Here is a 41,465-nt window from a genome sequence, read left to right as displayed (position 1 = left end):
TAGGGCGCTATCCTTTTTATGGCAATACGAAGTACCCCCGTTTTTTATAAAAACAGCCTCCGCCACTTGCAGAATCCGCCAAGTCATTACTCACCAATACTTTAGAAGCTTTTTAGCCCAGGTTTCGGGGGAACTTCAAATGAGTTATGAGTTATGAATTATAACTTGTGAATGATGAGTTGGGAGGTAGGTGGTAGAAAGTAGGAAGTAGGCAGTAGGAATTGTGAAGGATGAGTTGGGAGGTCAGGTCGGTGGACTGGGGATGAAAAGTGGTAACCGCAGAGAGCGCAAAGGGCGCAGAGGTGATTTGATGGCTTGGAATTGTGAGTTGTGAATTTTGAATGGAGGTAGAAAGTAGAAGGTAGGAAGTAGGAGTTGGGGTTGAAGGTCCAAAGTTCTGCCTGACAAGTCTTCGCGAGTCCGATAGGACGCGGCGATCTCCATACCATATTTGACCAAGAACTCCGAGATTGCTTCGGTCATACTTCCCTCGCAATGACAATGGGGAGGGGCGGGAGGCTTAATCGACGAAGTCATCCTTGATTTTGAAGAAGTATTCCCGGGCAGCTTCGTACTCGTTGGGAATCTCACCATCCAGAATAGCTTCCTCTATGGCTTTTTTGACGCGGCCAACTACAGGTCCGGGTGGAACACCCAGCAGTTCAATAATTTCATCACCACGCAAAGGTGACTGAAAGGCGCGCATGGCATCTTTATCCACCACTTCCTGAATGCGGTCCATGACACGATCAAAGTTACCATAGTAGCGCTTTACACGTCTGGAATCTTTTGACGTAACATCGGCGCGGACCAAAATCATCAGGTCTTCCAGATTTTCACCAGCCTCAACAATAAGTCTTCTGATACCAGAGTCACTGACTTCTTCCTGGGCCAGAGCAATGGGACGGAGATGGAGACGTGTCATTCGCTTTAAATAGGCGGTGAGTTTCCTCGAGAGTCGCATGCGCTTGCCAATTTCGTTGAGCATTTTACGTCCCAGTTCTTCATGACCGTGGTAGCTCCAACCTGTACCTTCAATAAATTTTTTAGTGGCGGGCTTACCGATATCATGGACCAGAGCAGCAAAACGCAGTTGCATTTTATCGCTGCGTTCCGCAGTATTATCCACCACCTTCAGGGTGTGGTGAAACACATCCTTGTGACGTTGACCATCCCGGTCCTCAACCCCGCCAAGTATGGCAATTTCAGGGAAGACGAGGGGTAAAAGTCCAGCTTCCTGCATGACATAAAAACCAATGGAGGGTACCCGGGCTTTCAGGGTCTTGATGATTTCATCTGTCACGCGTTCCTGAGAGACAATCCCGATCCGGTCAACCCTGGTTTGCATGGCTTGCATGGCTTCGGGAACCAGTTTGAATTCCAATTGAGCAGAAAATCTGGCGGCCCGCATCATGCGCAGGGGATCATCATCAAACGTCTTTACCGGTTCCAGGGGGGTCCTTAATATTTTATCCTGGATATCCTGAATGCCACCGTACTCATCCACCAATTCTCCGAAGTGATCAGGTAGCAGATTAATAGCCATGGCATTGACCGTGAAATCCCGGCGGCTTAGATCGCCTTTAAGGTCGGTATAGACCACTTTAGGCTTGCGGGAATCAGCTTCATAAGTTTCAGATCGAGCAGAGGCGACCTCGATGAGAAATTCACCATAAGGGATGAGGGCTGTACCGAAATCACCATATTCCACGATATCAGGTGCACCCAGCTCTTTACCCAGCTCCCTGGCAAACGCCAGCCCATCGCCGATAACCATGATATCCACATCTTTGCTAGGGACATCAAGGATGAGGTCACGAACAAAGCCACCCACCGTATAGCATTCCAGATTCAAGGTTTGGGCCAGGCGGCCGGCTTGCTCCAGAACGGAACGGATATTCTTTGGAATTCGACTAATCATACGGGATGAAGATAAACTGAAATCGGCGGTGGTGAAGGGAATTGAGTTGAGAGTTAAGAATGGTGAATTATAAATGATGAATGATGAGTTGGTGGGCTTAGGGGTAAGTCCAGATCTCGTCATGCTGAGCCTGTCGAAGTATGACTTTTCACATGGGTCAGCACCCTTCGACGAGCTCAGGGTGACGGATTGATGACCAAAATCAGAGATTAGGAGATATAAAATATTTTGCAGGGTTGGAGCTGGGAGTACTTTGTGTCCATGAGAAATACCTGTCTGACCAAGCTATCCTGGCTTTCTATTTTGCTCCTGCTCCTGGTAATGAGCCTGGGTAATTGCTCCGTAATTTTTCCTGTGATAGCTCCCTTCGCTGATCTTCCTGCACCTACAGGTCCTTATTCAGTAGCCACCCACAGTTCGACCTGGACCGATAGCTCCCGGGATGAAACTTTCACCACAGCGGATGATTACCGTCGGTTGGTGGTCCAAACCTGGTTTCCCATTGAAAAACAGGAAGGTTTGTCTGCTCTCCCCTATATTGATGATCCTGGTTTGAGACTGCCAGCCATTGCCAAACAATTGCACCTGCCGCTCTCGCTTATCCATCATTTTGGCGAGGTCAAGACCCATTCCAGCCCCAGCTCTGCGAACCTTGAACTGGACCTGAAATTTCCCGTAATCATTTTTTCTCATGGATTGAGTGGCATGCGATTTCAAAACACCTCCATCATTGAGGAGTTGGTGAGCTATGGATATGTGGTCTTTGCCGCTGACCACAGTTATGGAGCAAACATTACTATTTTTGATGATGGGGAAACGGCAGAATATCGGGCTGGGAAAAGACGATCCTTAAATGAGGATTTTTTGAATACCATTGATCTTTCCCAAATCAATATCCTGGTTAAAGATCTGCGCTTCATTATAGATGTAATTAAATCCCATAGCTCAGATTCATTTTTAGGAACACTCCCGTTGGATATAGATCGAATCGGGCTGATGGGTCACTCACTGGGTGCAGCTGCGGGTGTCACAACTATGGCTAGGGATTCCCGTGTCGAGGCCGCCATGGTCCTGGATGGGTGGTATACTCCAATTCCTGATTCCGTGATAGTCGCTGGACTCAACAGACCCATCTTCCATCTTGGACAGAAGCAGTGGTCTGACCCTGGAAACTATGCGCGTATGGATGAGATGTTGTCACACAGCAGTGGACCAACCTATAAAATGCTGGTTCCAGGGATATTGCACACTGATTTTACTGACATGCCCCTCTTCACGCCATTCTCTCTTTTTATTGGATACACCAAAATTCAGGATCCAGTCTGGCTTAACGATTTATTGCGGGTGAATGCAACCAAATTTTTTGATGTATATCTCAAGGATCATCCCCCGGCAGAATTGCACCGGCAAATCCTCATTGAAAAAGGTGTAACCAGCTACATTTTTACACCTTAGTTGTGGCTGGAGCGCTATAAAGACGCCCTCCCCAAATGTATTAATACCCAATGCTAAAAAAGGGACTACTACATTTAAGCATTTCTTAATTGTGACAAATATGGGTCTTATTTCTGTTGCGGGGCTTTCATTTTTATTATATTTGTGCTATGTCAAAGGGGGAAATTTGCCAACTACTGCTTGTGTGCCATGTCACAGATTTTCCCCATCAAAGCACTATTTTCGCTTGTCACTAACAAACATGGAGGACGTATGATGCGTACCATCAACCCAAGAGGAATTTCCTGGCTAGTTATTGTGTCTATCATGATAATGGCCATGCCAATGTTTATGCTGGCAGATGAAACAGCAACCAACATTGAAACAATCAAACAATTAAGACAGCTGCAGAACCAGGGCACTGTTCTTAAAAATCTAAAAGCCAACAGTGTGGCCACGCAGGCCACGCCTGAGCAGGAGCGCATGCTGCGTCTGAGTAATGCTCTGACCAAGGCAAAGAATCAAAAGCTGCCTGATCTGGATACGGACTCACGCTTAAATCTGAAGCGAACTGATAGAACCGTCCCACAATTGCAGAGAAGCTCTTCAAGTGCATTACGCGAAGTTATGTATGGCAGCGGACGAATGAGCAGTCAGCCTGACTCCATGTTTTTCAATTTTCTCACAGGTATGAACGGTGGTGATTCCACTGGCATGGATGTGCGCATAACTGGCAATGAAATGCTGAATTTTGGTAATGAGTATGTCAATTATGCTGATCCCAGTATGCTCTACTGGCTGGCTGAAATGGGAACCCTTGCTGAGGTTGGTGCTGTTGATGCCATTGATGATCCTGCAAGAGCTTGGACTGACATCTCCTGGTCCTGGGAGGGTGGTGGTGGAAATAGTGGTTTACCTCTGGCAGTAGGCAATCTCTGGGTCGTCTATGCCCGCACTTCTCATATGTATGTAGTTCTCGAGGTTACAGAGGCCATCGCAGACTGGTCAAACCCTGCTTTCTCCTTCGACTATATGATTCAGACTGATGGCTCCCCCCTCTTTGAGAATAACAACAATACGATAATGTCTGGATATGGTGCGATGAGCCGTGTAGCAGATTCGCTCTATTTCAACTATTTCACGGGAATGTTGGGAAGTGATACTCTGGATATGGATGTGATGATCTCCAGTAATGAAGGAACCAATTTCGGAAGTGAAGCAGCCTGGATAGATGGTATTTCCTATCCCGGTTTCTCAAACCCAAGTTTACTGCACTACTATTCAGTAAACGGATCACTTGATACCGTATCGGTCGTTCCTGCCGTGGATGATCCACTTACCGCATGGACAACCATTTCCTGGGATTGGCAAGGTGGCAACAACGGCCAACCCCTGGCAGTTGGAAATCTCTGGGTGATCTATACCCGTACTACCAATATGTACATCATTATGGAAGTAACTGAAGTTAGTGCATGGGGCAGTTGGTTTGCGTTTGATTATATGATCCAAACCGATGGCAGTAATGTATTTGACGGTGGTATGATTGAACCTTCTGAATATGATATGACCGTGAATGATCTATATGCAGATACGCTGATGATCGGATCAAACCCATATTTTGAGATAGTACTTGGTGATCACATGTATGGTGAATTCGCTGTTTTCTGGGATGCAAATCATGATGGCGATCTGGATGAGGATGATGTCCCCATGGAATTTTATCCCTTTATGGACAATGACATGCATGATGAAGATCCAACGCCTGGTATTTTTGGGTTTACCTACTCCGATGAAATGGCTGATGGGCTAAACTATCTGGCTGATGATCTTGTTTTTGCAGCATTCTCTGATATGGATGTGGCTGTTGCTTCGGTTCATTTTTACACTGAACCTTCCCCGTTTTCCATTTCAGGTTCTATCTACGAGACCAATGGTGGTGGAGCTCCTTTAGAGGGTATTGTGGTCTGGGCAGTTTATGAAAGTGAAGAAAACGATGAGCAACCAGCCATTGTTGTGCTTACTAATGGTGCAGGTCAATATCATCTTGACTTACCTGACACTGGCTTTGTCGTAATCGGCTCCGAAGACCATTTTGGTATGACGGATGGCCTGATGCCAGATCCATCAAACCATTTTGTAAATGTTCAAGGTGCAGAGTTCGGCTACAATTTCTATTATATCGCTCCAACCAGCGGTATCGAAGGCTTCGTCTATGATGAATTGGGCAACCCTATTGAGGATGTTGAGGTCAAGGTCGATGGTGATGATGGCCCAGGTGCCTTCGGTTACACCAACTCTACCGGCTACTACTACATAGGCGTAATGCCCGGCAATTATGATGTGAGCATCGAGCTGGAATCTCTCCCGGCTCCCTATGTAATTCCTCACAGCGAATATATCTATGTAGAAGACTTTGATGTAGCAACCGTGAATTTCACACTACATTCCGCCAACAACTTCATCGTTGGAACCGTGACTCTTGATGGCGCCTACTTCGAAGGAGCTTCTGTTGCAGCCATGAATGAGTTGGGTTTCACCTATACCATGTCCACCTCAAATGGTTATTTCGAACTTCCCGTACACGGTGGTCCAGAGACCTTCTACGATCTCATGGTGTGGCTGCCAGACATGTCAGATATTATTCAGGTCTCAGACAATCATAATGTACCTGCTGGCGCTGAGGGTGTGGGAATTGTTCTCGAAACAGTGACAGGTGGAATGTTCGGATATTTTATTGATACCGACACCAACCAACCCATCATGGATAGCCATGAAATTGGCATGATGATGCGTGATGTTGATACCGGTAGGGAATTTTATGGTGGTCCAGATTACAATGGCTATTATGAAATACATGTTCCCCCAGGTCTCTACGAGGTCATGGCCGGAGGTCATGAGTGGATGGGTCCAGAACCTGATTCGGTTTTCATTGGAGTGGACCTGATTCCTTACGATTTCTTCCTGACTCATATGAGTTTTGATGCTTCACTGGAAGGCTATGTATTTGACGAAGACGGTATGCCAATACCTTATGCTCAAGTCCAGATTGGAAATGAGGGTTGGGGTGCTGGCACCATGGCTGATGAATTCGGATTCTACCATTTTGATCTTCCCGTGGGCTACTACTATGTCAGTGCCTGGGCTGAAGGTTACTATATGTATTTTGATGAATTCCCCGTTGGTCCCGGCTACAACAGCTACAACTTCTTCCTGGAGCAATTCGAGGTTGAGGGAGCCATAGCTGGTCTGGTATATGACGGTGATACGGGTGCTCCCATACCCGATGCCGACGTCTATGCCTATAGTTGGGAAGATGAAGAAAGCTACTGGGCTTATACCGACGAAGCTGGTGAGTTCTGGTTTGATTTACCCAATGGGACCTATGATGTTGTCGCCGACCGGTGGGATTATCCACCAAGGTGGTTTGATGGCATCACAGTTCAGAATGACACAAGCTATCTTGCTTTTGGTCTCATGTTACCCGACGGTGGTGTTGACGGATATGTTTACGATGATATGAGTAATCCTATTCAAGGTGCTGAGGTTGTCATTGTGAGCACCATGGACTCAACTGCAGGATTCTGGGGTTATACTGACCACAATGGATTTTTCAGTATTCCTGCCATGAATGGTGATTACCATGTGTTTGCAGGCGCTCCAGGTTTTGAGGTCAATAACTATGGTATGGTAACCATCATGGATGACTGGGCTCATTTACAGATCGTTCTTGAACCACGACAATTCGCCGTGGCACCGCAGATCAATTTTATTGTTGATCAGCCCTATGATCAGGGTCGCTGGGTAAGAATGCAGTTCTGGCCCGGTGGTACAGAATGGGGTCCTTTCTCAGGCTATAGTGTCTGGAGATTGAGCAATACACCCATGGGGCCAATTCTGGATTTTGTGGATTATCTCCCCAACCACGATATGGAAGCATACAATCTGGTATTACCCACCCTGGTTGATTCCAGCGCCATGGTAACTGATCCCCTTGATTTCATGAGTGCCTTTCTGGTTACAGGTCACTGGGATATGTATGGCTATATAGATGGTGAACCACAGGCCGGCTACTCGGTGGATAATATCCATCCTGGAGTACCCACACCACTGGTACTACTCTACTCAGATGATACACATGTTGATCTGCAATGGGAACCAAGCATGGATGATGACTTCCAGTATTTTGAAGTCCATCGTGCAACCAATGCTGATTTCACAGATGCATCTGTAATAGATATGACCACATCTCCCGGTACATCCGATACGGATATCACCGTTGGTCAAACCTATTACTATCAGGTCGTAGCTGTTGATGCCAATGGAAATGTTAGTGACGGCAGCAATGTGGTTACGACCTACATCGTATCGGTTGATGATACTGAGATATTGCCAACCGCTTATGGGCTGTCTCAGAACTTTCCAAACCCCTTCAATCCAACCACGAGTATCGAATTTGCTCTGCCTGAGGCTTCAGAGGTCTCCCTTGAGATATACAATCTCCTGGGCCAGAAAGTTCGTACCCTGGTAAATGGATATGTTCCAGCCGGGTATATCAATACCAGTTGGGATGGTTTGAATCAAAATGGTAAAGAAGTGAGTAGTGGTACCTATATCTATCGCTTGCAGACGGCCGAACAGACCTTCAGCAAGAAAATGGTACTTATGAAGTAAGTCTTTGCCTGCATGTTGATCTAATCAACACGAATATCGAAGAGGCCATCCCTTTATCCGGATGGCCTCTTTATTTCCTGTCGCTTGCCTTTCAGGGTGAACAAATATGATCAATTCAATTCAGATCAGGTGTCTTCATTTATTCAAGCGTTGATAAAATCAAAATCTGATGCATAGAATCATGATATGTTGTGTGTCATTTATACTTGTTTATACTGTATTTATGACAGTTGGGAATCTTCAACAAGCTTAGGTCCAATCTGGTCCCAAATGGGGTCTTAATCATTGACTGAGGAAATGATGGCGTCTAATTTTGGCGGCTTCATTTTCGTCCCGAAAACTTGGGAACGAAATTTATTAGTCATGGAGCTTGAAGAGGGGAACAAATCCCCTACATATTGGTAGGTTGATAACATGAAATTGCTGCTGGCCACACAGAACAAACACAAGGTTGAGGAATTAACACGTCTCATGCAAGCCTATGCTGTTGAAGTTGTGTCGCTCCTGGAGTACCCGGAAATCGGTGAAATTGTCGAAGATGGTGATACGCTTGAAGCCAATGCCCTCATCAAAGCCCGGGCTGGATTTGCCCATTGTGGTATACCCACCATCGCTGACGATACGGGTCTGGCTGTTGAGGCTTTAAATGGAGCTCCTGGGGTGTATGCAGCCCGATATGCTGGTGAAAACGTAACCTACGACGACAATGTTCAGAAAATGCTTGATGAAATGGCCCATGTTCCAGAAGATCAAAGACAGGCTAAATTCCAGACTGTCGCCGTCTTTTATGATGGCACTGAAACTGTGACTGCCATGGGCGAAGTTCTTGGATTGATTACCACAGAGCGTCAGGGTACTTCTGGTTTTGGATACGACCCCATTTTCTACATACCTGAGAAGCAAAAAACCTATGCACAAATGGATCTTGAAGAAAAAAATAATTTGAGCCACCGAAAACGAGCATTCGCCAAACTTATTGATCAACTAAGCCAATCACACCGCGCATTTAAAGTGGAGCTAAATAATTAGAACCATAAGCTAGTCTTTCCACTCATCCCAAGAGGATATATACCGGGCTACAATCCAAACAACGTGAGAACGATTGCAAAAATTATATTATCCCTGATTACCATCTGGCCATCTGTTTATGGTCAGACAGATGAGGTGCAATCTGTTGGTGTCACCTTCACCATGCGGGCAAAATTTTACCAACCCGCCACTACCCCCATCTTTGATAGTCCAAATCAGGGGCTGTTCTTTAGCGATACCTCACTGTTCCTGGCTTCACCTATGGGTAAACTAAAATTGAACTCTCTCAAATACACCCTGGAGATGGATAGTACAGCAACCTATTTCACCATGTCACAGATGATGGATGGCAAGCCCATCGGCATCCCTACTGTGGTTTCTATTGATGAATACGTTGCCCTCAGTCTTGACCACAACATAAAGACTCTGCTTAAAAAAACAGCCTCGGGTCGTCTTCAAGGAGAGGATTCTGGTCAAGAGGGTCAATCCTTTGAATTGATTGGTGCCGATATTGCCGGACAACGCGTTTCCCTGCGAGTGCGTGGAAATGTAAATATCACAGGGAAGCTCCGCCGAGAGGATAGATCCAAAACCACCAACACAAATAATCAACAGCAGTCCAATACCTTTCAGATTGAACAGAAGCAGGCCTTTAAAATTGAAGGTAAAATCGGGGATCGCATCAGCATCCAGGTCGATCAGGACAGTGAGCGGGATTTTGATTTCGAAAACAATATGGAAATCTTCTACAACGGGAATGAGGATGAAATCATTCAGAGAGTAGAAGCTGGAAATATTTCCTTGAGTCTTCCTGGCACCAAGCTGGCCATGTTCTCTGGCCAAAATAATGGTCTTTTCGGGCTAAAAGCCCTGGCTAAAGTAGGACCTATTGATATCACCGCCATTGCCTCGCTAGAGCGTGGTCGTAAAGAAAAATTATCCTTGAATGGCAACTCTGAATCTTCTGAAGTTACGGTGGATGACTACAACCGTCGCCGCAACACCTACTTCTATGTCAATCACTTCTACCGTCGCAAATCATATCCTTTAAATAACCAGGGACAGTATCGCCTGACGGGCCGATCCGTGCAATCCATTCGAGTCTATAAGTACACCTCTTTCAATCAGGGTGATCAAATTACAAATTTTGCACAGATTTATAATAATCCTGAAACTGATACTACCTGGGCTACAAGCCGGCATGTTATTCAGCTTAAACAGGGAGTAGACGAGGATTTCGTCCTGTATGAAGATTTGGGTGTCATTCGAATGAACAGCCCTGTGCAGGACAATGAAGTATTGGCTATTGCATACAGGGATACATTTTTAAACGCTGACAATATGGATCAGACCAACTTGACTGTCCCTGAATATGACCCCCTGCTAAATGAAAAGCGGTGGTTTCAAGAAGGAAGCAACATTGCTCTCGGTACACCTGGTATTTCAGATACCCTTAAATTGAAACTGCTAAAACCTGATGGTGCGCTTCCCGGTGACCCTACCTGGGATCTGGAATGGAAAAATGTTTTCTATCTGAATACCTCAGGAATTAACGCAGAAGGCTTTGATCTTAAAATCAGGGAGAGTCTTGGGGGAGAAGAAGCTGAGCTGACTGACGGAGGACAATCATTCCTGCAATTGTTTGGGTTGGATAGAAAGGGTGTGGATACAGAACCCCTGCCTGATGGCATCATTGATTTGGATTATGAGAACATCCTCAACCTGAGACGCGGTGAGCTCATTTTTCCCTATCTTATCCCGTTTCAGGCAGATACGGTGGTGACAGGTCAACCAATCTGGATGACCAACGCCGCAGGAGCGCCCCTGAATAATGGTGGTAATCCAAATCTCTCAACACCAGAAAACAAGAAGTACTCCAGCAAGTCCTTTTACGACTTTCCGATCTCTTCGACTTCTGAGTATAAAAAAGACAACAAATTCAAAATGCACATCAGCTATGCCAACCAGAGTTCAAGCTTCAATCTAGGATTCAACGTGATCGAGGGCTCGGAGGAAGTCACCCTCAATAACCAACTTCTGGAAAGGGGTGCCTCCAAAGATTATACCATTGACTATTTTTCAGGACAGTTGATCATCTTGAATGAGGCTGCCCTGGCTCCTGGTGCTGATCTGGATATTAAGTATGAATTGAACGAATTTTTCCAGCTTGATAAAAAGGTGATTCTGGGAACCAGAGCAGAACTCAAATTCGGAGAAAATGATAATTCCTTTATCGGATTGAGTGCTATTTACTTCTCCAAAAGCAGTATTGATGAAAAGGTCCGGGTTGGCAAAGAACCCATGGAAAACTTTATCTGGGATTTAAACACTAAAATCTCTCAAGACCTCCCCTGGCTGACACGCGGGTTGGATTGGTTGCCCCTGATAAAGACCGACGCAACTTCCAATATCACTGTGAGCGGTGAAATTGCTCAAGTTATCCCTAATCCAAACACCTCTGTCAATAAGGACCTGGGAGATGTAGGTCTGGCTTATATCGATGACTTTGAAGGTAGTCGACGCGAAGCCCAACTAAGCATTATTCGTGGTGCCTGGGGTCTATCATCTATTCCTGCTGATGGTACCGATCGAGGGAATTATGAGCGAGCATACACCTATTGGTATAATCCATATAATCGCGTCTTGACCAAGCAAATCTGGCCCAATAAGGAAACCAGTGCTCAGGCTCAGAATGATGTTACTGACATTATGGTGCTCAATGTTATTCCAGATTCTTCCTTTTCGGTAAAGGCGGGTGGGGCCCCGGGAGATGCCTGGGGTGGCATTCAGCGTTCCCTTTCCTCAGGTTACTATGACCAGTCCACATCTAAATTCCTGGAGTTATGGGTCAAGGGAGACCAGGGAAGATTACACGTTGATCTGGGATATATAAGTGAGGATCTACAGGAGCCGGGACAGAACTGGAATGTGGAGATTCTTGATCAGACAGTGAAAAAAGGGTTTGGTCAACTAGATACAGAAGATATTTCCACAGATGTCTTCCCACAAGGGGACGGTTTTGTAGATGAAGCCGAGGACCTGGGAATTGATGGACTGCGGGCTGAGATCGATGCAGTCGATATTAGTCTGTATGGTTATCATCATCCATCATGGGATCATTATGAGTTCGATCCTAACCCTGAGAACGGATCCATTAATTATCGTCATATCAATGGTACCGAGGGCAACCTTGGCATCGAAGGTGGCACCTACCCCAACACAGAAGATTTGAACAATGATGGTGCCCTGGATACTCGGAATGCGTATTTCACCATGGATGTTGATCTAACCACAGAAGATTACATAGCAGGGCGAACCAAATATAGCGATGGTACTGAAACAGGGTGGAAACTCATACGAATTCCTCTGGTTGATTTTGAAAAAGCAGGTGAAAATCCACAATTGGCACTCTGGTCTCAGGTCAAATTTTCCCGTCTATGGATGGATGAAGTGCCAGCAGGTGGTGCGTTATTGCAGATTGCAACCGTTGATATCGTTGGAAATGATTGGCAGGAGCGTGGCGTTTTCTCACAGTACGATAGAGTTGAAACCAGCATCACCGATTCCCTCCACGGGACCTTGAATGTCACAGTCATTAATACTGAAGACAATCCAGGCCGCTACAACTCCGACGGGGTTCCAGGTAGTTATTCATCCCCCCCTGCAGGTGTTTCAGGAATCCTGGATCCCATTACCCAATTGCGCTCCAAAGAACAGTCGCTGGTCATACGGGCTGATAATCTTGAACCAGGCCATACCGTAGTAACCGATAAATTATTTCAGGGCTCAACGGCCAAGGATTTTATCCACTATAAGAGCTTGAAAATGTTTATCCATGGTTGGGACAAGACGCGGGGTGGCAGCTACGAGTCCACTTTTACTAATTATGCGATGCAAGACAGTTCTGATCTGGAATTCTTTTTCCGCTTCGGTGAAACCGACGATGCTTTTTATGAAATACGTCGTCCCATTTATCCAGGGTGGGATGAACGCAATCATTTAGAAGTCAACATGGCAGATCTGGCGAACTTTAAATTGTCCCTGGATGACTCATTATTCATCATCCAGCGGAGCACTGAAATTGGCGAGGGATTGGATAGCACCTACAACGATACACTCTACTGGTCAGCCCTGCCTCCAGAGTTTAAATACGCCAGCAAAGAATTCCCTGACGGTAGCAGCATCGCCGTCAAAGGAAAGCCCTCATTGAGCAGAGTTCGACTACTAAAGGCTGGATTCAAGAACCTTTCCACCCAGCCTATGTCTGGTGAAATATGGATGGATGAGCTGCGTCTCAGTGATGTGGAAAAAAATACTGCCACTGCTTATCGAGCCAACGTGAGCCTGCAATTTGCAGATGTTGCTAAACTGAATATGGATATTCAGCGTGATGATGCTGATTTCCACAATGTCCAACAGCAATTTGGTACCGGTGACAATTCTCTTGCTGCCAATATCAGTGGAAGTGTTTCCCTTCATAAATTTTTACCCAGTTCCTGGGGGTTAAATATCCCAATCTCTGCCTCCTACAGGCAAAGCGAGAAACAGCCAAAATATATTACGGGTAGTGATATCCGGATAGCAGACCTGGATCCATCCCTCCAGGATACGCTGAAAACCATGACCAGCCGGAACGAGTCTTACAGTTGGAACGTCTCCCTCTCAAAAAAAGTAAAATCTGAGCACTGGCTCCCCAAATACACCATAGATAATATGAATTTCAAGGTAGGTGCCACCAATAGCACGGCATCCAATGCCCAGAAAAGTGAACAAAATTCAGAAAAAATAGATGGAAGCTTCTCCTATAAGATCAATCTGGGCAAAGATTTCACAGTAACACCCCTGACCTTTCTGGAATCCCTGCCCCTTGTCGGTGAGGGTCTATCCACTACCACCATCGGGTATCTGCCCACCAATATCGGGGTTGATGGTTCTATGGTGGAAAACAAGTCCTCAAGCGTATTCCGAAATCTCAATGCACCACCTCAAAAGCCAACACATCAATTGAGTATGAATCGTCGTTTTAACGTAGACTGGAATCTTTTAAATACCGTCAGTGCAAAATTCAATGCCTCCCTCTCTAACAATCTGGATAGCTTGAAGAATCGCAAAGAGGATATTATCAGGGAATTGGATTTTGGTCATCTGGGAAGCTACAAAGAGTCCTATAGTCTGAATTGGAACCCCCAGGGGTTGAAGCTCCTTTCGCCCACATTTTCCTATTCATCAAACTTTTCGACCACTGATAAAATTAATGTGGATCAACCAGGTCTTGACTTGAATGTGAGCTCAAATACCTCTGCCAATATGGCCTTAACTGTATCAGAAGTTTTTGGTCTTGTACACAAGCCAGAGAACACGAAAAAGAAATCTGCTGGCAGTTCAAGCACCCAGTCTGCAAGAGGCCGGGGACGCGGAAGGGTGGCTCCGACTCCTGAGCAAGACCAGGCGAAAGAAACGACTGAAGAGGTCAAAGAGCCCCTGACCTTTACAAAAATCCTGGATTTGACTTATACAACACTGGATCGGATTGATCCAATTTCATTAAGCGTCACCCAGGGACAAAGCACCAGCAATATGCGCCAAATAGCCTCCCTTGACACGGTAGCCGTTATTCGTGAAGGGGATACCACAGGGGTTGCAGATTCGTTGACCCTCGTCGTTAAAGAAATTGATATAAACAGCGTAGGGTATGGCTATCGCATGGGATACAATACTGCCCTGAACAATCTTAATCATCCAGATGCCACCAACCCCGTTGCCACCAGTGGAAATTTTAATTTGACAACTCGCACAGGTCTCAAGCTAACCAAAACGTTGTCTACAAAACTCACCTTCACCTTTGGTCAAAAAACAACCCTGGTGAATAAGAGTCAGGGGGAGGTTATCAACACCAACATAGACTTCCTGCCCAGCGGAAACTTTTACGGAGCACCTAAGGATGAGTATAAATCATTTGGTAACTCAGGTTTCCCACTGCCCTCCTTTAACTTGAGGTACTCTGGGCTCAAGGATATTGAATGGCTAAAACAATATATCACCGGTGCCAGCCTGGATATGAATTATGCTGGCAAAAAAACAGCAAATCAGGAGAAGGGAATTCTCATAAGAGAGACTTACTCCATCGCATTTTCTCCCCTCATCGGGTTGAGTATTCAGGGCAAAAAAGGCATTAATGGTTCTCTTAATTACAGCATGACAAAAAACATCAGTAACTCCATTGATGTTGACAAGTTTATCTCATCAAATCAGAGTTTTAATCAATCGGTGAATGCCGGTCTCTCCTATTCACATCGGGGCGGGATGACTATTCCCCTCCCCATGATGGAGGATAAGTATCTTGAGAACAACATCGATTTCCGTCTGGAAATAGCATATACGCATGAACAGGAATATACGGGGACTGAAAACGCTACTTCTATTGAATTTGGCGAGGGTCGATACACCAAGACGCTATCAGCCAGACCCAGCATTCAGTACAGCTTCACAGATAAAGTTTCCGGCAACGTCTCCTATGACTATCGTATCACGGATACCCGTGATCATGGTAGGCAGGATGTTGGCGATTTTCAATTTGGTGTAAACATCCAGATCAAGGGTTAGGCGTATTATGCAACTCAACCTGAAGTCAATATGCCTGATCACATCGCTTGTTTTTACTAGTCAAATTGACCTTTATGCTCAAACTGGTTTTGATGCAGAACGTGCCTTTGAGGATCTCCAGGCACAGTGCGATCTGGGTCCCCGGAATCCCGGTTCAGATGGCGCTCAGGCAGCCATCAAATATTACCAATCCATTTTGGAACCCCTGGCTGATTCCTTCCATTTACAGCAATTTGAATTGAATGATCCATACTCCCCAGAGAAGCTGAATCTCACCAATGTCATCGCTCGTTTTCAACCACACAAGACCCACAGGATTATCCTGTGTGCCCATTGGGATACAAGACCCCGAGCTGAATACGATGTGTCGGCTCCAGACAAACCCATGATCGGTGCAAATGATGGAGCCAGTGGCGTCGCTATCCTGCTGGAGATCGCCAGACAGTTAGCTTCCAAACCAGTGAATCCAGGTATCGACATCGTGCTGTTTGATGGTGAAGATTATGGCCAGCCACGGGATCTGGAGCACTATCTCCTGGGCAGTCGTTATTATGTTGAACATCCCTTTCTTCCCATGGCTCAACGGGTCATCCTGCTGGATATGGTAGGTGATGCCGAATTGACCATCAAAGTCGATCCAGTGTCTTATAGTTCCGCGCCGCGTCTGATTGAAGAAATCTGGGCCTTGGCCACTGATATCGGCTATGATCAATTCCAACTCGTAGCCGGGGCATCCATGTATGATGATCATGTCCCCTTTATTGAGAAGGGTATCCAGGCCATAGATATTATCGATTTTGAATATCCTGGGTCAGACAATGCCTACTGGCATACCCATGAGGATACTCCAGATAAATGCAGTACAGAAAGTCTTGAGGCTGTGGGAAATACAGTATTAAGCTGGTTATACCAGCAATGATAACAATAAGTAAGACGGGATGTGCCCTGACCGGCATTCCCCCGGAGGACTAAACCCATGAGTAAAATTTACGCAAACCCTTTTAACTGGGGTGAACCTGTAAAAGGCAGTCATTACGTTCAGCGACCAGAGGATCAAGCCTCTCTGCTGGCCATTATGGAAAAGCAAAATCATCTGCTCCTCACCGGCAAACGCGGTACCGGAAAAACAAGTTTGCTGAAATTTTTACTGGAAAAAAACACCACCCCATTTATTCACATTGATTTGCGGTTTATTGTTAGTAATGAACAACTTTTTGAGCTTCTTATGAAAGCGCTGTCCACGAGTTTTCCCATGATTGACATCGATAAAAAACTCAAGTCATTGGGAGCAGATACTCAAAATGTCCCTCTTAAAAATATCTTCGACCTCTGGTATGAGATGGTCAAGGGGAGCAATAACAAGTTTATCATGGTCTGGGATGAATTTCAGCATCTCGCCAAATTTAAAGAAAATATTTTTGAGGAGTTGAGAAGCGGTCTGAACGGTAGACGGGGAATCACCCATGTTTTTGTCAGCCATCGTTCGGATATCCTCCAGGAAGCCCTGGGGAGAGACAGTAGCGCCTTTTTTCAGAATCAGGAGTTTTACGAACTTGAGAATCTGGAGCAGAAAACCTGTACCCGCTACCTAACAGAACGCTTTCGTCGCATGGGTCTCAGTGATTTTGATCTACCTGGGGCAGTGTACAATTTTACTGAGGGCCAACCGCTCTTAACCCAGAGACTGGCCTACACCCTGGCTCAATTATGGCTTGAAGGCACCACCACCAGACTCCTGCAACGTTCAATTTCCAAGCTTTTAAAAGAGCGCAATATTTTGTTCACTGCCATGTGGGATAATTTTGGATTAAACGAAAAACGTCTCCTGCTGGGATTGGCCAGTGGTTATTCCCGCCCCACTGAACTTGGATTTATTGACAAGTTTGGCTTATCTGCCACAAGTACAGCCCATAACACTGTGATTAAACTGCTCCGTGAGGGCTGGCTGGTGAGCCGGGATGAAGGCTACCATATCTACGATCCACTTTTCTTGATCTGGCTTCAAAACCGCGAGGGTTTGATTTGATCGATACCACCTCACAATGGATATCTGCCGATATTCACATTGCACCCAAGTACTGCGAGGTTGCCATTGATTTTGCCATGGCATTGGGTGGGCTGGCCATTGTTGAAAAGGATGATGTCTTTCAGGTGAGTTATCCCCTGGATAATGATACACAGCTCATCCTGGATGAGTTGAAAACCTTTATCATGGACCTGGATCAGGCAGCCAGTCTGTCCCAGGCCATCGTTGATCGGGAAAACTGGAATAAAAACTGGCAGGCATTTTTTAAACCGACTCCCATTACAGAGCAACTCATCATTCTTCCTGAATGGGAAGCGATGGAACAGTTCCCCCAGGCCATCAAAACCAGGATTCGTCCGGCCATGGCTTTTGGAACGGGCACACATGAGACGACCCAATTGTGTCTGGAAATTCTGGATGATCTGGTTCAAGGAGGCGAACGGGTTCTGGATGTGGGGACAGGAAGTGGCATTCTTGGCATTACTGCCCTGCTCAAGGGTGCGGCTGAAGTAGATGGGCTGGAAAATGATCCCTTTACAGAAGAAAATATCAGAGATAATCTGGAGTTAAATGGTATCCACTCTGGATTCAATATACAGATTAGCGAAGCTCCGGTATTGAACGGACCCTATGACATCATGGTGGTAAATATTATTAGAGCCAGGCTTTTTCCCATCCTCCCAAATTATTTCACATCGGTTCGTAAGGGTGGTGGAGTGATCGTCTCTGGTCTCCTCCAGGAAGAGGACCAGGATACGAGACAACTCCTGGCGGCCTCCCCCTGGCAAATATTAAAAACCTATACAAAGAATGAATGGATCGCTTATTTATGCGAAGTCGTATAAAATCAATTTGTCACAATAATGATTTAACCGCAGAGGGCGCTAAGCGCGCTGAGCTTTCGATGTGGATTATGAAAGGGAACTTAATGAGGCGCTTAGGGCTATTTTTTCCTGTGATCGCAATATTGATGCTAGCTGCCTGTGATCAAACTCCAACCACCCTGGATGAAGAACCTTATCTGAGAGATTTTGGTGAGACACCATTTTCTCTTAGGGTCAGGAGTTTTGAATTCGACTATTTATCTCAGCAGTTTTTCTTCTCAGTTGAGGTAACCAGTCCTAATGAAATAGCTGAAGTTGCATACAATCTGAGTGTAAATAGTTCACCATTTGCACCTGTGTTACTGAATGATCTTGGCCAAAGTGACGATATCCTTATTGGAGATGGTCGCTATGATGGGGCCTGGACCTTACCTGATTCCATGTCCACTTATGTGGATAGTCTATGGAAGCTTGAAGTCACTGTACAAGACGATGAAACAAATAGCCTGTATGAAGCTAAGACATTGCAGCCAGTACGACCTTCACCCCCTGTGATAGGTGCTGCAAGTCATCTGGATACACTGACACTCCTGGCAAATGGGTTGGTTTTGGACACACTCACCCTTGAAGTTGGTCACTCTCAGGGCTTGGATGAAATCAGGGACGTTAGCATGATGTCTCTCAAGCCTGATGGCACCTATGCCAATGAGGGACAACCTATTCCCCTTTATGATGATGGTGGCAGTGTGGTCTTTTATTCTTTCGAGGGTATTGATTTTACCAGTGGCGATAGTCTGGCCAATGATGGCGTTTATAGTCTCCTCCTGGCTCTGGCTCCCAACAATTTGAGTGGGGTATATCACTGGACCTTCAATTCCAGATCCTGGTTGGGAATCGAAGCAATTCCTCTCCTTGATTCAATTGTCGTTCTACCTGCCGGGAGTTTATCCAGAGGTCAAGCTAAGGATGCTGAGCTGATGGGAGTGTTCAAATGAGATCCCTTTTTGCTCTCCTGAGTATCATTACCGCTTTTTCATCTTTGTCTGTGCACGCCCAACTCCTGAGACCTTCAACTTTTTCACTTGAATCACCTGATACCGTCTATAGCGGATTGATTGGAAGCAGTATTTCTGACCTGGCCGGTCAGGGGGATACACTTTGGATGGGTTCGGGTCACGGGCTCAGCGCTACCTATGACAACGGAGATTCATTTGTGGGATTCAGTTCCCGTTTTTCAAATCTGGGCCAGGGTGGTGTATCTGCTCTGGCAGTCTGGGGCGATACCATCTGGGTTGCCATGGGCTTTGACACAACCACGGCCTTTGGTGATCTCAAAGCAGGTGGTGGCATAAGCCGTTCTGTGGATGCCGGTGCCAGCTGGACCTATTTGGGTCAACCCATGGATAGTCTACAGATGATCATCGAAGGCAATGATACGAGTTATGCGAAATACTCGGAGATGGATCTCTTTGGTGTTTCAATTTTAGCAATTGATGTGGTTACCCCAGTGCAAAATATCACCTATGATCTGGCCTTTGATGGAACCCGTCTCTGGGCAACCTCCTTTGGTGGAGGTTTAAGGGTTTCCCATGATCTGGGAGATACCTGGCAACGTGTCATGTTGCCCTGGACTGATCAAGCCAGGCTGGACTCCAGTGTTGTCCATGATATGGAAGCTGACATACTCGATGAACTGGAGTATTATGCCCTGGATCCTCTGACTCATCTGAATCATATCGCCTTTGCAGTAAAAGCCTGGAACGATACGGTCTGGGTAGGTACTTCCGGCGGTGTCAATCGTTCTATAGATGGCGGTTACAGCTGGGATCATTTCACCCACAATAATTCGAATATCTCAGGTAATTGGGTAATTGCCCTGAATCGACAAACCCTTCCAGATGGCTCAGATCGCATCTGGGCATCAACCATTACAACAGGTTCCGGTGATGCAACTGGTTTTAGCTTTTATGACGATGAGACCAACTACTGGCGGGCTCCTTTCCTGGGTTTCCGAGTTTGGAATATTAGTTCTGACGCATCAAATGTGTATGCTGCCACAGACCAGGGATTGTGGAAATCAAAAGACGGTCTGCACTTTGTAGTATTGCCTGATTTTCACCACGATGACTTCTCTGAAATTATCTACTCCGATGCAGTTTACTCTGTCCTTGTGAATCAGGATGGTGCTGTCTGGGTGGGTACTGGCGATGGTCTGGCAGTGAGCTATAATGAAGGATTGTCCTGGAGTATTCACAAGGCCCGTACCACAGAATCCTCTGATAATTTTTATGCTTATCCCAATCCATTTACACCACGTTATGACAAGGTACTGAATGGTCAGGGGAACCTGATTGTCCGTTATAGTGCTGAGGTCGGGGAAGATGTTTCCATTGATGTTTTCGATTTTGCCATGCATCGGGTCAGGGAAGTAATGGACAAGGTCCCTGCACCCCTGTCAGGTCCACAGGAACGAACCTGGAATGGACGAAATGAAGCGGGTTACCTGGTATCCAACGGTACCTATTTTATTCGAATTGAGATAGATTCTGATATTCACTGGACGAAAGTGATGGTGATAAATTGAGGACATCCATGATAAATATGTTTAACAGTCATTGCGAGTGGCGAAGCCACGAAGCAATCTCGGAATCGAGATCGCCACGCTCCTTAGCACTCGCTCACAATGACACAATGAGCCTGATCCACCATGTCTTCGCGAGGAGGTTGAAAACCGACGCGGCGATCTCGAGCTATCCGATCTGCAAGAATCCGGAGATTGCCCCACTCATTGCATTCGCTCACGATGACAATATGCGCAGAACACCCTTGGAGAAAGTAATAACGCGTTCCAAAAGTATGATACAAAGATTACTAATATTGTGTATCCTTTTTCCCATAATTTCCAGTACTACCATGGCCTCAGGTCTGGGTGGCTATACCGGTACCTCGAATCGTTTTACCTCTGATCCCCTTTCTGCCGGGACTGGTGGCATTACCCTCTTTCACGAGACTAGTACCAACAGCTACTCGCAAAATCCAGCTTCTCAGGCATTTTTTGGTCAGCGCAGTTTTGATGCTGGTTTGGTCCAACTTTCTCTGGATAGATTTATATATACTGTGAATACTGGAATACCTTTGCCCCCCACTGCCAGTCTATCCTTCGGGTTGATAGCGGCCGGCACCAAGAACATTGAGGCCCGGGATTCCCGGGGTTATGCTGCTGGCGATTTGAGTGATACTGAGATGACCTATCTCGTCTCATTCTCAAACCGCTTTTCTGACAAGTTGGCTTTTGGACTTTCTCTGAAAGTTTTAACAAAACATTTCAAATCTGATGACGATTGGCTGGATCTGAAAGGTAGTGGCTTTGGAGCCGGTCTGGGATTCGTATTCAAGCCCAGGGTGGGTAGTTCGTTGGCTCTGGCCATCAAAGACTGGAACAGCAGTTATAAATGGAAAACTCAGGACATCTTCGAAAGGGGCAGCAGCTATCAAGATGCGTTTCCCATGAGTCTTTCCTGGGGCTGGTTGCAGGATCTGGGCACCTTTTCTCTGGCATTGGAACATGATTATTATTTTATCGATGAAAACATGTACCGGGTTGCCTTGATGTGGCATGGAATAAAGGCACTTGAGGTCAATGCTGGCGCTAGTTTCGAGGATGACGCCATTTATCCCGGATTCAGTGCCAGATATGAGCTATCATGGAAAGAGGGACCACCCATGCACATCGATTGGGGTTTTAAAATCGGTACTCCCGGTGAAGGCTACAGAAATTATATTGGTTGGGGAGTGAATTTCTAATGATAAACAGGATTTTCGTGATGTTGGCCATGGTGGGGTTGGTCTGGAGCCAGACAGGTTTTGATATTCTGTCAACTCCCACTGATGCCCGTGACGCATCCCTGGGGTTAACACTCAATCCCATTATCAAACCGACACGCATTCTCACCCATCCAGAAGCCTCCGTAACCTTGAGCGTCTGGAATTGGGTAGCTGACATTCAGGGCGCCTATATGGGGATAGCCCTGGACAACATTCATTTGAGTTTCCAGGCCATGAATAGTGGTGAACTGGAATTGCGGAATGATATCCCTACTGAAGAACCCCTGAGCACCTTTCAATACAACATATTTAACACAGGGGCTGCCTATGCCCGGGAAATGGGACCAGTCATACTGGGGCTGGGAGGCGAATTGGTCTACGAACGATCTCTGAATGCCAGTGCCACCAGCCTTTCACTCAATCTCGCGGCTGCTTATCCTGTGGGAGATCACTTCATACTAAGCAGTGGAATGAGACACTTTGGAATTAGTGGTGAACTTGATAAGGAAAGTACGTCTCTTCCTTCAGAACTCTGGCTGGAAGTGGATGCTGACTTTAATCAACTCTCAGTGATGACCGAGATCAATAATGGATCCTTTCCTGCTGCAATCGGTCTCTCCTATTCTCTTATGGATAAATTCCAGCTCATGGGCGGCATTCAGCTAGAATCTGCCGACCCTGACTTGCGTTTGCACCCCTCTGCAGGATTTACTGCTGATTGGTCAAATTTTACCCTGGGCTATTCTATCTATCAATTGAATCATACCCTGGGAGCTCGACATTTCATCTCCCTCTTCTGGAATTATTAACCGGGTTTTGTGGCAAATTGAATGAAGAAGTGCGCACTTATTAAAAATTATATCCACCCTTCGAGAGCCTCAGGGAGACAGGCAAGAAATTTAGTCTGTCTTGCTGAGCCTGTCGAAGCATAAAGATTGACGCACTTGAGGGATTGATCTATGGATAAACAAAGCGTCATTAAAAGTTTTGAAAAGCATGTCTCTGCAGGCAAAGCTGCCTTCTTCAAAAAATATGGAATGGACTTTGTCATGGGTCACCGAGAAGGCGCCTGGATTCATGATATGGATGGAGATAAACGGCTCTTCAATTGTCATTCCAATGGAGGTGTATTCAACCTGGGGCATCGAAACCAGGAAATTATTGACACCCTGAAGTCTGCTCTGGATGAATTGGATATGGGCAATCACCATTTTATGAGTCAGGAGCGGACTGCTCTCGCTCAACAAATCACCGATACCATGCCAGGTGATTTAAATATTTGTATCTTTGGTGTGGGTGGTGGTGAAGCAGTTGATCTAGCCTTAAAACTGGCCTGCGGACATACGGGTCGCTCAAAAATAATTTCCGCCACTGGCGGGTTCCACGGACATACCGGTCTGGCGCTTACAGTTGGCGATGCACAGTATCGAGATACCTTTGGTATCAACACATCTGACAAGATTCAAATCCCCTTTAACAATGCAAATGCACTTGAGCAGGCTCTTGATCCAGATGTTGCAGCAGTTATTCTGGAAACCGTTCCCTCCACACTGGGAATGGTCATGCCTGTGTCAGGTTATCTCAAAAGGGTCCGAGAGTTATGTGATCATAATGGTACCTTGCTGATCATGGATGAAGTTCAATCTGGGCTGGGACGCACAGGCAAGTTGTGGGCTTTTGAGCATGCAGGCATTACACCTGATATGGTGATTCTTGGTAAAGGGCTCTCAGGTGGCATTTACCCCATCAGCGCCACTGTGATTCGAGAACCCCTGGATGCAATCTTTAAGCGGGACCCCTTTATTCATATTTCAACCTACGGTGGTTCTGAATTGGGGTGTCGGGTAGCTAAGAAGGTGGTTCAGATATCAAGTGACCCCCATTTTCTGGAGCGGGTTCAGGAGGCAGGGCATAAAGTCCGGGAGGGTCTGGATATAATTCAGAAGAACTATCCCAAATTTTTTACAGGGATTCGCCAAACCGGTCTCATGATTGGTCTGGAGTTGAGAGATGAATATGGCGGTCCGGCCTTGACCAAGACAGCCTACGATGAGGATCTCCTCATGATCTATGCCAACAATGATACCTCTGTGAGTCAATTCCTGCCCCCCCTCACCATCACCAATGAAGAGATTGATCTGGTTATGGAGAAACTTGATAGAGCCATGAATGCTGCCCGAAAGCTTCGCACCGTCATTATGGCGAAGGAGAGGAGTAGTGGCTTTCTCAAGTTATTTTCCGGGAAGGATAACTAAATGCTTGACCAGGAAATACTCCAACAATTTGAGAATGGTCTTAATCCCAGAGACCCCACATCTTCAAAAATCCCATGTAAAATATTGGGCTATGGCGAAATATCCTGTGTCCTACAAGTCAATAACGATACTGAAGTTGCCGCCAAGCGGATGCCACTTTTTGCAAGTCTCTCCGCTGCTGAAAAATATGCCCTGGATTATAAAAAGTACTGCGAGCGGCTGCGAGAAGCTGGATTGATCATTCCTGAGGATTCTACCACAATCGTAAAGGGGCATGGTGGGATTTCCGTCCTCTACATCCTCCAGAAGCAACTTCCTCCCCCACGGTTTTGCCACAAATTAATTCATACCCAGGATGCTGATTTTCTAAAGGGTATGATTCAAGGAATTGTTGAAGAAATTGAAAAAGTTTGGGCCTATAACTCAGAAAATGACCCTAAAATTCGATTGGCTATTGATGGTCAACTCTCGAACTGGGTCTTGCTCGAGTCGGGAGAAATGGCCTACATCGATACAAGCACGCCCCTCATGTTGGAACATGGAACTGAGACGCTTGATCCTGAACTCCTCTTGCAAAGTGCGCCTTCTTTTTTGCGCTGGCTTATTCGCTGGCAATTTCTTGAGGATGTCATGACCCGCTACTATGATCGGAAACTGGTCTATACTGATTTGATTGCAAATTTGTTTAAGGAACAGCGTCCTGAAATAGTGGATACCTGGATCAAGACAATCAATATGGCAACTCTAGATAAAATGGAGGCTTTAGACAGACAGACGATTGAAGCCTACTACAAGGAGGATAAGCTCATTTGGAGACTCTTCCTTGGTCTGAGAAGAATTGACCGCTTCATTAAAAGCAAACTCCTTGGACAAAGATATGAATTTGTCCTGCCTGGCAAGATCAATCGATGAGGATGAGTTTGAGCCACGGATTTACACAGATGAGCACAGATTGAAAGCAAAAGTAAGTCTTTGATGATGTGATGGCAGAAACAGTCTTAACCCCTTCAGGAGATAAGTGATATGTGTGATACTTTTGTAGCCCTCCCCTCCGTAACCAGAGATGGAAGCATGATCTTTGGAAAAAACAGTGATCGTGAAGCTGCCGAAGTTCAACTCCTGGAATATCATCCTGAATGTCGCCATGACCCCAGTGATGTGGTGAATTGTACCCATATGAGTATCCCTGAAGTTGAAGAAACCCACGCTGTGCTCATCAGTCGTCCATTCTGGATGTGGGGTGCTGAAATTGGGGCCAATGACCGAGGGGTGGTCATTGGAAATGAGGCTGTATTCACCAGGATGCCCGTCCAAAAAGAGGGTGGACTCACAGGCATGGACCTCTTGCGTCTGGCCCTGGAGAGACGCAGCTCCGCCCGGGGTGCCTTGGAGACCATCACTGAACTTTTAGAGAAATATGGGCAAGGGGGAAATTGTGGCTATAACAATAAGTCCTTCTACTATCACAACAGCTTTCTCATTGCTGATCCCAATGAAGCCTGGGTATTAGAAACCGCTGGACATCTCTGGGCCGCCAAAAAGGTGGAAGACTATTACGCTATTTCCAATGGTCTCACCATTGGAAAAGATTTTGATCTCATGCATGAAGACTTGATCTACACAGCTCTGGAAAAAGGTTGGATCAAGAAAAAAGCTGATTTCCATTTTGCCAGCTGCTACTCTGATACCTTCTATACCAAATTCTCAGCCTGTGCAACCCGTCAGTCCAGGGCACATGAGATGTTGAGAACAAAAAATTATTCCCTGACTGATGCCTTTGCCCATCTTCGAGATCATGGAGACGGATCCTACCGCCCAGATAATCATTTCCTTATGAACCACGTCTGTGCCCATGCCGGAGCCAGTCCTGCCAGGCAGTCGTCTCAAACCACAGCCTCATTTGTAGCTCATATAACTCAGGACAAAGAGACTTACTGGGCAACAGCCACATCAAGCCCCTGTACCTCCATATTCAAACCCATCTGGTTTGGCGATAATCCGCTTCCGACTTCATTTGCCGGAGAAAACCTTGAAAAATTTGATTCCGATATTTTCTGGTGGCATCATGAGGAATTACACCGACAGATATTGCTGGACTTCAAGCACCGAAATACCCTGGTAAGACAGGAATTTGAGGTGCTTGAAAATCGATGGTTAAAAGAGGCTGAAGACCTGGATTCAGACAAGCGGGCTGCGCTCACAACGGAAGCCTTTGGCCTGGAGCGTGATATCACTGACGCACTCATCGCCATGCTGGAAACTGAAAGTGTGGAGCTTAAACCTCACTTCCCCTATCGACGATTCTGGCAGAAACAGAACAACCTGGTGAATTTAAGTTTAAAGTAGAATCGGAGATTGCCTTGCACTTCGGGCTCGTTTTGACAATTAGGATCACGCCTAGATTAGTCTTCGCGAGTGACCGTAGGGAGCGCGGCGATCTCTTCCTTCATGTGAAAAAAAATATCTCTGCCAATCAAGGTCTTGGAGATTGCCGCGCCCGCTGGGCTCGCAATGACAATTAGGAACATGCTTCACAAATCATCACACAATTAACACACCTAAACTTCAGGGGTGTTTTTCCTTCCACAAGCCTGACAGATAATTATCTTGGTTAAATGCGTCTCAACGTAATTGCAGCCCTCATATTCATTCTTTCTGGACAGCTACATCCAGTTTTCGCCCAATTAAGCAAAGCATCAATCGACGACTATGACAACACCACCATTGTTGGTGAAATGGGTCTCACGGTAACCAATTTTGGCATCCTTGGTGAAGGCTGGAATAACCCGGAACAAGCCTCCTGCAGATATAAGCAATATGGTACTGAACGTGAGATGGTTGAACTCATGAGTTATGGTGGTTTGTGGATTGGCGGCATTCCCATTGTTAATGGTGAGGAGCAACTCGCCCGGGTATCCACTGCTATCGTTGATGGTGCCTTTGACTATGGTGAAGAAGGTTTTGAGTTTACCACTTCATCTGCATCTGGTGATACCATTCAAACCCGTTCCAGCATTTCCTCTGCCGGCACGTCCCCGCTGGCCAGTTATTTTTCCCTTGAAGCAGTAAGCCATCAAGATTTATTGGCCGATTTTAAAGATACTGGATCTGATATCATCAATCATGTCCCTCTGGGTATTGAGGTCCATTTAGAGTCCTATGCCTGGAGCCATTCATTTATGGAATCATTCGTGATTCTGGATTACACCATCACCAACAGAAGCGATCTTGTCGATTCTTCGGGCACTGGCTGGAATATTAAAGATGTCTATGCTGGTATCTGGGCCGATGCATCAGTCAACAACATGAATTACAAAAGCCGCTGGGAACCGGGCAGTGGATTTAGCTGGTACGACAACATCAACAGTTTTGAAAGATCTTACAATGCCAACGGATATCCCCGCAATATTGGCTACCAATATGATTATGATGGTGATGATGGCTGGTCACGCGCGTATTTCGGTATTATGGCCTTACATGGTCCCAACAAAAGATCCACCTCCCACGCTGATAGTCAGGGTGACTGGTACACCTACTATAATCCCTGGCGTTGGAACAGTCCTGAAAATCTGGATATTCCAGAATTTAATATGCCCATCTCAGATGTTGAACGCTATGAAAAGCTTTCCAGCTCTCCCTTTTATGACCAGGATTTTGTCCAGAATAATGAGGACCAACCCTGGTTGGATCTTCCCAATTCATGGATGATGCTGGTTTCAGCGGGCCCCTTTGGGACCTTACCTGAAGATGATGGCTTTGTGCTCCCTGTGGGTGAATCAATCAATGTGGTCTTTGCAGTCATCGGAGCTCCCTGGTCGCATCAGGGTTCCAGTAATAATTTTGATAGACGCCAGGACCTCATCAAAAATGCAGATTGGGCTCAGAAGGCTTTTAATGGTGAAGATGTAAACGGTAATTCAATTCTGGACCCTGGTGAAGATTTGAATGGAAACGGTGTACTGGATCGCTACATCGTTCCTGAACCCCCACCCTCTCCGGCTCTGGCAGTGGTAGCTGAGGATCAACAAGTCACTTTATATTGGGATAGTGCTCCGGAATCAGCTTTAGATCCAGTTTCACGGAAACTCGACTTTGCTGGTTACAGGATTTATGGTAGCACTAAAACCAGAGGGAATACAGCCCAGTACTCTCTTTTGGCAGAGTTTGATCTCATCGGTGATGAATTTGGATATGATTCCGGATTTGATCTGGTTAAGATTTACAACGACATGGGCCTGGAAGATTCCATTGAAATCAAGGGACATTATTATCACTATAAGTGGGTGAACCAGGGTGTTCAAAATGGGTGGCCTAATAATACAGTCTACTCCATAACAGCTTTCGACAGTGGGGATGAAAATACAGGGTTGGCCAGTCTAGAGAGTTCTAAGAATGAAAATCGTATAAGTGTTATACCAGGTACACCACCAACTTCTGATGTCTCAAAGTATCCAGTATCAGTCTACCCAAATCCTTACAGGGTGCGAGCCACCTGGGATGGTGATGGACAGAGGGATCGTCTGGTCTGGTTCAGGAATCTCCCTGAGAGATCAAAGATTCGAATTTATACACTCAGTGGCGATCTCGTGGAAGAAATTGACCATGAGGGCGCGCAGTACAATGGGGGAGATATCCGTAGAGTGCCTTCAGGGAATACCGTTCTTTCAGGGGGCGAACACCCCTGGGATCTCATTAGCAAATTTGATGAACCTATTTCTACTGGAATGTATGTTTATACCGTAGAAAACTTAAGCAATAGCCATATCCAGACCGGAAAGTTATTGGTTATTAAATAAAGATAAATAATCGGCTATCGTACAAAATGGCTTGAACAAAAAAAGGAGAAATCCATGAAACGAATTTTACTACTATCCATTCTCATATTCTCAGTAGGCACTGCCCTGGCTGTGGATTACGAGACCGAAATTCAACCTATCTGGAATGCAAACTGTATGGGATGCCATGGAACTCAGGGTGGCTTGAATCTGGCTGATGGACAAAGTTTTGCCAATCTGGTAGATGTTGAGGCCAACGGTTATCCTGGCGTCATGCGTGTTGCCAGTGGAGATCCAAGCACATCTGTCCTTTACAATAAAGTAGCCAATACGGGCGTCAATGGCGGAGTTATGCCTCAGGGAGGAAGTCTTACTGCAGAACAGATTGCCCTCATTAGCACCTGGATTACAGAACTGGCAGATACAACACCCATTACTATTGCTGAAGCCAGAGTTATGGCCGAAGACACACAAGTTACCATTCAGGGTATTATTACTGCCACAACCTGGGGGATTGTTGGAACCACAACCCAGGCAGCCATTCAGGATGATACTGGCGGCATGGTCATCTATGCCGGTGGTTTTGACGCTGGTTTTGTAGTTGGTGACGAAGTTATCGTTACTGGTGTCATTGATATTTATGCTGGTCTCATAGAAGTCACCCCCAGTTCTCCGACGGATATCGAAATTTTAAGTTCAGGAAATGCCTTACCAGCTATTCAGAATCTTACGGTTCCTGAGATTCTGGCAAATGGTGAAGATTATGAATCTGAATTTGTACATCTTGCAAATATGACCATAATTGGTGGTACCTGGCCCACCCCGGGTAGTAGCTCCCAAAACATGACCATATCAGATGAAAATGACGTAACCATGACCATGCGCATCGATAGTGACACAGACTTGCTTAACCATCCTGCAATGCTGGGCAATTTCAATCTGACTGCCATTGTGGGTCGCTACAATGATGTTTTTCAGGTTTTCCCCCGCTACTATTCTGATCTTGAGCAAATAGGGGATCCAACCCCGCAGATTTCCAATGTAGTTCAGGACCCGGCTAGTCCCCTGCCAACAGACGACGTGACTGTTACAGCAACTATTATTGATAATTCAGCTGTTGCATCGGCTTCTATATCCTATGTGGTGAATTCTGGTGTCGAAATGGTGGTCGTCATGACTGCTGGTGAGAATAGTGAATTTACAGGAATCATTCCTGCACAAGAGGCCAATGCCATTGTGAGTTATACTATTTGGGCAACCGATGATCTGGGTGGGATGAGCGCCTCAAATGAATATTCCTATACTGTCTATGGTGGTGTTTTGAACAGCATATCCTCTATTCAAGATGGGACTGTGAATCCAGGGGCAATTGTGACTATTCAAGGTATCGTTACTGCAGAGCCCTACGCTTTCCATGCCGAAGGTGCGCTTCAATACTATTATATCCAAGATGACTACGCCGCCCTTTCTGGGATCAAAATTCTTGACCCAGGTCGCGGCCTCGAGGAAGGTGATCAGGTTCGCCTTTCTGGATTTGTCATTGAACTTTCCGGGATGACAGCCATAGAGGATATTACAGAATTTGAGCTCCTGGATACAGATATTATGGTGGAACCCTTGACAATAAGTCTTGGAGGCGATCTGGAAATCTATGAGGGTTGTCTGATTGAGATCAATGATGTGATGGTATCCAATCCTGATCTGGGTTCTGGTGAGTGGAGCGTGAGTGATGGTACCAATGAGATAAGAATCGGTAATGCCGCAGATTACTTCTACACCGCTGTGAATGGAGAGGGGCTATCATCAATCGTCGGTGTTCTGGACTACTCCGGTGACAACTTCAAGATTCAACCTCGTCTGGCAATAGATCTTCAGACAGCGGATGGTTTTACCCGAATTCAGGCTATTCAGCAGGTTAGATATTCTGACCTCATGCCAAAATATTCAAGTCTTGATAATTCAGTGTGGTTTGCTGATACCAGCTACTACCATGAGGCATGGTCAGATACTACCATTGTCACCGTTCGGGGAATTGTAAGCATGCCTACAGGTATTACATATGCCGGAAATGGTATCAAGTTCATTCTCCAGGATGTAAATGGGGGTCCCTGGTCCTCAATCTTGAGTTACAATCCAGATTCGACAGCATATCCTGTGCTGTTTGAGGGTGATCTCATCGAATTGTCGGGAAGAATTGTTGAATTCGATACCCATGAGGGTACCAATGTATCAAATATGACGGAACTCTGGATCACTCAGGAAATTGATATAATCGATATAGGTCTTGATCTCCCTCCAGAACCAGTTGTTACCACAGGTGATCTTCGCTGGCCTACCACTGCTGAACAATGGGGCAACGTAATTGTCACGGTTGAGAATGCCACCATCATCGAGAACGATCCCACTCTTTTTGATATGTTAAGTATCGATGACGGTAGTGGATCTGTACTCGTTGACGATGACTCACGATTCTTCAGGGACTGGACCCAGGGATATCCAGGACCAGCAGTATATATCCAACCACCTGCTGGATCAATTTATGATGAAGTTCGAGGATGGGTTTATCATCATTATGGTTCCTACGCTGATTCAACAACATATAAGCTGGTACCCTTGTATCAGTCAGATATGGTTCTATCCGCCTCAGCCATTGACAATCTGGTTGTTCCTGAAGGCTATGCTCTGGGCAATTATCCCAACCCCTTCAACCCAACAACCAACATTGCTTTCCGTATTCCTGAAGCACAACAAGTTCAATTGGTGATCTACAACCAACGAGGACAACACGTGACCACCCTGGTGGATCAATCGCTGAATGCTGGTGAATATCAGGTTGTCTGGAATGGATTAAATCAAAAGGGTCGTCCCGTATCATCAGGTTTGTACTTCTACCGTATGGTAGCAGGCAAAGAACAGATGGCAGGAAAAATGACCTACCTGAAATAGGATAGCTGCGTTTCCCGCCTGGTGGCAACATCAGGTGGGAAACTATTATTGAGAGGGGCTTAAACTGAAGTATTGTGATCATGCATCGTCTACATACACCGGCTTTCAAACCGGTGGTGTGGTACACAAGTTCAATGACCGGGCTTTAGCCCAAAACGTTAGGACTAAAATCCTTTTTGCTGTGGGTGGATGCCCCCTGTCCTGAAGGACGGGGTAACAAGGGCACTAAAAATAGAATGAGAAACTTAAGGTCAACAATGAGATACCGGACAGGCATCGTTTTGATGCTTGCACTTCTATTTATCGTAGCCTGTGAGTCTCTGGAAAATCCATTCCTTGATGATCTGCCTTCTGAAGGATTGGGGAATGCGGCTCCTGAGACACACCTGTTTTTGACTTTTGCTCCTGATCGAATTGATACGGTTCTGTCAGATACAACAGCAGACACCACTTTTATATTTACCAGATATATTGCTGATACGACCACGAGTTTTCAGGTCATGTACTGGTGGGGAGAAGACCCAGATGGTGAAGTTGTAGCCTATCATTATCGTTGGAATTTTGAAGATACCTGGACCCGCAGCACGGTTGAATCAGATACTTTCTTTCTCCCACTTCAGATTGCATATGATGAATTTCTTTTTGAAGTTAAAGCTGAAGACAATCAAGGCGCATTAGATCCTACACCTGCTACCCTGCGTTTACCTGTAGCTAATTCGCATCCAGAAATTGAGTTTTCCAATAACAGTAATCCCACAGTTGGCAACAACCCCAACGTTACCCACGTCACCTTCCCCACGCGAACCTTTGCCTGGTCAGTGATTGATATCGATGGACTGGAAACCATCAGCCAGATTCGATTCCGACTGGATAGCACCAGCAGTTGGCATTATCGCCCTGGGAATATATCAAGTGTGACTCTGACTGAAATTCCACCAGGCGAGCATATTTTTTATGTGCAGGCCATCGACACTGCTGGAGCCTTCAGTAATATTATACAATTCCCAGACTCAGCAGATACCGCCTCCCCCAATGGTTGGCGTGTGGTAGAACCTGTTGGGGATGTCCTGCTGATTGATGACTATAAACTTGATGATGGCTCAACTCACACTTTTTATAAAAACATCCTGGATTCTCTTGTGGGCATGGACAATTACTCAGAGCTTGAATTGGGTTATGACGAAAAAGCACTACCTGCGGCTACAACGGATCAGTTGGCCATGTTTAATTATTTCAATACCGTTGTCTGGTACCACTATTCAGAAGCACCCTCATTATCTGGAGCCGATGGTGCCTTGCGTACCTATCTGGAAGCCGGGGGAAATGTTTTTCTCTCCAGTATTTTAATAGATACGGATTATACCTTCACCAGTATAGACTCAAACTGGGTGATTAATCCCTCGGGACGAATGATCACAGGTTTGGACATCAATATGGTAGACTTGAGTGTAACAGATTCAACTGTGACGCTGCCAAGTCTTTCATTAAAGACTTCTGCCCTGATTGCCCGAAGAGTCAGTGCATTTTATCCTGCAAACCTCATTGATGGAGAGACCAGTCAGGATCTTTTTATACTTCAGGATGCCCGCAACACCAATGATGCCTGGACAGGTAATCCGCCGGTGGCACAACTTTTCAGACCGTCACCTGGATCTGGACAATCCATCTTTTTTAGTCTGCCTCTGCATCTGTGCAATGGAAATGAAAACATTATTCCCATTATGGATTATCTCCTGTTTGAGGTGTTCGAATAGTGCGAAGTTTGGTTACCCTCATAATAATTCTTTCCATGGTTCTCTCCATTTATGGACAGGGCAGCTGTGTCATTGAAGGACACGTAAGCGACCCTGTTTCAGGCGAATCCCTTCCTGGTGTGAATGTCATGATTAAGGGAAGCTACTATGGCAGCGCCACAGATCTGGATGGTCGCTTCAGACTGACTGGCATGTCTCCTGGTACCTATGACATAGAATTTTCCATGATTGGGTATAAGGTTGTCCTGAAGACCAACAACATTGTGAGCACTGCAGAACCCATTTTTGTAGAAATCGAGCTGGAACAAACCACCCTGGCTCTGGGTCAGGAAGTGGTGGTTGAGGGTGACCGTCCCCTGTTTGAAGTGGATCAGACCTCTTCCAGCGTCCGACTTACCTCTGACGACTTGAAAATGAATATTGTGGAAAATGTTGGGGATGTTCTGGCTGAACAAGCTGGTATTACCTCCCAGGATAACGAAATCCATATCAGAGGTGGTCGTGTTGATGAATCCATGTTTATTGTGGATGGCATGTCAGTCAAAGATCCACTCTCAGGCAGTGCCAACAACCTTTACTTAAATGTGGATGCCATTGAGGAATTGGAAGTGATTACGGGGGGGTTTAATGCTGAATATGGTCAGGCCATGTCAGGCATTATTAACATTCGAATAAAAGAAGGTTCTGAGGACTATCATGGAACGTTCTCTTATTCCAGTGACCATTTTGGCTTGAAAGCTTTGCCCTGGGATGCTTTCACCAAGGACAGAGTTGAATTCACCCTGAGTGGTCCTGATATTTTCTCAGGAACCTTAAATGCTCTGGGATTAAAGGTTCCTGGTCAATTCAGCTTTTTCCTGAATGGCTATATGAACCTCAACGATTCCTATCTGCCAGGGGCTGATGATCTGTTTCCCTCGCAATCATGGATGGAGAGTTTGGCGCCTCGTAATAAAAATAATTGGCATGGACTTTACAAATTGACCTGGCGCATCAACGATCAGCAAAAACTCAGTGTGTCCTACGATTATTCTTTGGATATCAATCAGGGCTGGGGATTTCCTTACAGATATCAATATATTCTGAACAATAATAATACCATTACAAAGGAATCTATCCTTAGCTCCTTGTTATATACCCATACCCTCTCATCAAAACTCTTCTTTGAGATCGCCATGGGTCGCTTTTTTACCAATATCCATTCTGCCGTTCAAAACAAGCATTGGACGGAATACCAGCAGACCTCCGACATTGAACCAATCAACTATTCTTTACAGCAGCCCGAAATTGAAGGCGTAATCAACGTCAGTTATGGAGATGAGTTCTGGGATCACGGTGATGCAAGCGGATGGTATGACTATTACTCTGACAACCTTTCCATTGCTACCGACGTCAACTATCAGCCCTCGAAACGTCATAGTTTCAAAGCAGGTTATGATCATAAACGATCAGAGCTCCAGGTTATCGATATTAATTCACCCTGGTTAGGTGAATCAGGTTTGGGTCGCAACTATGACTTTTGGAATGCTACCACTGACTATGGCGCCTTCTATATCCAGGACCGCATCACCTTCGATGGTATGATCGCCAATCTGGGTATCCGCTATGATTATTGGTTCCCTGGGCAATATCTGGAAGACGCTGTGGCTGACAGTTCCGTCGCTATCATTACAGATGCTACACGGGCGAAATTCTATGCTGAGACCTTTGAACTTGGAGGACATAGAGGCAAGGGACATCTAAGTCCACGACTGGGAATATCTCATCCAGTTACTGACTCTGACGTGTTGTATTTCAACTATGGCCATTTTTCACAACTTCCCACATTTAATTATGTCTATGCCAAGCTACGTTCTTCGGCGGAGGCTACCTATCAGCTCTTTGGTAATCCGAATCTTTCTCCCAAGACAACTGTGGCCTATGAGATCGGGGTTAAACATAAATTTGATGCCAACCAAGTCCTGGAAATCAAAGCCTTTTATAAGGATATGTTCGGCTATGAAACCAGTCAAAAGATCAATTCATTCCATCCTAAAGAAGGTCGGATATCATATCTCATTTATATCAATATGGACTATGCCAGATCCCGTGGTGTCGAAGTTAATTTCAAGCGCCGTTTTGCCAGATATTTTTCGGCTGACGCCAATGCGAGCTACAGCTTTACAACAGGTAAAAGTTCCACACCCCTAGATAATCTTCTCGTAGAGTCAGGTCGCCTCGATGAGAAACCCCTGGGTGAGAATTATTTGCGTTGGGATCAACCCTTCAGCATCTTTACCAATCTGCACTTTAATGTGGGCAAAAAGGACCAGCCTCATCTGTTCGGATTAAGACTTCCTAAAGACTGGGGAATATCAGCTCGGATCGAATATCAAGCGGGCCGCCGCTTCACGGGTGTCAAGGATATCACCACTATCGAAGTAGATGGCAAACTCTATTATTTAGGGACTCCTATGAGTGATACGCCATACTCCGAAACCGCTGATCCATTTACGACAGTCGATCTCAAGCTGAATAAATATTTTCAGGTCATTGGACTGGAGTGGAAAGCCTATTGCACAATTGAAAATCTTTTCAATGTGAAACAACCCACCTCTGTCAATCCTTTCACTGGGAAGGGATATGATCCTGGAGAAATCTTTTCATATAGTTTTTATCGCAGAGTTGACCCTAACTATAATCCAGGTCGCTATTCTATCCCCAGAACGGTCGAAATGGGCATGAGTTTGAGATTCTGATGCGACGAGGACTGATCATATTTACCTTTTTGATTTCAGCCCAGTTTCTGGCTGCCCAGGGGAATCTTTTTCCCAGCCTGGGGGGTCAAAGAGCCGGAACGTCGTCCTTTTCATTCCTCAAGATCGGGATTGGTGCCAGAGCCCATGGAATGGCTGGAGCCTATACTGCCATTGCCAATGATGCATCCAGTCTATTCTGGAATCCTGCCGGGGCAGCACAGGTGGATGAAGCCATCAACATTACGGTGGATCAGAGTCAATGGATTGCAGATTTTCAGTTGAGCAGCTTTGCCGGGGTCTGGAAGTTTGGTCGCGTTCATCACCTGGGATTCAGCGCACTGGCCCTGTATGCCCCGCCAACAGAAATAACTACTGAATATAGACCTGATGGAACCGGTGAATATTTCAATTATGGTGATATGCTTTTAGGACTCACTTACGCACTGAGAATGACGGATCGTTTTTCATTTGGTCTCACAACCAAGCTGGTAGAAGAACAACTGGCTGATTTGACAATGCGAAGTGTGCTTGTGGATCTGGGGACATATTATCGGACAGGCTACAAAGATCTACGCTTTGCAGTATCCCTGCTGAACTTTGGTTCCCCAGCCCGCCCAAACGGGGCTTATGCCAATACTGATACCACTGAATCAGAATACGAGTCCTTTGCCCCCCCAACAATTTTCCGTCTTGGTGTGGCCCACGAATGGCTCCAATCACCCCGTCAGACATTAACCAGCTCAATTCAGCTCAATCACCCCGTGGATAATGGTGAAAACATCTCACTTGGTATTGAGTATGGATTTCATGAGATGCTATTCTTGAGAAGTGGCTATCATTTTAGTGATGAGGTACGCTCCTGGACAGTGGGTCTGGGAATTGAATGGTCTGGATTTAGTTTCGGGTATTCATATGCAGATATGTCTGATTTAAATCGTTCTGAACATATCAGTCTGGGATGGTCGTTCTGATGTTACGCCTTAAACAATACCTTCCAGTCTTGCTACTGGTTCTAGCCATCACAGCGTGTGGTATCAAGGTTGATCTGCCCACTGAAACAACTGAATTCGATCCAGTATTCGGAGCTGGGAATACATCCTACATACGTATTAGTCCAGATTGGGATGTTTCAAATGGCTATGCCTTTGCCAGCCCCTGGGATATTGTGGTTGGGGCTGATGGATATATTTTTGTAGCTGATCATGACCAGCCTTCTATTCACGTCATCAGCGCTACGGGAGAGGAAGTCATCAATGACGACTTTGGAAATCATTTTGATGCACTCTCCAATCTTATCGATGAATCGGGTGCCAATATTTCACCACAGGCGATTCATCAGGACGATCGTCTCAACCTGTTTATAGCAGATAGCAGCAATCGTCTCATGGTCTGGAATCAATACCTTAATAATGTGGGTGTGGATTCAGTGGCAACCAGGGTAAGACTTGAATCACCAGCAGGTGACCTGCTGTGGGTAACCGGTTTCGATTCTATCAATGCACTTCAGGTGCAGAATTGGACCATTGACTCCATTGGATGGTCTGATGAGAATCTTGACTATTGGTTGGCACCTCGAGCTTTCTGGGATGCTGGGGATAGTCTGGAAGCCATTCGGGTTGCACGATATTTTATAGATCCTGTCAATATTCAAGTCACTGGTGTCAGCAGCTTTGGTGATCAGTGTTTTGTCGCTGATGCGAATTCCAACACCATTATGGAGCTTCAATATATTCCTGTGGCTCTCCTTTTAACGGGAGCAGGTGACCAGATATTGGTCTATGGCGGAACGATTACGGGACGTGCAGTTTCACATGGTTTTGGTAATGGAACTGTAAATGATCCACGGGGAATGACCCATGGGGAAGATGGTGCCCTGTTTTACACACAATGGGGTATAAATTTTAGTGTTCATAAAGTAGGTGGCAGCAATGGATTTGAATACATACATGGCGACCCCGATTCTACCGATGATATCATGGAAATTGAACGCTATGACATGGCTTCGGATGTGAGTCTTGATGTTCTGGGAAATATTTATGTCGCGGACACGGGTCACGATAAAATTCAGCAGTTCAATTCATCTGGCAGATTCGCCTATAATATTGGAATGAATCGTGTGCTTGTAGACTCCAGCTATAGCGACTCGATATTGGTTGGATCGGAGTATGAATATATCACCAGGGATACAACCTTTCAGGTTGAGGTGGCAGATATTCTTGATGGACCCCGCAGTGTGGCAGTGGATGCCATTGGAATCGTCTATATAGCTGATACCAGGCACCAGCGTGTCATGCGCTATCGACTTTCCACGGAGTTGGATTATTCCACTGAAAATTAGATCTTTTCGGTGTAGCTGTTTTTAAGGGGTAAAGCGTGAAAAACATCAAACCAATACTTGTTATTCTTGTTCTCATCCTGCTCATCATTACCATTTTTTCCTTATTGGGTAAATCCCAGCAGATGACTGTGGTTTATGAAGGAAATAGGAATAGAGACTCCGTCAAGATGACTGTGGGAAAATTTCAGTGCAGTGAATGCGGCATGCTCATCAACGATTTGAATTTTGCTTCGCAAGTAGTGGCTCCAGATGGAAAGACCTGGTTCTTTGATGACCATGGTTGTATGGCTGCCTGGATAAGTGCCAGACCTTTTAAAGATGATGCCATCATCTGGGTCAAGGATTTGCCCTCTGGAGCGTGGATTGATGGAAAAGTTGCCTGGTATAGTCGCACGGATCAAACGCCCATGTCGTACGGATTTGGGGCTTACAGGACCCCTGGGGAGGGCTTGATTGCTTTTGCAGTTATGCAACAGGCTATGTTGAAGGGTGAAACCATGGCAAATTTGAACTTCCGCAAACAGCTCATGGAGAAATAATGGAAACCGTCAATATTATCTCCATTATTACTATCGCCTTTATGGGATCCTTTGGTCATTGCATTGGGATGTGCGGTGGCATCGTCATCGCCTATTCAACTGCTTCTCTTGAAAAAGATCGTAGCAGGGGGGCTCAAGCAATCTCACACCTACTTTATTCGCTGGGGAGGGTTACAACATACACCGTCCTGGGTGCTGTATTTGGAATCCTGGGTGGTGTGGTTGTCTTTAATAATACAACCAATGGTCTGCTATGGATTGTAGCCGGTATAGCCATGGTAATTGCTGGTCTTTCTCTGTTGGGTAAACTGCATGTACTAAAATTATTTGAAACTTCCTTTGCCAGCTCTAAATGGTATCAAGCCGCCTTTAAAAATCTTTTAAAGAGTGAATCCCTACTGGGCTTTTATCTGCTGGGATTGCTCAATGGCTTATTGCCCTGCGGATTTGTGTATTTCTTTGCCATCACAGCGGCCAGTACGGCAAGTCCCGTCTATGGTGCCCTGGTGATGTTTATCTTTGGGTTGAGTACTATTCCTGCCCTGTTCAGCCTGGGCTTTTTTGTGGGTTTATTTAAAAAACTTAAATTCCGTCATATCATGACCCAATTGGCTGCACTTTCTGTAATCATCTATGGCTTCTACACTTTGTATAATGGGTATCGCTATCTGGTAGAACCAGCCCGCACCATTCTGGAGTGTCATTAAATCTCAGCCAACTGGAACCGGCGGCTGAGCTTGCCTGCCAAGCCGTAGCCTGGAAGCTCTCGAAGGAAGCGAAGGCTGGTCGAAGCCAGAGGTTCAGAGTACGAGGGATTCTTTTCTACAACGAATTCACGAAGATGACGAATTGCTATATGGCTTGTTCGTTCCCTTCGTCAAGTTCGTTATAAAATTTTTTATATGCATTACGGATGAGTGACCCTTCTTCACCCTTTGGGTAAAATTGTGATCATATTGAGTATTGGAGATTTCCATGGGTCTTCGCTCCTCCCGCCGCCGTTGGCGGGGTTCAAGCTACAGCCCCGCAGGTAACCTTAATGTCCATGAACCATATAAAACAAAAAATCCGCCTCAGCGGATAATCATCATTCCAATTGTAAGTTGATTTTATTTAAAGAGAGCTTTTAAAGATCCCCAGGTGCGTGGTACGACCTCAAGAGTTGATTGAATGGTAATCACTTCACTTAATTGAGAGTTGCCATCATTATCCATGAGTTTCAGACGATAGAAGTAATTTCGTCCTGAAACCTTGGCGATGATGGAATCATCAATAAAGGTATAACCACTTCCCCGACCCTGGGCATGCAGGAATCCGATTTCGAAAAAGGTATGACCATCTGTACTACGTTGAACTTCAAAACCGTCCAGACCTTGTTCTGAGGTAGTGTTCCATTGGATAATGATACGGGATTCATCGGAGTAACCACTAAAGCCACTCAGGGTGGCATTACCAAAACTGCTGGTTACCAGGATCATCATCACAAGTATGGTACTGAAATATTTCACGGAGCGAAATTAGTTAGCAGTCCAGAACAAACCAATCTCTTTTTGTTAATTATCTATGACTATTTGATTGGGATCAATAGCGTTCAGGAACTTCCCAACTTTCCTAAATGGGAAATTAACCCTTTACCGAAGCAGCTATCTTAGTCGTCCCTGATAAACCACGTTTTACGCCACCTGGATTTTGGCTGTATCGCAACAAGCGTCAATGTTTCTAATAACTTGCCATATTTGATCGATTTTGGTACGGATAAAATCAGGCGCAAAAAGGATGGCTCTAAG

The 41,465-nt window shown here is 45.7% G+C and carries 24 protein-coding genes; 22 read left to right on the top strand and 2 right to left on the bottom strand.

Going from position 1 to position 41,465, the window contains the following annotated elements; translation table 11 throughout:
• Positions 1-520 precede the first annotated feature (520 nt).
• Positions 521-1,921 (bottom strand): HD domain-containing protein, encoded by a 1,401-nt coding sequence (locus ISR87_09360; protein MBL7025653.1) that lies wholly within the window; start codon positions 1,919-1,921, stop codon positions 521-523.
• 261 nt (positions 1,922-2,182) lie between these two features.
• Between ISR87_09360 and ISR87_09355 the strand changes: the two genes are divergently transcribed.
• The 22 genes from ISR87_09355 to ISR87_09250 all read left to right on the top strand — a co-directional run bounded on the left by ISR87_09355 (position 2,183) and on the right by ISR87_09250 (position 40,385).
• Positions 2,183-3,376, top strand: coding sequence for a dienelactone hydrolase family protein (locus ISR87_09355; protein MBL7025652.1), 1,194 nt, complete (start codon positions 2,183-2,185; stop codon positions 3,374-3,376).
• A gap of 252 nt (positions 3,377-3,628) precedes the next feature.
• The gene (locus tag ISR87_09350) at positions 3,629-8,026 is read left to right on the top strand and encodes a carboxypeptidase regulatory-like domain-containing protein (protein MBL7025651.1); all 4,398 of its coding nucleotides are present in this window, start codon (positions 3,629-3,631) and stop codon (positions 8,024-8,026) included.
• Positions 8,027-8,440: 414 nt separating this feature from the next.
• Entirely contained in the window at positions 8,441-9,055 is a 615-nt protein-coding gene (rdgB, locus tag ISR87_09345) for an RdgB/HAM1 family non-canonical purine NTP pyrophosphatase (protein MBL7025650.1), read from the top strand.
• 63 nt (positions 9,056-9,118) lie between these two features.
• Positions 9,119-15,658, top strand: coding sequence for a cell surface protein SprA (gene sprA, locus ISR87_09340; protein MBL7025649.1), 6,540 nt, complete (start codon positions 9,119-9,121; stop codon positions 15,656-15,658).
• Between the two features lie 7 nt (positions 15,659-15,665).
• The gene (locus ISR87_09335) at positions 15,666-16,577 is read left to right on the top strand and encodes a M28 family peptidase (GenBank protein ID MBL7025648.1); all 912 of its coding nucleotides are present in this window, start codon (positions 15,666-15,668) and stop codon (positions 16,575-16,577) included.
• Positions 16,578-16,634: 57 nt separating this feature from the next.
• Positions 16,635-17,684, top strand: coding sequence for an ATP-binding protein (locus tag ISR87_09330; protein ID MBL7025647.1), 1,050 nt, complete (start codon positions 16,635-16,637; stop codon positions 17,682-17,684).
• On the top strand, positions 17,681-18,529 hold the full coding sequence (gene prmA / locus ISR87_09325) for a 50S ribosomal protein L11 methyltransferase (protein MBL7025646.1): 849 nt from the start codon (positions 17,681-17,683) through the stop codon (positions 18,527-18,529). The genes ISR87_09330 and prmA overlap by 4 nt, the downstream gene beginning before the upstream one ends.
• Before the next feature lie 83 nt (positions 18,530-18,612).
• Complete coding sequence (locus tag ISR87_09320) at positions 18,613-19,503, top strand: hypothetical protein (protein ID MBL7025645.1); 891 nt, start codon at positions 18,613-18,615, stop codon at positions 19,501-19,503.
• Entirely contained in the window at positions 19,500-21,092 is a 1,593-nt protein-coding gene (locus ISR87_09315) for a hypothetical protein (protein MBL7025644.1), read from the top strand. The genes ISR87_09320 and ISR87_09315 overlap by 4 nt, the downstream gene beginning before the upstream one ends.
• A 272-nt stretch (positions 21,093-21,364) precedes the next feature.
• The gene (locus ISR87_09310; GenBank protein MBL7025643.1) at positions 21,365-22,312 is read left to right on the top strand and encodes a hypothetical protein; all 948 of its coding nucleotides are present in this window, start codon (positions 21,365-21,367) and stop codon (positions 22,310-22,312) included.
• Positions 22,312-23,142, top strand: coding sequence for a hypothetical protein (locus ISR87_09305; GenBank protein ID MBL7025642.1), 831 nt, complete (start codon positions 22,312-22,314; stop codon positions 23,140-23,142). The genes ISR87_09310 and ISR87_09305 overlap by 1 nt, the downstream gene beginning before the upstream one ends.
• A gap of 150 nt (positions 23,143-23,292) precedes the next feature.
• The gene (locus ISR87_09300; protein MBL7025641.1) at positions 23,293-24,588 is read left to right on the top strand and encodes an aspartate aminotransferase family protein; all 1,296 of its coding nucleotides are present in this window, start codon (positions 23,293-23,295) and stop codon (positions 24,586-24,588) included.
• Positions 24,589-25,500, top strand: a complete 912-nt coding sequence (locus ISR87_09295) for a hypothetical protein (GenBank protein MBL7025640.1) — start codon at positions 24,589-24,591, stop codon at positions 25,498-25,500.
• 111 nt (positions 25,501-25,611) lie between these two features.
• Positions 25,612-26,934: a C69 family dipeptidase gene (locus ISR87_09290; GenBank protein ID MBL7025639.1), complete on the top strand. Its 1,323-nt coding sequence runs from the start codon at positions 25,612-25,614 to the stop codon at positions 26,932-26,934.
• Between the two features lie 269 nt (positions 26,935-27,203).
• Positions 27,204-29,384: a hypothetical protein gene (locus ISR87_09285; GenBank protein ID MBL7025638.1), complete on the top strand. Its 2,181-nt coding sequence runs from the start codon at positions 27,204-27,206 to the stop codon at positions 29,382-29,384.
• Between the two features lie 54 nt (positions 29,385-29,438).
• Positions 29,439-32,309, top strand: coding sequence for a T9SS type A sorting domain-containing protein (locus ISR87_09280; GenBank protein MBL7025637.1), 2,871 nt, complete (start codon positions 29,439-29,441; stop codon positions 32,307-32,309).
• Positions 32,310-32,566: 257 nt separating this feature from the next.
• Positions 32,567-34,063: a hypothetical protein gene (locus tag ISR87_09275; GenBank protein ID MBL7025636.1), complete on the top strand. Its 1,497-nt coding sequence runs from the start codon at positions 32,567-32,569 to the stop codon at positions 34,061-34,063.
• Positions 34,063-36,801: a TonB-dependent receptor gene (locus tag ISR87_09270; GenBank protein ID MBL7025635.1), complete on the top strand. Its 2,739-nt coding sequence runs from the start codon at positions 34,063-34,065 to the stop codon at positions 36,799-36,801. The genes ISR87_09275 and ISR87_09270 overlap by 1 nt, the downstream gene beginning before the upstream one ends.
• Positions 36,801-37,772: a PorV/PorQ family protein gene (locus tag ISR87_09265; GenBank protein MBL7025634.1), complete on the top strand. Its 972-nt coding sequence runs from the start codon at positions 36,801-36,803 to the stop codon at positions 37,770-37,772. Before ISR87_09270 ends, ISR87_09265 begins: the two co-directional genes overlap by 1 nt.
• Positions 37,772-39,139, top strand: a complete 1,368-nt coding sequence (locus tag ISR87_09260; GenBank protein MBL7025633.1) for a hypothetical protein — start codon at positions 37,772-37,774, stop codon at positions 39,137-39,139. The genes ISR87_09265 and ISR87_09260 overlap by 1 nt, the downstream gene beginning before the upstream one ends.
• Before the next feature lie 35 nt (positions 39,140-39,174).
• A complete protein-coding gene (locus ISR87_09255) occupies positions 39,175-39,678 on the top strand; it encodes a hypothetical protein (GenBank protein MBL7025632.1) in 504 nt (167 codons plus the stop codon).
• Positions 39,678-40,385: a sulfite exporter TauE/SafE family protein gene (locus ISR87_09250; protein MBL7025631.1), complete on the top strand. Its 708-nt coding sequence runs from the start codon at positions 39,678-39,680 to the stop codon at positions 40,383-40,385. Before ISR87_09255 ends, ISR87_09250 begins: the two co-directional genes overlap by 1 nt.
• 402 nt (positions 40,386-40,787) lie before the next feature.
• Here ISR87_09250 and ISR87_09245 read toward each other — a convergent pair whose 3' ends face one another.
• Positions 40,788-41,186 (bottom strand): hypothetical protein, encoded by a 399-nt coding sequence (locus tag ISR87_09245; GenBank protein ID MBL7025630.1) that lies wholly within the window; start codon positions 41,184-41,186, stop codon positions 40,788-40,790.
• Positions 41,187-41,465: the final 279 nt, after the last annotated feature.

The organism is Candidatus Neomarinimicrobiota bacterium (assembly GCA_016784545.1).
GTDB lineage: Bacteria > Fidelibacterota > UBA8477 > UBA8477 > JABMPR01 > JABMPR01.
The sequence above is the reverse complement of the archived record's forward strand: the minus strand, read 5'-3'. Positions and strand labels throughout refer to the sequence as shown.

Coding starts and splice junctions, on each gene's coding strand:
- ISR87_09280 (MBL7025637.1), top strand. CDS start 29,439: ATGAAACGAATTTTACTACTATCCATTCTCATATTCTCAGTAGGCACT.
- ISR87_09320 (MBL7025645.1), top strand. CDS start 18,613: ATGAGGCGCTTAGGGCTATTTTTTCCTGTGATCGCAATATTGATGCTA.
- ISR87_09315 (MBL7025644.1), top strand. CDS start 19,500: ATGAGATCCCTTTTTGCTCTCCTGAGTATCATTACCGCTTTTTCATCT.
- ISR87_09300 (MBL7025641.1), top strand. CDS start 23,293: ATGGATAAACAAAGCGTCATTAAAAGTTTTGAAAAGCATGTCTCTGCA.
- ISR87_09335 (MBL7025648.1), top strand. CDS start 15,666: ATGCAACTCAACCTGAAGTCAATATGCCTGATCACATCGCTTGTTTTT.
- ISR87_09350 (MBL7025651.1), top strand. CDS start 3,629: ATGATGCGTACCATCAACCCAAGAGGAATTTCCTGGCTAGTTATTGTG.
- ISR87_09305 (MBL7025642.1), top strand. CDS start 22,312: ATGATAAACAGGATTTTCGTGATGTTGGCCATGGTGGGGTTGGTCTGG.
- rdgB (MBL7025650.1), top strand. CDS start 8,441: ATGAAATTGCTGCTGGCCACACAGAACAAACACAAGGTTGAGGAATTA.
- ISR87_09275 (MBL7025636.1), top strand. CDS start 32,567: ATGAGATACCGGACAGGCATCGTTTTGATGCTTGCACTTCTATTTATC.
- ISR87_09260 (MBL7025633.1), top strand. CDS start 37,772: ATGTTACGCCTTAAACAATACCTTCCAGTCTTGCTACTGGTTCTAGCC.
- ISR87_09360 (MBL7025653.1), bottom strand. CDS start 1,921: ATGATTAGTCGAATTCCAAAGAATATCCGTTCCGTTCTGGAGCAAGCC.
- ISR87_09285 (MBL7025638.1), top strand. CDS start 27,204: ATGCGTCTCAACGTAATTGCAGCCCTCATATTCATTCTTTCTGGACAG.
- ISR87_09290 (MBL7025639.1), top strand. CDS start 25,612: ATGTGTGATACTTTTGTAGCCCTCCCCTCCGTAACCAGAGATGGAAGC.
- ISR87_09330 (MBL7025647.1), top strand. CDS start 16,635: ATGAGTAAAATTTACGCAAACCCTTTTAACTGGGGTGAACCTGTAAAA.
- ISR87_09295 (MBL7025640.1), top strand. CDS start 24,589: ATGCTTGACCAGGAAATACTCCAACAATTTGAGAATGGTCTTAATCCC.
- ISR87_09355 (MBL7025652.1), top strand. CDS start 2,183: ATGAGAAATACCTGTCTGACCAAGCTATCCTGGCTTTCTATTTTGCTC.
- ISR87_09265 (MBL7025634.1), top strand. CDS start 36,801: ATGCGACGAGGACTGATCATATTTACCTTTTTGATTTCAGCCCAGTTT.
- ISR87_09250 (MBL7025631.1), top strand. CDS start 39,678: ATGGAAACCGTCAATATTATCTCCATTATTACTATCGCCTTTATGGGA.
- ISR87_09310 (MBL7025643.1), top strand. CDS start 21,365: ATGATACAAAGATTACTAATATTGTGTATCCTTTTTCCCATAATTTCC.